The 57671-nt window shown below is 62.8% G+C and carries 45 protein-coding genes and 1 other RNA gene (1 of these 46 cut by a window edge); 16 read left to right on the top strand and 30 right to left on the bottom strand.

Annotated elements, in window-relative coordinates; genetic code table 11:
• Positions 1 to 125 precede the first annotated feature (125 nt).
• The 3 genes from BCL93_RS02540 to BCL93_RS02550 form a co-directional block, all read right to left on the bottom strand.
• Positions 126 to 884 carry an SDR family NAD(P)-dependent oxidoreductase gene (locus BCL93_RS02540; protein ID WP_112053519.1) on the bottom strand — a complete coding sequence of 253 codons (759 nt, stop codon included), beginning with the start codon at positions 882 to 884 and terminating at the stop codon, positions 126 to 128.
• Positions 885 to 898: 14 nt separating this feature from the next.
• On the bottom strand, positions 899 to 2578 hold the full coding sequence (locus BCL93_RS02545; RefSeq protein WP_112053520.1) for an AMP-binding protein: 1680 nt from the start codon (positions 2576 to 2578) through the stop codon (positions 899 to 901).
• A gap of 338 nt (positions 2579 to 2916) precedes the next feature.
• Entirely contained in the window at positions 2917 to 3504 is a 588-nt protein-coding gene (locus BCL93_RS02550) for a TetR/AcrR family transcriptional regulator (RefSeq protein WP_112053521.1), read from the bottom strand.
• A gap of 97 nt (positions 3505 to 3601) precedes the next feature.
• Here BCL93_RS02550 and BCL93_RS02555 point away from each other — a divergent pair, with 97 nt between their 5' ends.
• Complete coding sequence (locus BCL93_RS02555) at positions 3602 to 4789, top strand: thiolase family protein (RefSeq protein WP_112053522.1); 1188 nt, start codon at positions 3602 to 3604, stop codon at positions 4787 to 4789.
• 182 nt (positions 4790 to 4971) lie between these two features.
• Here the strand turns inward: BCL93_RS02555 and pstB are convergent, their stop codons facing one another.
• From pstB to BCL93_RS02580, 5 genes are all read right to left on the bottom strand, one after another.
• Positions 4972 to 5808, bottom strand: a complete 837-nt coding sequence (pstB, locus tag BCL93_RS02560) for a phosphate ABC transporter ATP-binding protein PstB (RefSeq protein WP_425339109.1) — start codon at positions 5806 to 5808, stop codon at positions 4972 to 4974.
• A gap of 37 nt (positions 5809 to 5845) precedes the next feature.
• Positions 5846 to 7012 carry a phosphate ABC transporter permease PstA gene (pstA, locus tag BCL93_RS02565; RefSeq protein WP_112053523.1) on the bottom strand — a complete coding sequence of 389 codons (1167 nt, stop codon included), beginning with the start codon at positions 7010 to 7012 and terminating at the stop codon, positions 5846 to 5848.
• A 21-nt stretch (positions 7013 to 7033) separates the two neighbouring features.
• Positions 7034 to 8290, bottom strand: a complete 1257-nt coding sequence (pstC, locus tag BCL93_RS02570) for a phosphate ABC transporter permease subunit PstC (protein ID WP_112053524.1) — start codon at positions 8288 to 8290, stop codon at positions 7034 to 7036.
• Positions 8291 to 8396: 106 nt separating this feature from the next.
• Positions 8397 to 9410 (bottom strand): PstS family phosphate ABC transporter substrate-binding protein, encoded by a 1014-nt coding sequence (locus tag BCL93_RS02575; protein WP_112053525.1) that lies wholly within the window; start codon positions 9408 to 9410, stop codon positions 8397 to 8399.
• A gap of 276 nt (positions 9411 to 9686) precedes the next feature.
• Positions 9687 to 10871, bottom strand: coding sequence for a Bcr/CflA family multidrug efflux MFS transporter (locus BCL93_RS02580; protein ID WP_112053526.1), 1185 nt, complete (start codon positions 10869 to 10871; stop codon positions 9687 to 9689).
• Between the two features lie 275 nt (positions 10872 to 11146).
• Between BCL93_RS02580 and BCL93_RS02585 the strand changes: the two genes are divergently transcribed.
• Both BCL93_RS02585 and tal read left to right on the top strand, forming a co-directional pair.
• Complete coding sequence (locus tag BCL93_RS02585; RefSeq protein ID WP_181463013.1) at positions 11147 to 12865, top strand: methyl-accepting chemotaxis protein; 1719 nt, start codon at positions 11147 to 11149, stop codon at positions 12863 to 12865.
• A 32-nt stretch (positions 12866 to 12897) separates the two neighbouring features.
• The gene (tal, locus tag BCL93_RS02590; protein WP_112053528.1) at positions 12898 to 13833 is read left to right on the top strand and encodes a transaldolase; all 936 of its coding nucleotides are present in this window, start codon (positions 12898 to 12900) and stop codon (positions 13831 to 13833) included.
• Between the two features lie 256 nt (positions 13834 to 14089).
• Here tal and BCL93_RS02595 read toward each other — a convergent pair whose 3' ends face one another.
• The 9 genes from BCL93_RS02595 to BCL93_RS02635 form a co-directional block, all read right to left on the bottom strand.
• Positions 14090 to 14599, bottom strand: a complete 510-nt coding sequence (locus tag BCL93_RS02595) for an STAS domain-containing protein (RefSeq protein WP_112053529.1) — start codon at positions 14597 to 14599, stop codon at positions 14090 to 14092.
• Positions 14586 to 15782: a PP2C family protein-serine/threonine phosphatase gene (locus BCL93_RS02600; protein ID WP_112053530.1), complete on the bottom strand. Its 1197-nt coding sequence runs from the start codon at positions 15780 to 15782 to the stop codon at positions 14586 to 14588. Before BCL93_RS02600 ends, BCL93_RS02595 begins: the two co-directional genes overlap by 14 nt.
• Before the next feature lie 86 nt (positions 15783 to 15868).
• On the bottom strand, positions 15869 to 16654 hold the full coding sequence (locus BCL93_RS02605; protein WP_258395914.1) for an MlaA family lipoprotein: 786 nt from the start codon (positions 16652 to 16654) through the stop codon (positions 15869 to 15871).
• Between the two features lie 91 nt (positions 16655 to 16745).
• Positions 16746 to 17867 (bottom strand): beta-ketoacyl-ACP synthase III, encoded by a 1122-nt coding sequence (locus BCL93_RS02610; RefSeq protein WP_112053532.1) that lies wholly within the window; start codon positions 17865 to 17867, stop codon positions 16746 to 16748.
• Positions 17864 to 21883: an ATP-dependent RNA helicase HrpA gene (gene hrpA / locus BCL93_RS02615; RefSeq protein ID WP_112053533.1), complete on the bottom strand. Its 4020-nt coding sequence runs from the start codon at positions 21881 to 21883 to the stop codon at positions 17864 to 17866. Before hrpA ends, BCL93_RS02610 begins: the two co-directional genes overlap by 4 nt.
• Before the next feature lie 136 nt (positions 21884 to 22019).
• Complete coding sequence (locus BCL93_RS02620; protein WP_112053534.1) at positions 22020 to 23681, bottom strand: AMP-binding protein; 1662 nt, start codon at positions 23679 to 23681, stop codon at positions 22020 to 22022.
• 322 nt (positions 23682 to 24003) lie between these two features.
• The gene (locus BCL93_RS02625; RefSeq protein WP_112053535.1) at positions 24004 to 24801 is read right to left on the bottom strand and encodes a class II glutamine amidotransferase; all 798 of its coding nucleotides are present in this window, start codon (positions 24799 to 24801) and stop codon (positions 24004 to 24006) included.
• Positions 24794 to 26680, bottom strand: coding sequence for a VWA domain-containing protein (locus BCL93_RS02630; RefSeq protein ID WP_112053536.1), 1887 nt, complete (start codon positions 26678 to 26680; stop codon positions 24794 to 24796). Before BCL93_RS02630 ends, BCL93_RS02625 begins: the two co-directional genes overlap by 8 nt.
• A 12-nt stretch (positions 26681 to 26692) precedes the next feature.
• Positions 26693 to 27115, bottom strand: a complete 423-nt coding sequence (locus BCL93_RS02635; protein ID WP_220086222.1) for a hypothetical protein — start codon at positions 27113 to 27115, stop codon at positions 26693 to 26695.
• 69 nt (positions 27116 to 27184) lie between these two features.
• Between BCL93_RS02635 and BCL93_RS02640 the strand changes: the two genes are divergently transcribed.
• Positions 27185 to 29230, top strand: a complete 2046-nt coding sequence (locus BCL93_RS02640; protein WP_112053538.1) for a S9 family peptidase — start codon at positions 27185 to 27187, stop codon at positions 29228 to 29230.
• A gap of 73 nt (positions 29231 to 29303) precedes the next feature.
• Here the strand turns inward: BCL93_RS02640 and BCL93_RS17215 are convergent, their stop codons facing one another.
• From BCL93_RS17215 to ffs, 8 genes are all read right to left on the bottom strand, one after another.
• Positions 29304 to 29729 carry a hypothetical protein gene (locus tag BCL93_RS17215; RefSeq protein WP_181463014.1) on the bottom strand — a complete coding sequence of 142 codons (426 nt, stop codon included), beginning with the start codon at positions 29727 to 29729 and terminating at the stop codon, positions 29304 to 29306.
• A 557-nt stretch (positions 29730 to 30286) separates the two neighbouring features.
• The gene (locus BCL93_RS02650) at positions 30287 to 30736 is read right to left on the bottom strand and encodes a YcgN family cysteine cluster protein (RefSeq protein WP_112053539.1); all 450 of its coding nucleotides are present in this window, start codon (positions 30734 to 30736) and stop codon (positions 30287 to 30289) included.
• A 52-nt stretch (positions 30737 to 30788) separates the two neighbouring features.
• On the bottom strand, positions 30789 to 31094 hold the full coding sequence (locus BCL93_RS02655) for a YcgL domain-containing protein (protein ID WP_112053540.1): 306 nt from the start codon (positions 31092 to 31094) through the stop codon (positions 30789 to 30791).
• Positions 31087 to 32250 carry a ribonuclease D gene (rnd, locus tag BCL93_RS02660; RefSeq protein ID WP_258395916.1) on the bottom strand — a complete coding sequence of 388 codons (1164 nt, stop codon included), beginning with the start codon at positions 32248 to 32250 and terminating at the stop codon, positions 31087 to 31089. The genes BCL93_RS02655 and rnd overlap by 8 nt, the downstream gene beginning before the upstream one ends.
• 31 nt (positions 32251 to 32281) lie before the next feature.
• Positions 32282 to 32887: a recombination mediator RecR gene (gene recR / locus BCL93_RS02665; RefSeq protein WP_112053542.1), complete on the bottom strand. Its 606-nt coding sequence runs from the start codon at positions 32885 to 32887 to the stop codon at positions 32282 to 32284.
• Positions 32887 to 33213 carry a YbaB/EbfC family nucleoid-associated protein gene (locus BCL93_RS02670; protein WP_112053543.1) on the bottom strand — a complete coding sequence of 109 codons (327 nt, stop codon included), beginning with the start codon at positions 33211 to 33213 and terminating at the stop codon, positions 32887 to 32889. Before BCL93_RS02670 ends, recR begins: the two co-directional genes overlap by 1 nt.
• A gap of 42 nt (positions 33214 to 33255) precedes the next feature.
• Positions 33256 to 35526 carry a DNA polymerase III subunit gamma/tau gene (dnaX, locus tag BCL93_RS02675; protein ID WP_112053544.1) on the bottom strand — a complete coding sequence of 757 codons (2271 nt, stop codon included), beginning with the start codon at positions 35524 to 35526 and terminating at the stop codon, positions 33256 to 33258.
• Positions 35527 to 35725: 199 nt separating this feature from the next.
• An RNA gene (gene ffs / locus BCL93_RS02680) (signal recognition particle sRNA small type) lies at positions 35726 to 35822 on the bottom strand.
• A 238-nt stretch (positions 35823 to 36060) separates the two neighbouring features.
• On the opposite strand from ffs, the gene BCL93_RS02685 reads away from it, so the two are divergent.
• The 3 genes from BCL93_RS02685 to BCL93_RS02695 all read left to right on the top strand — a co-directional run bounded on the left by BCL93_RS02685 (position 36061) and on the right by BCL93_RS02695 (position 40282).
• A complete protein-coding gene (locus BCL93_RS02685; protein WP_112053545.1) occupies positions 36061 to 37284 on the top strand; it encodes an ATP-grasp domain-containing protein in 1224 nt (407 codons plus the stop codon).
• A gap of 47 nt (positions 37285 to 37331) precedes the next feature.
• Positions 37332 to 39383 (top strand): hypothetical protein, encoded by a 2052-nt coding sequence (locus BCL93_RS02690; RefSeq protein WP_112053546.1) that lies wholly within the window; start codon positions 37332 to 37334, stop codon positions 39381 to 39383.
• Between the two features lie 125 nt (positions 39384 to 39508).
• Positions 39509 to 40282: a TlyA family RNA methyltransferase gene (locus tag BCL93_RS02695; RefSeq protein WP_112053547.1), complete on the top strand. Its 774-nt coding sequence runs from the start codon at positions 39509 to 39511 to the stop codon at positions 40280 to 40282.
• A 47-nt stretch (positions 40283 to 40329) separates the two neighbouring features.
• Here the strand turns inward: BCL93_RS02695 and mscK are convergent, their stop codons facing one another.
• A complete protein-coding gene (mscK, locus tag BCL93_RS02700; protein WP_258395934.1) occupies positions 40330 to 43773 on the bottom strand; it encodes a mechanosensitive channel MscK in 3444 nt (1147 codons plus the stop codon).
• A 357-nt stretch (positions 43774 to 44130) separates the two neighbouring features.
• On the opposite strand from mscK, the gene BCL93_RS02705 reads away from it, so the two are divergent.
• The 4 genes from BCL93_RS02705 to BCL93_RS02720 all read left to right on the top strand — a co-directional run bounded on the left by BCL93_RS02705 (position 44131) and on the right by BCL93_RS02720 (position 46229).
• A complete protein-coding gene (locus tag BCL93_RS02705) occupies positions 44131 to 45090 on the top strand; it encodes a phospholipase A (protein WP_112053549.1) in 960 nt (319 codons plus the stop codon).
• A gap of 101 nt (positions 45091 to 45191) precedes the next feature.
• A complete protein-coding gene (locus tag BCL93_RS02710) occupies positions 45192 to 45524 on the top strand; it encodes a DUF883 family protein (RefSeq protein ID WP_112053550.1) in 333 nt (110 codons plus the stop codon).
• Entirely contained in the window at positions 45524 to 45931 is a 408-nt protein-coding gene (locus BCL93_RS02715) for a phage holin family protein (protein ID WP_112053551.1), read from the top strand. Before BCL93_RS02710 ends, BCL93_RS02715 begins: the two co-directional genes overlap by 1 nt.
• Positions 45912 to 46229 (top strand): YqjK family protein, encoded by a 318-nt coding sequence (locus BCL93_RS02720; protein ID WP_112053552.1) that lies wholly within the window; start codon positions 45912 to 45914, stop codon positions 46227 to 46229. The genes BCL93_RS02715 and BCL93_RS02720 overlap by 20 nt, the downstream gene beginning before the upstream one ends.
• A 48-nt stretch (positions 46230 to 46277) precedes the next feature.
• Here BCL93_RS02720 and BCL93_RS02725 read toward each other — a convergent pair whose 3' ends face one another.
• Together BCL93_RS02725 and BCL93_RS02730 are read right to left on the bottom strand one after the other, a co-directional pair.
• A complete protein-coding gene (locus BCL93_RS02725) occupies positions 46278 to 47204 on the bottom strand; it encodes a CHAD domain-containing protein (protein ID WP_112053553.1) in 927 nt (308 codons plus the stop codon).
• Between the two features lie 130 nt (positions 47205 to 47334).
• Complete coding sequence (locus BCL93_RS02730; protein ID WP_112053554.1) at positions 47335 to 48516, bottom strand: NAD(P)/FAD-dependent oxidoreductase; 1182 nt, start codon at positions 48514 to 48516, stop codon at positions 47335 to 47337.
• 513 nt (positions 48517 to 49029) lie between these two features.
• Here BCL93_RS02730 and BCL93_RS02735 point away from each other — a divergent pair.
• From BCL93_RS02735 to BCL93_RS02745, 3 genes are all read left to right on the top strand, one after another.
• Complete coding sequence (locus BCL93_RS02735) at positions 49030 to 50091, top strand: efflux RND transporter periplasmic adaptor subunit (RefSeq protein ID WP_258395918.1); 1062 nt, start codon at positions 49030 to 49032, stop codon at positions 50089 to 50091.
• Positions 50091 to 53189 carry an efflux RND transporter permease subunit gene (locus tag BCL93_RS02740; RefSeq protein WP_112053555.1) on the top strand — a complete coding sequence of 1033 codons (3099 nt, stop codon included), beginning with the start codon at positions 50091 to 50093 and terminating at the stop codon, positions 53187 to 53189. Before BCL93_RS02735 ends, BCL93_RS02740 begins: the two co-directional genes overlap by 1 nt.
• 211 nt (positions 53190 to 53400) lie before the next feature.
• Positions 53401 to 53817: an STAS/SEC14 domain-containing protein gene (locus tag BCL93_RS02745; RefSeq protein WP_112053556.1), complete on the top strand. Its 417-nt coding sequence runs from the start codon at positions 53401 to 53403 to the stop codon at positions 53815 to 53817.
• A 33-nt stretch (positions 53818 to 53850) separates the two neighbouring features.
• Here the strand turns inward: BCL93_RS02745 and BCL93_RS02750 are convergent, their stop codons facing one another.
• Positions 53851 to 54285, bottom strand: a complete 435-nt coding sequence (locus BCL93_RS02750; protein WP_112053557.1) for a DUF3617 domain-containing protein — start codon at positions 54283 to 54285, stop codon at positions 53851 to 53853.
• Positions 54286 to 54480: 195 nt separating this feature from the next.
• Between BCL93_RS02750 and BCL93_RS02755 the strand changes: the two genes are divergently transcribed.
• The gene (locus BCL93_RS02755) at positions 54481 to 55755 is read left to right on the top strand and encodes an O-acetylhomoserine aminocarboxypropyltransferase/cysteine synthase family protein (RefSeq protein WP_112053558.1); all 1275 of its coding nucleotides are present in this window, start codon (positions 54481 to 54483) and stop codon (positions 55753 to 55755) included.
• 151 nt (positions 55756 to 55906) lie between these two features.
• On the opposite strand, the gene BCL93_RS02760 is transcribed toward BCL93_RS02755, so the two are convergent.
• Positions 55907 to 57025 carry an alkene reductase gene (locus tag BCL93_RS02760; RefSeq protein ID WP_112053559.1) on the bottom strand — a complete coding sequence of 373 codons (1119 nt, stop codon included), beginning with the start codon at positions 57023 to 57025 and terminating at the stop codon, positions 55907 to 55909.
• 237 nt (positions 57026 to 57262) lie between these two features.
• Here BCL93_RS02760 and BCL93_RS02765 point away from each other — a divergent pair, with 237 nt between their 5' ends.
• Positions 57263 to 57671, top strand: partial view of a CIA30 family protein gene (locus BCL93_RS02765; RefSeq protein ID WP_112053560.1) — the 5' portion only. The gene runs 119 nt beyond the window's last position; 409 of the gene's 528 nt are visible here — the first part of the coding sequence; it begins with the start codon at positions 57263 to 57265; the stop codon falls past the right edge of the window.

Raw genomic sequence — 57671 nt, forward strand, 5'->3', positions numbered from 1 at the left:
AACACGTTAGGTACGACAAAAAAAGCCGCCGGACGCATAAGCGGCCGGCGACAGGCAATAAGAAAGAAGAAAGAAAACCGATAGCGAGCCCGGATCGCGCCGAGGCCTCACGGCAAGTGAATGGCTCACTGCATGCGAATCCCCCCGTCTAGTCGAATCACCTCGCCGTTAAGCATCACGTTAGTGATGATCTGCTCGGCCAGACTCGCGAACTCCGCGGGCTTGCCCAGACGCTTGGGAAACGGCACGGCGGCAGACAGCGCGGCCACCGCATCCTCGGGGATGCCGCTCATCATCGGGGTCTCAAAGACCCCGGGGGCGATACTCATCACCCGGATGCCGTGACGCGACAGCTCACGAGCCAGCGGCAGGGTCATGCCCGCCACACCGGCCTTGGAAGCGCTGTAGGCGGCCTGGCCCACCTGGCCGTCGAAGGCCGCCACCGAGGCGGTGGTGATGACCACCCCCCGCTCGCCATCTTCACCCGCGGCGTTATCGGCCATGGCGGCAGCGGCCAGCCGCAGGACGTTGAAGGTGCCGATCAGGTTGATCTCGACGGTGCGCGTAAAGCCTGCGAGGTCGGCGGGGTTGCCCTCTCGATCGAGCAGTTTGGCCACGCTGACCACGCCTGCACAGTGCACCACCCCGTGTAGACCACCCGTATTCAGGGCAAGGTCGACGGCGGCCTGGATATCCGCTTCCTTTGTCACATCGCCGCGACAGGCCGTGGCGGCCTCGCCGAGCCCGGCGGCCAGTTCGTCTATCGCGTCGTTCAGGTCGCAGAGCACCACTCGGGCGCCGCCGGCGACCAGGCGTTCGGCGGTGGCAGCACCGAGCCCGGAGGCGGCGCCGGTGATCAGGAAGGTTTTTCCAGTGACTTGCATGGTCTCTCTCCGGTTTATGACGCGCGGGCGTCGTCGGCTGCCTGGGCACGCAGCTTGAAGCGCTGGATCTTGCCGCTGGGCGTCTTCGGCAGCTCTTCGATGAAGGTGATGACCCTTGGGAAGGCGTGAGTCGACAGGCGCTCGCGCACCCGCTGACGAATCTCGTCGGCCAACTGCTCGCTGGCCTCGAAGCCTTCGCGCAGCACGATGTAAGACGTGATGATTTCGCCACGGATCTCGTCGGGCTGGCCGACGGCGGCACTTTCGGCAACCGCCGGGTGGGTCATGACGGTATTTTCGACATCAGTGGGACCGACCCGGTAGCCGGCCGTGGTAATGATGTCATCGTCGCGGCCGGCAAACTGGAAGGTGCCGTCCTCGGCCTGCACCACCACGTCGCCGGTCAGATAATAGCCGTCGACGAACGGCCGCTTTTCCTGCCAGGTGTAGCCCGCGAAGAAGTGTGCTGGAGAGTTGGCGATATCCACTGCCAGCACGCCGGGCTCGCCCGCCGGCTGTTCGTGATTTTCGGCATCGAGTATCACCAGACGATAACCCGGCATCGGCACACCCATGGCGCCGACATGCTTCGGGTGTTCGAGGCCGTGATGGTTGCAGCAGGTCATGCCGGTCTCAGTCTGGCCATAGTGGTCCATCACCGCACAGCCCAGCGCTTTTTCAACCCAGTTCACCACTTCGGTGTTCAGCGGCTCGCCGGCGGAGCTGGCTGCCCGCAGTGACAGGTCGCGGTGGGCATCATCGAACAGTCCCGACGCCTTCATCAGCCGGTAGGCGGTCGGCGCGGCGGCGAAGTTGGTAATGCCATGTCGCTGCATGAAGGCAAGCGCGCCCTCGGCCGTGAAGCCGGCCTCGCAGAAATGGGTGGTACCGCCCAGCAGCAGCGGGCCGGTGATGGCGTAATACAGGCCATAGGCCCAGCCCGGATCGGCCATGTTCCAGAAGCGATCATCGTCGCGCAGCCCGACGGCCAGCTCCATGTAGCTGGCAAAGGCCGGTAGCGCGGCCAGCGGCACCGCCACACCCTTGGGCTTGCCGACGGTCCCAGACGTAAACATCTGCAAGAAGGGGGCATCGCGGCTCAGGCGCGGCGGCGTGGCGGTCATCGGTTCATGGCCGATAGCCGTCTGCCAGTCGAGATCCTCTGGGTGCTCGGCATCGGCGCCTTCTATGCACATCACCGCCGGACACCGGGACAGGCCATCGAACTTGGCGCGATTGGCATGATCGGTGATCACCAACTGCGTGTCGGCCCGCGACAGGCGGTAGTCGACGGCATCCGGCCCGAAGGCGGTGAACAGCGGCTGGTACACGGCGCCAATGCGCCAGGTGGCCAGCACGGTGATCAACAGTGCCGGCGTGCGCGGCAGCATGCTGGCGATGCGATCACCGACGCCCAGTCCCCGTTCTTGAAACCAGCCGGCCAGCCGAGCGCTCTGGGCATCGAGCTCGGCATAGCTCAAGCGCGATACCTGACCATCGACGGACTCGTGCACCAGTGCCGTAACGTCGCCGCGACCGGCACGCAACTGGCGCCCGCAGCAGGCCTCATAGGCATTGAGATGGCCGTCACGATGGTCATCGAGACGGGCCACGCTTTCATCAAACGAAAAGGGCGTCTCATCGAACGAAAAGGCCGTATTGGGGGACTGAAACGGCTGGCGCGATGTTGTCATGTTGAGCCTTCTCCTGGGGCTTGGGCCTGTTGCGACCTTGGCTACCACATCATCTAGTTAACGTTAACGTCAACTAGTAAGTTAGCCGCATGGACAGACCTAGCAAGCGCTTGCTACAACGTCTTTAGTCGCGCACGCCAAAACGCCCTGACATGCGCTTGCTGCCAACGCCTAACGCGATGAAATAGCCTAGGGTCATAGAAACCAGAGCGCGATGAGACAGGAAAAAGCTCTGAGCGGCCAGAAAGCGCAGCGCTGAGATAATCGGAAGGAAGACGCATTGCCGCGCCGACGGCCAGAGCCGTCGATCGCGACAGATGATAGGAAACCGCCGAAGATCAGGCGGGCGTCGCCGCCGGCGCGCCGAGCATGTCGATCAGCTCGCTTGCCAGCGCATCGGGGGAGTAGGCACCGGCGGGGTCGTACCAGCGCACCGTCCAGTTCAGGGCGCCGAGCACGAAACGCGAGACCAGAAATTTATCACCGCGGATCAGGCCGGCCTCCAGGGCGTCGCCAATCACGTCCTGCCAGAGCTGTTCGTAGGCATCGCGCAGGTGACCAAGATGGTCGCGGGAGGCTTCGTCGAGCCGCCGCCACTCGTAGAGGGCCACCACATGGGCATTGCGATCGGTGAGCAGGGTCTCGAGGTGCGCGCGCGCCATGGCATGCAGCCTGGCCTCGGCCCCGCCGTCGCACTGCGCAAGGGCCTCGCGGGCGATGGCCAGGGCGTTATGGGTGCCCTCTTCGATGACCGCACAGAGGATTTCCTGCTTGTCGCGGAAATGATGGAAGAGGCTGCCCGATTTGATGCCCATTTCCTGAGCCAGCATGCGCACGGTGGTGCGATCGAAGCCTTCCTGAACGAACAGTTGGGCAGCGACGCGAATCAGTTCCCGGCGCCGCGGCGAGTCATTCACTACATTCATCGCATTTACACTAGCGCTTGCTTGGTTAGCCTTGAGAAGACCATAGCGCCCATCTGCGGTCAACGGCCCTGCCCCGCGATCGCCAAGGAGTCATACCATGTCCACTTCCCACGAGATCGTGATCCTGGCCGCCATCCGCACACCGATGGGCGGCATGCTGGGCAGCCTGTCGAGCCTCACCGCCCCTGAGCTCGGCGCTACCGCCATCCAGGCGGCCCTGTCGCAGGCCGGCATCGATGCTGGCGCTGTCGATGAAGGCATCTTCGGCTGCGTGCTGCCGGCCGGCGTCAAGCAGGGGCCGGCGCGCCAGGCGATGCGCCAGGCCGGGGTGCCCGACGGTGTCGGCGCCACCACCATCAATAAGCTGTGCGGCTCCGGCATGAAGGCCACCATGCTGGCACATGACCTGATCCGCGCCGGCAGCGGTGAGCTGGTGCTGGCGGGCGGCATGGAGTCGATGTCCAATGCGCCTCACGTGCTGACCAAGGCCCGTCGCGGCTATCGCCTGGGCCATGGCGAGCTCAAGGATCACATGTTCCTGGACGGCCTCGAAGATGCCGAGACCGGGCAACTGATGGGGGTGTTCGCTCAGAATATCGCCGATCAGCGCGGCTACAGCCGCGAGCGCATGGATGACTTCGCGATCGCCTCTCTGGAGCGCGCCATGGCGGCCCACGAGGCCGGGCACCTGGCCGGTGAACTAACGCCAGTCACGGTCAGCGGTCGCGGCGGCGACAGCGTGGTGGATCACGATGAGCAGCCCTTCCAGGCGCGCCTCGACAAGATTCGCGGCCTGCGTCCGGCCTTTGCCAAGGACGGCACCATCACCGCCGCCAACGCCAGCTCCATCTCCGATGGTGCCTCGGCGCTGGTGCTGGCCAGCCGTGAGGCCGCCAAGACCCACGGCGCCAGGCCGCTTGCCCGAATCCTCGGCCACAGCACTCACTCCCAGCACCCCAGCGAGTTCACCATTGCCCCGGTGGGCGCGATCGGCAAGCTGATGAAGCGCCTCGACTGGACGGTGGATGACGTCGACCTGTTCGAAATCAACGAAGCCTTCGCGGTGGTTACCCTGCTGGCCATGGATGGGCTGGACATCCCCCACGACAAGGTCAACATCTTCGGCGGCGCCTGCGCCCAGGGCCACCCCATCGGCTCCACCGGCTCGCGGATCATCGCCACCCTGATCAATGCGCTGCGCGTCACCGGCGGCAAACGTGGCATCGCCAGCCTGTGCATCGGCGGCGGCGAAGCCACCGCCGTGGCGGTCGAACTGCTCGACTAGCCGTGTGGGCTGGCTTGCCTGCAAAGATCGACACGCCATGCGCAAGGATCCTTCACCAACGCCCTGTGAAACGTAAAAAAAGGGGAAGCCGATTGGCTTCCCCCTTTTATTTCAGGAGCTATGTTTTAGGGCTTATGCTTCAGGGCTTATGTTTCAAGACCCGGTGCGTATGCCCGAGCGACTTAGCCGTAACGGCCGGTGATGTAGTCCTCGGCCTTCTTGGTATGCGGGTTGGCGAACATCGTCTTGGTGTCGTTGTACTCGACCATTTCCCCCAGGTGGAAGAAGGCCGTGTAGTCCGCCACACGTGCCGCCTGCTGCATGTTGTGGGTCACCGTGATGATGGTGAAGTCCTGCTTGAGCTTGTCGATCAAGTCCTCGATGGTCGCCGTGGAGATCGGGTCCAGCGCCGAGGTTGGCTCATCCATCAGGATCACATCGGGCTGCACGGCGATCGCGCGGGCGATACAAAGACGCTGCTGCTGACCACCGGACAGGGATGTGCCGGGCTGTTGCAGCTTGTCCTTGACCTCGTTCCACAGGCCGGCCTCGCGCAGCGCTTTCTCTACCAGCTCGTCCTGATCGGCCTTGCGGCTCACCAGGTCATGCATGCGCGGGGCGTAGGCGATGTTTTCGTAGATCGACTTGGGGAAGGGGTTGGGCTTCTGGAAGACCATGCCCACCCGACGCCGCAGCGCGACCTCATCCATCTTGGCCTCGTTGATGTCACGGCCGTCCATCTCGATCAAACCATTGAGCCGCACGCTGGGGATCAAGTCATTCATGCGATTGAGGCAACGCAGGAAGGTCGACTTGCCGCAGCCCGACGGGCCGATCAAGGCGGTGACGTTCTTCTGAAAGACATCGGCGCTGATGTTCTTCAGGGCCTGGGTGTCGCCATACCACAGGTTGAGATCGCGCACGCGAATGCTCAGTTCGTGATTGGCCTGTTCATTGCGGGTAACCGGCTGCCCGGTATCGTGACCTGACATGGCGACTCCACGGTCGGCAACTTTCATATCCATAGTGACGTATCCTGTTGCAAGTGCCGGTCGGTTACCAGCGACGTTCGAATTTCTTGCGCAACACCACGGCCGTTGCGTTGAGAGCGATCAAGATGGTCAACAGCACCAGAATGCCGCCGGCGGTCTTCTCGGTGAAAGCACGATCCGGCTCACCGGCCCAGGTAAAGATCTGTGCGGGCATCACCGTGGCGGCATCGGTAAAGGTCGCCGTGACATCGGGGATGAAGGCCACCATGCCGACGATGATCAGCGGCGCCGTCTCGCCCATGGCCTGAGCCAGACCGATGATCGAGCCGGTCATGATGCCCGGCATGCTGACGGGCAGCACATGGTCACGCACCACCTGCCAGCGCGAGCAGCCCACCCCGAAGGCAGCGTGGCGAATGGTATCCGGCACGCTGCGCAGCGCCGTGCGGGTAGCGATGATGATGACCGGCAACGTCATCAGCGCCAGCGTCAGACCGCCCACCAGCGGCGAGGAACGCGGCACACCGAAGAAGTTGATAAAAATCGCCAGACCCAGCAGACCAAACAGAATCGAGGGGATCGCCGCCAGGTTGTTGATATTGATTTCGATCATCTGGGTGAAGCGATTGTCAGGGGCAAACTCCTCAAGATAGACCGCCGTCATCACGCCGATCGGGAAGGCCACCGCAATAGTCACCAGCAACGTCATCACCGTGCCCATCGCGGCGGAGGCGATACCGGCGAGCTCTGGCATCTTGGAATCGCCGCGGGTGAAGAAGTTCGTGTTGAACTTGAGCTCGGCACGCCCCTCGGCGGCGAGCTCATCAACCACCGATTCCTCGCTGGCGCTCAGGTTGGTGTGATGGCCCTTCAGGTACTGATCGACCTGGCCGTCGGCCAGCACCCATTCCATGCGGGTGGTGCCGAGCAGGTCGGGGTTGTCTTCCATGCGCCCCGGAATCAGTCGCAGATAACCGCGGCTGACCAACGGGCGCACATCTTCCTCAACCGCTGCCAGAGGAATGTCCTGAGCCATCTCGTTGTAGTCGACCTGCACCTGAACCTGGGCCTGCTGAAACGCCGGCAGCCCCTTGATCAGCATGTCGGTAAAGAAGAACACCAGGAATAGCCCGGCCAGGCCCAGGGCGCCCATCGAAACCCACTTCAGGCGAGCAGACTTGCGATGGCGGCCCTTGAGCTGGGCGCTGATATCGTCGAAGGATTGTCTCATTGTCCGATTGGCCTCAATCGATCACAGGTTATTGGAGCGATACTTTTCGCGGAAACGACGGATCATGATCACCGAGACCATGTTCAACGTCAGGGTCACCACGAACAGCACCAGGCCCAGGGCGAAGGCAGATAGTGTCTCGGCGCTGGCGAACTCCTGATCACCGGTCAACGCCGCGACGATGCGCACCGTTACCGTGGTCATGTCTTCCAGCGGATTGGCGGTCAGGTTGGGGCGCATGCCGGCCGCCATCACCACGATCATGGTCTCGCCCATGGCACGCGATATGGCCAGTAACGAGGCTGAGATGATGCCTGGCAAGGCGGCAGGCACCACCACGTCCTTGATGGTCTCGGCGCGCGTCATGCCAAGCGCTAACGAGCCCTGGCGCATGCTGTCCGGGACCGCATTAATGACGTCATCGGAAAGTGATGAGATGAAGGGAATAATCATGATGCCCATCACGATACCCGGCGCCAGGGCGTTGCTGAAGGAAGCCTCCAGACCCACCATGCCGGCGACGCTGACCACCAGCGGCGCCACGGTAATCGCAGCGAAGAAGCCATAGACAACCGTAGGGATACCCGCCAGCACTTCCAGCATCGGCTTGGCGACGGTGCGCACCTTGGTCGGCGCAAACTCGGACATGTAGATCGCCGACATGAGGCCTACCGGAATAGCCACCAGCATGGCGACCAGGGTGATCATGAAGGTGCCGGCGAACAGCGGCACCGAGCCGAACTGAGCGGCCGTGGCTCCCTCTTCGGCGCGGCCCGCAGCGGCCAGGAAGCTTGCACCGGGGTTCCATGTAGTACCGGTGATGAAATCCCAGAAGCTCTGCATCTGGAAGAAACGAATCGCTTCGGAAATGATCGAGATCAGAATCCCGAAGGTCGTGAAGATCGAAATCATCGCCGCACCGGCCAGAATAAAGCGAATGGTTCGCTCTATGGCCTTGCGCGCATGAAAATCAGGGCGTACCTGCGTCATTGCCACCATCATGCCGCCGGCGGCGACTACCAGGCTGGCGGCCAGCAGGTAGGGCGTGGGGATATTTGCCCCCATCAACAGCAAGGCGAAGGCGCCAATGGCCCCCACGGCCACCGCAGGCCCGGCAGTGGCGAGGGCCGCAAACCAGGCATATTGGTCGGGCTGTGCATACATCGCGGTACCACTGGCACGCACCTTGGCGGCCTTGGCACGGCCCATGAAGAAGGCTATCAGCCCCAACACCAGCAAGGCGCCGCTGAATAGCAGGATCAGTTGGTTAGTCTGCATGGGAAGCTCTCAGTCAACGGGGCTCGGCAAAATCAGCTTGCCGGAACGTACAGAAGCCGGCAGCTCATCGCTGCCGGCCGATTCAACCATCAGGTGACGTTGCCGTTCACTTGATGTCAGACAGTTCCAGTGTCTTGTGGTTGGCCACTTGCTCGCGACGCTCGGCGCGCAGCTCCTCCGGAGCCGGGATCAGGCCGATGCCCTTGAGGTAGCCGATGTCACCGATCATCTTCTCGCTCATGAACAGGTTGGCATAGTCATTCATGGCCGGCACGTTGTCGGCGTGCTGGTTCTTCACGTAGAAGAACAGCGAACGAGACACCGGGTATTCGCCGCTGCCGATCGCTTCAGGCGTCGGCGCCACGCCGTCGATGTTGGAGCCGATCAGGGTGTCGCCGTTCTCTTCCAGGAAGGAGTAGCCGAAGATACCGAAAGCATCGGTGTTCTCGGCGAGACGCTTAACGATCAGGTTATCGTTTTCACCAGCATCGATGTAAGCGCCATCGGCGCGGATGTCGGTGTAACCTTCACCACCATAGGCTTCCATATCTTCGGAAGCGGCTTCCATCACCAGTTCTTCGAAAGCATCACGGGTGCCAGAGGTAGTGGGCGGACCGTAGACGGCAATTTCACGAGCCGGCAGAGACGAGTCGATCTCGTTCCACTGGGTGTAGGGGTTATCGACCAGTTTGCCATCGACCGGCACCTGGGCGGCCAGCGCCATGAACAGCTGTTCGCGAGTCACGGGCATCGCGTCATTTTTGCTGGACTGGGCAAAGGCAATGCCGTCATAACCGACCATGGCCTCGGTGATATCGGTCACGCCGTTCTCTGCACAGCGCTCGAACTCGGAGACCTTGATACGGCGAGAGGCGTTGGTGATATCGGGGGTATCATCACCCACACCGTTGCAGAACAGACGCAGACCGCCACCGGAACCGGTGGATTCGATGACCGGCGTCGGGTAATCGGTAGTGGCACCGAATTCTTCTGCAACGTAGCTGGCAAACGGATACACGGTGCTGGAGCCGACGATGCGCAGCTGGTCGCGAGCCTGAGCGGCAGTCGCAAAGCCCATAACGGCGGCAGCAATGGCGGTGGTCTTGAGAATACGGTTCATGCAGGTAACTCCTGTCGATGAGGGTGTTCAACCTTCGCGACACATAAGATGACGCAAGTAGATGACAACTTCGTGACATGTGAGACATCTTCGACACGCTAGACCAACACACCCACCACCGCCAGGCTGCACAGCAGCACGAACCCCCGTCGTAGAGCCTGTTGCAGGCCGGACAGTGTCCCTCTCGAACATCACGTCACGCCCCCGTGCGCTCATCAACTCCCGCCAATGCGCTCATCAGTTCCTCCAAATACGCCCTCTCTTCAAACCAGACCATCAGGTATTGACATCGCTTCGCACCAAGAACCTGAGGCCCAGGTTGCCCAGGGTAGAAACGCCAAGCATGGTCAGCACCATCGGCCAGGGGCTCTCGACCTCGAAAGCGCCGACCAATACCCCAGCCAGAGCACCGCAGGAAAATTGAATGCTGCCCAGCAGCGCCGTGGCAGTCGCGCTCATGTGGCTGAACTTTTCCAGTAGCGAGCTCATGGCATTAGGGGTAATCAAACCGATTTGCCCCATGAACAGCATGATCAGCGGCACCACGGTATAGAGCGAATCCAGCCCCAGGGCCACGACCAGCACCAGCCCACTGGCCGCCAGCAACTGCACACCCAGCCCCAGGCGCAGGTTCTGCTGGGGCGAGCGGTAATGCAGGAGAAGGATGTTAAGCCGATTCGACGACGCCATGACCACCACATTGGCCCCGAACACCACCGGGTACATGGCCGGTGACAGGCTGTAATAGTCCATGTACAGGAAGGGCGACGCGGTGATGAACGCGAACATCCCGGCAAAGGCCATCGCCACCGCACAGATATAGCCCATGGCCTCGCGGTGGCGAAAAACGCTGGCGTAATTGCCAAGCACTTGCCGGAAAGAGGCCGTGGGCTGGTCTGGCGAGCGCGTTTCGGGCAGACGAGTGCCAAGCAACCAGCCAAGAAAGGCGGCATAGGCCGCCAGGAACACAAAGATCAGCCACCAGTCAGCCAGGTACAGAAGACCACTGCCCACGGCCGGAGCGGCCAACGGCGCCAGCATCATGATCATGGCCATGGTCGACATCACCTTGGCGGCCTCGCGACCACTGAAACAGTCGCGCACGATAGCCGCCGAGTTGACCACGCAGGCCCCCCCGCCCAGTGCCTGCACGAAGCGAAAGGCCCACAGCGTTTCGAGCGAACTCACCTGTGTGATGGCCAAGCTCGCCAGGCAGAACACGAACAGACCAGTCAGCAGCACCGGCTTGCGTCCCAGACGATCGGACATGGGGCCGCCGGTCAGTTGACCGATAGCGAAGCCGAACAGAAAGACGCTGATCGACAGCTCAGTGTGATGAATGCTCGCTCCTACGGCCTCGGCCAGCGCCGGCATGGCCGGCAGGTAGGCATCGATAGCAAAGGGTGCCAACGCCGTGTTGGCAGCCACCAGCAGAGCCACTCTTCGGGTACTCAGTGTCACAGGGTGCTCCTGAGAGAAAGGGTCAGCGGAAACAGGGTAAGCAGAAAAATAGCGGGCTAAGGATAACCGATCCATCGCGACACTGCCGCCCTGACCGGCCGATACCACTGCCTGGATGAAATACCCCAACCGGCGCCATGCGCATCAGGCTCATGACCTCAGGTTGTCATACTTTGCTGATAAATCAGGGGACTATTATCAAGCATTCCTTTGAGTTCCGGGCACACGGAGCCGGGGCCTTGCGGCCCATCACACAGCAGGGGATAGACAACAGCATGCGATACTTCGACAACATGACGGTCAAGCTCAGTGGATCATTGGTACTGATTGCCTTCACGCTCATGCTTCTGGTCAGCGCCGGCCTCGGACTCTTCGCCAATCATTACAGCCGTCAGGCCTTCGGTACGCTCAACCAGATCAACGTCGAGCAGGCCCAGGCCCTCAATCATGCCTATGTCGACATGCTGCGCGCCCGAGTGGAGTTGAACCGAGCAGCTCAATTGGTCCGCAAGCCCTCATTCGATCGCCCCGGACCGGTCATCGAGCGCGCCGAAGGCCTGATGAGCTCGGCCGAAAAAGCCTTTCAGGACTTCCTGGCGATTCCTCCCCAGCCCTCCCAGACAGACACCATCGGCACCCTCAAGAATCACTTCCAGTCGCTGCTCAATACCGGCCTCTCACTGCAGTTGATGGTGCTCAAGGAAAACGACGTCGGCGCCTATGACTCCGGACAATCCCGCGTAAGCGACATGAGCGAGGCCTTCATGGAGAGCGCGGACGCCTTCTTCGCTGCCTCCCAGGAGAGCGGCAACGGCCTCGCCGCGCAGTTCGACCGCATGGGCACTTGGATGAACACGGCCATGGGCGGCGCCGTGGCCATTACCCTGCTGCTCGTGCTGGTGACCGTCTGGGGAGTCACCGTTAACGTCATCCGACCGCTGCGCCGACTCATCGGGCACTTCCGCCACATGGCAGGAGGCGATCTTTCCCAACCCATCGAGGCCAAGGGCAACAACGAGATCGGCCAGCTATATAGCGAGCTCTCCCGGATGCAACAGTCACTGGCAAACACTGTCGGCCGGGTGCGCGAGAGCAGCGCTACCATTCTGGACAGCGCCCAGCGCACGAGCGAGGGCAACCAGGAACTGTCCTCACGCACCCAGCAACAGGCCTCGTCGCTCGAGCAGACCGCGGCAAGCCTCGACGAACTGACCGCCACCGTGGCCCACAACGCCGACAACTCCCGTCAAGCGGCCAAACTGGCCGACGACGCCAGCAGCAAGGCCCGCGCCGGTGGTGAGGTGATCAGCAACTTCGTCGACACCATGAGCGAGATCAATGACCGCTCGACGCAGATTCACGACATCATCGCGCTGATCGACAACATCGCGTTCCAAACCAACCTGCTGGCTCTGAATGCCTCGGTGGAGGCAGCTCGGGCCGGCGAGCACGGCCGTGGTTTCGCGGTAGTGGCGAACGAAGTACGCTCGCTGGCCTCACGCAGCGCCAATGCCGCCAACGACGTGCGTCGCCTGATCGACGACTCCCGCCAGAGCCTCGAGCGTGGCAATACCCTGTCGACTGAGGCCAGCCAGGGGATGGAGACCGTCATCGCGGCGGTCGGTCAGGTCAACGACCTCATGGAGCAGATCGCCCAGGCTTCCGACGAGCAGCACCGTGGCATCGAACAACTCAACCAGGCCATGAACCAGATGGAGACCGTCACCCAGCACAATGCCCAACTGGTCGAACAGGCCTCTAAGGGAGCGATGTCGCTTGAGGATGAGGCCGAGCAGATGCGCCGTTTCGCCGCCCGCTTTACGACCAGTATGAACATGAAAGTCGGAGAAACGTCGCCATCTTCAGGCGCTGGGCTGAAGCCACCGACAGCGCATATTGAGACCGAGCACGACTGGATGCCCCGAGTCGTCGCCGATGAAGCGTCCCAGGCGTCAGGCGCAGATACACAGCGCGACACCGCCTTGCTACAGTGAAGGTCTGACTCACTCGAACATTCAGGATGACCATGACACAGGACAAGTTGACGCAGCTTAAAGCCATGACCACGGTGGTCGCCGATACTGGCGATCTGGACGCGATCGCTCGCTTCCAGCCCACCGATGCCACCACCAACCCCTCGCTAATCCTGCAGGCCGCACAGCAGGAGGGCCGCCGCGCCCGACTAGCCGAGCTGGCCCGCCATAGCACCGATATCGACGATGCCCTGGATGCCGTAGCGGTCGAAATCGGCAGCGAGATCAGCGCTCTGGTGCCAGGCTATGTGTCCACCGAGGTCAGCGCCCGCCTATCCTTCGACACCCAGGCCACCCTGGCCCGCGCTCATTCGCTGATCGATCGCTACGAGCGACGTGGCGTCGGACGCGAACGCATCCTGATCAAGGTCGCTTCAACCTGGGAAGGCATTCGCGCCGCCAAGCAGCTTGAGCGTGAAGGCATCCGCACCAACCTGACCCTGCTGTTCAGTTTTGCCCAGGCGCAGGCCTGTGCCGATGCCGGTGTCACGCTGATTTCACCCTTCGTGGGCCGCATCCTCGACTGGCACAAGGCGCACGAGCCCGAAGCGGACTTCAGTGGCGCCAATGATCCCGGCGTGCGCTCGGTGCGTGCCATCTATGAGCATTACAAGGGACACGGCTACAAGACAGTGGTGATGGGCGCGAGCTTCCGCAACGCCGGTGAGATCGAAGCCCTGGCCGGCTGCGATCGCCTGACCATTTCGCCGAAACTGCTCGCTGAGCTCTCCGAGGACAACGGTCCCCTGCCCCGCTGCCTGAGTGCAGAAGACGCCGAAAGCGCCAGGCCGGAAATCCTGGACGAGGGAGATTTCCGCTGGGCGATGAACGAAGACGCCATGGCCACCGAAAAGCTGGCCGAAGGTATCCGCAAGTTCATGGCAGACCAGCGCAAGCTGGAAACGCTGCTGGCCGAGCTGCGTAAGTAACCAGGGCCACCATCCGGACGACATTGCTATCGCGTCGTGAGCTTGTCGCCTTGGATATCTCGCTCCCAGGAAGCCGCAATGACAGAGGGCCGGTCGCTATCGACCGGCCCTCTTTATGTTGACTGCGTTTTATGTTGACTGCGTTTTATATTGACCGCTTCTCATGACGGCAGCGTCACTCTGTCAGCCCAATTGCGCGTCAGCCAAGGTCAGCCAAGTGCACGTCAGCCAAGTGCGCGCCAGCCAAGTGAGGTGGTTATGGCTCGCTCGGCTGGCGATGCTGCTCTTCGAGCAGCTCCACCAGCGGCTGGAACTCTTCGCGATTATGCTCGCTCATATGCATCAGGATGCGATGTGCTTCGAGAATACGCTCCTGAAGCACCAGCTCATCAGCGTTGACCAACGGCAGGTCCGCAAGCTCGGAGCTCTCCTGAATGGGTGACTCGACCAGGGTAAAATAGTCACCGAAACCCATCACGTCGAGCATCCGCCGTACATCCGGATTATCGACCACGATCGTCGGCGGCTGCTCGAGCCGATCGCGCACGGCAAGCGCCACCTTGGCCAGGAAGCCCAACGCGGTGGAGTCCACATTAGTGGCCTCGCGCAGATCGACCATCACGGTTTCCAGCCCCGGCATATCGGCCAGCCGCTGGGCCTGGCTGTCCAACGTCGCACTCAAGGTCAGGCGCACATCACCGGACAGCTTGAGGATGAAAACCCCAGAATCGATGGCCGCCTGAAGTCGCCCTTCATTCTTCATCATGGTAAAAACCGCTCAACGTCATGATCGTCAGATCGTCGGGCAGCTCCTCGTATCCCGGCGCGTGCCCACTGATGGTATCCTCGTCGTCCTCGGGAAGCCCGCCAAGTGACAGGCTCTCCCGCATTGCCGCCAGATCCTCACTGGCAAGCACCAGTCGCTCGAGTTCCTTGAGCCGCCCATCAAGCGTCCTGCCTGACAGGTACTCCAGCACTCCATCTGAACATAACCATAATCGGAAGTTTTGCGGCAGTGCACAACTCAACTTTGGATATTCCACATTCGGGAACAATCCGACCGGCATGCCTTCTCCCTCAAGCGGAGCAACGCTGCCCTCACTGACCAGCAACGGCATCGGCAACTGAGCCCCCAGCGAATAGTGCAGCCGACGGGTCTCGTGATCGATGACCCCCACGAACATGGCCATGTGTTTGCCAATACCCGTATCCAAAAGCTCACGATTCAGGTTCGCCAACCAGTCCGCTGCCAGGCACTCGGGATTGGCACCGTCCCACTCTCCCAACCAGCGGTTGCACAGGTACTTCAAAAGCACGGTGACAAAGGCCGATGAAGCGCCATGGCCGGACACATCGGCAAAATAGAAGACGCTGAAGCGCGCATCAAAGCGCTGGTAATCGAGAAAATCGCCGGACAAGTACAGCGATGGCGCCAACCAGTAATCACAGGTCACACCATCCAATGACAGCGGGCGGGGCGGCAGCAGCTTGCGCTGAATATGGCCACCGGCCTGCTGGTCGAGGCGCAGCATTTCCAGATGCGTCTCCAGGCTCTCGTTGAGCTCGGCGAGACGATCGCGATCACGGCGGTGTTCCTCCGCCAGCCGGCGATTCTCGATCACCTTGGCAATCATACGGCGCAGGATATCGCCATGACGCAGCGGCTCGATGATGTAATCGACCACCCCCGCATCCACGGCCTTGAGCAGATCACTGTCGAGGCGGCTGTCGCTGACAACCAGCGTCGGCAGCCGGGCAGTCAAGGACGACCAGTCGCGGGTCGGCACGGCCCGCACATGGGCGACGACCAGTTCGGTCTCGTTTGGCAGCTCCTCGGGCCGCTCGGCCGCTATCACCGCAAACGCGCCCTTGGCGACCACTTCGGCCAGATCGTCCCGCGCCTTGCCGGGCAGGTCGAGCACGCCGATCAGTATTCTTGGGCTGGCCATGCACTCCGTCCCCTTATCCCTAAACAGATAACCGCGGGAGGGCGCCCCTTCCCGCGGATCACTTCCGGGCCGCCGTCAGGCGCGCGTCACGGCGTCGGTGCCGCCTCGCTGCCAGCGTCGGGCTGGGTCGCACCGGCTTCGTCGTCAACCGCGAAATCGCTGTCGTCGAACTCGAAACTGTCGCTGGCGAAGGGGTCATCACCCATCTCGCCGTCGTTGACTTCGAAGCGCCGCTGCTGCAACCAGGCGTCACGAATGAAGCTGTAGCGATCCCCCTGGATAAGACGCTCCTGATCGAGCAGCGCAGCCCGCTTGTCGACCAGACGCAGGAAGGTCAGGCCATAGGCGACCTTATCTTCTTCCACATGGGTCACCGGGTCCGTGTACATGTCCACCGGCAGACCGGAGGTGTCGCGCACCGTGCTCGGCCCAAGCAGCGGCAGGACCAGGTAGGGGCCCTCGCCCACGCCCCATACAGCAAGGGTCTGGCCGAAATCTTCCTCGCGGCCGGTGATGCCCATGTCGGTGGCGACATCCACCAGCCCGGCCAGGCCCAGGGTCGAGTTGATCACAAAACGGCCGGTGGCGATGCCCGCGTTGTCCCACTTCCACTGCAGCACGCTGTTGAAGGCCGTGCCCACCTCACCGAGGTTGGAAAAAAAGTTGCCCACCCCTGTCTGCACCGGTGACGGTGTCACGTAGTCGTAACCCTGAGCAATCGGCTTCAGGGCATAGCGATCGACGGTGTCGTTGAAGGCGTAGACCTTGCGGTTGAAGCCTTCCCAGGGATCTTGCGGGTTACGCTCGGCGGTCTGGGTGCTGGCACAGCCAGCCATTCCCATCACGGTGCTTAGCAGGACAGCCTTCGCCATCACTCCCTGGATCCTTTGGCCTTCGGGCCTACGCGTACTCTCTTTCATCGACGTTCCTTGGCAGTCCTTCCTGCAAATCATCTTATGGCCGTCATGCACGGCGCACCACGACGCAGCCGGCACTGTAGCCGGCTCCGAAGGAACACACCACCCCCAGCGCACCCGAGGGCAGATCGCCGCGATGCAGATGGAACGCAATGATCGAGCCCGCCGAACTGGTATTGGCATAGCGATCGAGAATGATCGGCGCCTGATCATCACGGGGCGGCTGTCCCAGCACCCGACGCGCGATCAGGTCGTTCATGTGCTGATTCGCCTGGTGCAACCAGAGTCGCGACAGGTCTGCGGCCTGTTGCCCCAGGTCGTCCAGGTGCTGCTGAATCAGCGAGGCCACCAGCGGACAGACCTCCTTGAAGACCCGCCGCCCTTCCTGGACGAAAAGCTTGTCCAGCGCCTGGGGATCGGCATCGGTGACCCGGTTGAGAAACCCCGCATTGTTGCGGATGGCATTGGAAAACTGCGTGACCAGGCGGGTGCCGAGAATCTCGAAGCGCTCGCTGGCGCGCGCCACGGCATCGTCTTCGATCACCAGCGCGGTGCAGGCATCGCCGAAGATGAAATGGCTGTCGCGGTCGCGAAAATTGAGATGCGCCGAACAGATTTCGGGGCTAACCACCAGCACGCGCCTGGCGCTACCGGCAAGAATCGCATTGCGCGCGGCATCGAGGGCAAAGGTCGCCGAGCTGCAGGCCACGTTCATGTCATAGGCATGGCTGCCGGCCCCCAGCGCCGCCTGAAGCTCGACCGCCACCGCCGGATAGGCCCGCTCCAGGTTGGAACAGGCGACGATCACCAGCTCGATCTCCTCGGCCTGCACCTGGGCAGCATCCAGCGCCTGACGAGCCGCGGCAAGGCCCATCTCGGCCTGCTGCGAGAGCTCGTCATTACCCCGCGCAGGCAGTCTCGGCCGCATCCGCTTGGGGTCCAGAATGCCCTCGGCATCCAGCACGTAGCGACTCTTGATGCCCGAGGCCTTCTCGATGAACGCACTGCTGGAGTGCGCTAGCGCCTCGCGCTCGCCGGCGGCGATGGCCTCTTCATGCTCGGCATTGTCGCTGTCCACCCAGGTATTGAAGGCCGCCACCAGGGCATCATTGTCGATAGCGTGGGGCGGCGTATAGAGCCCGCTGCCGGTGATCACTGCGGTAGTCATGGGGTCCTTCCTGTGAGTTCTGCCCAGCGTTTCTCGAGCCGCTTGGAGGAAACTGGCTCAAGGGTGCCGAGCTGCTGGGCGAAAAGCGACACGCGCAGTTCCTCGATCCACCAACCGAACTCTGTCAGCTCGGGGTCCTCGGGGCCCTGGCGACGCCCGGCTTCGCGGCGTTTGGCAAGACGTGTCTCGAAGCCCTGAATGTCCTGCATCAGCATCTGGTCACGGTTGCGTTCTCTGGGGGCCTTCTCGAGGCGAATCTGCGCCGCTTCCATATAGCGCGGATACTGTTCGAGCCAGGCACCCGCCTCGACCACGAAGCCCGGATGCACCAGCCGCTGCATCTGCGCCTTTAGATCACTGTACACCAGCGCCAGGGCGAAGCTGAGATTGCCCTTCAACGCCTTGGTCACTGCCAGATGGCCATTCAGGGCGCGCTCCAGCACCTTCACCAGATGCTCACCGTGGGGCAGCAGCTGCTCACGGGTATCGGCCAGGCGTGACTCGAGTTCATCGCGCGAGCGCGGCAGCGGATCCACTGCCACCACCTGCAGGAACACAGCCTCGACCAGATCGTCGATGAGCTGGCGCTTGCTGCCCACCTTGGCGAACAGCAGCGCGCACTTGTCGAGCCCCTTCACACGTTTGAGTTCACGCACCGCCTCGGGGGCGCGCTGCATGGCCAGCCGCTTGATGCCATGACGATGCGCCTCGCGGGCCTTGGCGGGATGTTCGAAGAGCTCGACGGCAAGCCCCTCAGTGGCTTCGACCAATGCCGGGAAGGCCTCGACGCGGATGCCGGCCTGGGTGGTCACCCGCGATTCGGGCAACGCCGTCTCGGGCAGATCCTCGAGCACCTGCTGCTGGCCAGTGGCCTGCTCGGCCAATGCCTGGGCACCTTCGCTTGCCGCCTTGGCGAAGCGGCGCTCCAGCTCGACCGGATCGCGGCCCTCGCCTAGCACCTTGCCTTCGTGATCGACCACGCTCAGGTTCATGCGCAGGTGGGGCTCGAGCTGATCCAGCTGCCAGTCATCGGGATCGAGGCGCAGGCCGGTCTTGACCCTAAGGAAGTCACCAAGGGCGGCGGTCAAGGAGACATCGTCAGGCGTAAGGGTAGCCAGGGCCGCATCCACCCAGTCCGGGATAGGCACGACCTGGCGACGCACGGACTTGGGCAGCGATTTCATCAGCGCGATGCACTTCTCGCGCAAGAGCCCCGGCACCAGCCACTCGAGCCGCTCGACGGGCAGTTGGGAGAGCATCGCCGCCGGCACCGTCAGGGTCACGCCATCGTCGCTGGCTCCCGGCTTGAAGTGATAGCGCAGCGGATAGCGCACCCCGCCAAGCATCAGCTCGTAGGGGTACTGCTCCTCGGTGACATCCTCTGCCCCGCGGGCCATCAGCGCCTCGCGGTCGAACTTGAGGATGTCGGGGTCTTCGGCCTCGGCCTTCTTTCGCCAGGCCTCGAATCCCTTGCCGTTGATGATGTCGGCAGGCAGCCGCTGGTCGTAGAAATCGAACAGCGTCTCCTCGTCGACCAGGATATCGCGCTTGCGGGCACGATCCTCGAGATCTTCGACTTCCTCGATCAGCGAGCGGTTGTAGGCGAAGAAGTCAGCCTTGGTGCGATATTCCCCCTCGACCAGTGCGCGGCGAATCAGCAGCTCACGGGCCTCGGCGGGGGCGATCGGCCCATAATGGACGCGGCGCCGGTTGACGATCGGCAGGCCGAACAGGGTCACCTGCTCGAAGGCCACCACCTGGGCCCGCTTCATCTCCCAGTGGGGTTCACTGTAGGTACGCTTGACCAGATGGCCGGCCAGCGGCTCAATCCACTGCGGCTCGATGCGTGCCACCTCGCGGGCGAACAGCTTGGACGTCTCGACCAGTTCGCCGGCCATAATCCACTTCGGCCGCTTGCGACCGAGCCCGGAGCTCGGGTGAATCTGGAACTTGCGGTTGCGAGCCCCCAGGTAGTCGCGGGTCTCGAGCAGCTGGCCAAGATTCGACAAGAGCCCGGTCAAGAGCGCCTGATGCATCACCGTGGCGTTGTCACGGCGGCGCTTGGCTCGCGCCTCGTCGTCGTCCGGTAGCGGCTCGGGGGCAGGCACCTTGATGCCCATGTCGTTAAGCAGCTGACGCAACTGGCGGAAGGTGTCGTGCCACTCCCGCAGGCGCAGGTAGCTCAGGTAATGATCTCGACACCAGCGCCGTAGCCGGTTGCCGGAGAGCTCTTCGCGCGCGGCCTCGAAGCCGGCCCACAGGTTCAGCCAGGCCACGAAATCAGAGTCCTGATCCTTCCAGCGCGCATGCGCCTGATCGGCAGCCTGACGTTTGTCCGCCGGGCGCTCGCGGGGGTCCTGGATGGCCAGCGCCGAGACCACGATCAGCGTCTCGCGCAGACAGCCCGACTCGGCGCCCGCCAGCACCATGCGGGCGAGCCTTGGGTCGATGGGCAGGCGCGCCAGGCGACGGCCAAGCTCGCTCAGACGATTGCCCTCGTCGACCGCGCCCAGCTCGAACAACAGCCGGAAGCCGTCCTTGATAAAGCGCGAGTCCGGGGCATCGACGAACGGAAAGGCCTCGATTTCGCCAAGCTTCAGCGACAGCATCGACAGGATCACCGAGGCGAGGTTGGTGCGCTGGATTTCGGGCTCGGTGAAGGCCGGCCGCGACAGGTAGTCGTCCTCGTCATAAAGACGAATGCACACGCCCTCACTGATACGCCCGCAGCGGCCCTTGCGCTGATCGGCACTGGCCTGGCTGATCGGCTCGATGGGCAGCCGTTGCACCTTGGCGCGATAGCTGTAGCGGCTGATGCGCACCAGGCCAGGGTCGATCACGTAGCGAATGCCCGGCACCGTTAGCGAGGTCTCGGCGACGTTGGTCGAGAGCACGATGCGCCGCCCGGCATGGGACTGGAAGACGCGGTTCTGCTCGGCGTTGGAGAGCCTGGCATAGAGCGGCAGCACCTCGGTGCCCTTCAGGTCGGCGCGGCGCAGGGTGTCGGCGGTCTCGCGGATCTCGCGCTCGCCAGGTAAAAAGATCAGCACGTCACGCGGGCCATGCTGCCAGCGTTTCTCGCGCTCGATGGCCTCGATCTCCTCGACGGCCTGCAGGATGCCCTCCTGCAGCGTGCGGTCTTCCTCGTCGTCCTCCGAGCGCACCAGCGGCCGATAGCGCACCTCGACCGGATAGGTGCGCCCGGAGACCTGCACCACCGGCGCCGGGGTGGCGCTACCGTCCTGCTGTGGACGACGCTCGTCGGCAAAATGCGCAGCGAAGCGGTCCACGTCGATGGTCGCCGAGGTGATGATGATCTTGAGGTCCGGACGGCGCGCGGTCAGCCGCTTGAGATAGCCCATCAGGAAATCGATGTTGAGGCTGCGTTCGTGGGCCTCGTCGATGATGATGGCGTCATAGCGAGACAGGTCCGGGTCATGCTGAGTCTCGGCCAGCAGGATGCCGTCGGTCATCAGCTTGATCAGGGTGGCGTCGTTGGTCTGATCGGTGAAGCGCACCTGATAGCCGACCTGCTCACCGAGCGTGACCTCGAGTTCCTCGGCAAGCCTGGTCGCCACCGAGCGTGCCGCCAGCCGCCGCGGCTGGGTATGACCGATCAGGCCACGGCGACCGAGCCCCAGTTCCAGGCACAGCTTGGGCAACTGAGTGGTCTTGCCGGAGCCGGTCTCGCCGGCCACCACCACTACCTGATGCTCGCGAAGCGCCTCGAGGATGTCATCACGGTGCTCGACCACCGGCAGCTCGGCCGGGTAGTTGAGCGCGACCGGCTGTGCGCGACGCTTGGCGAGGCGTTGCTGGGATTTCGCCAGTTGCTGCTCGATGTCGGCGAGGCCGCGTTCAATCGGCTGGCCTTGCTTGGCCCGGCGCTTCAACCCAGCCAGACGCTTGCCCAGGCGACGGGCATCATTGAGCAGGCAGTCATCGAGCTGCTGCTGCAGGGCGTTAAGGCGAGTGGTATCGGCGGCAGTCGGGGAGCGGGTCGTTGTGGTGCTCAAGGCAACCTCGTTGGCTAGAAGTCAGCGGCCCGCGACGGCAAGACCACCGCGGGCCAGCCATTGTACCGCTCGCCCGGCGATGGTGCCTACTCGGCGGCCCACTCGGCCCATTCAGCCCACCCGGCCCCTGGCGACCTCAGGCCGGCGTCTCGCGCAGCTCGCGACGCAGCACCTTGCCGACGTTGGTCTTGGGCAGTTCATCGCGAAACTCGACGAAGCGCGGCACCTTGTAGGCGGAAAGCTGCGTGCGGCAGTAGGCGCGCACCGCCTCGGCATCGAGATCCGGGTTGCGGCTGACCACGAACAGCTTGATCGCCTCGCCGCTGTTGGCGTCCTCGATGCCCACCGCCGCCGCCTCGACCACATCCTGGTGGCCGGTCACCACATCCTCAATCTCATTAGGATACACATTGAAGCCAGAGACGATGATCATGTCCTTCTTGCGATCGACGATGCGAATGTAGCCGTCATCCTGCAATACAGCGATGTCACCGGTGCGGATCCAGCCCTCGTCATCCAGGGTCTTGGCGGTTTCCTCCGGCAGATTCCAGTAGCCCTTCATTACCTGGGGCCCCTTGACGCAAAGCTCGCCGGGCTCGCCCAGCGGCAAGATCTCGCCATCGGCATCGAGGACGCGTACTGAGGTGCCGGCCACCGGCTTGCCGATACTGCCAAGCTGAATGGCATCGACCGGATTGAAGGAGACGATCGGCGAGGTCTCGGTCATGCCGTAGCCCTCGGCGATGGCACACCCGGTGAGGCTCTCCCAGCGCTCCGCCGCGACCCGGGTCAGCGCCATGCCGCCGGAGATGGTCAGCTTGAGCGGTGTAAAATCCAGCGCCTTGAAGTCATCACGCTGGCACAGCGCATTGAACAGGGTATTGAGGCCGATGAAGCCGGTGAAGCGGGTCTTCTCAAGCAGCTTGACGAAGCCATGCAGATCACGGGGATTGGTGATCAGCACCGAATGGTTGCCGGTCTCGACCATGAACAGGCAGTTAACCGTAAACGTATAGATGTGATAGACCGGCAGCGGCGCGATGATCGTCTCGGCGCCATCTTCAAGCGCCGGACCAATGGCCGCCCGCGCCTGAAGCATGTTGGCGATCAGGTTGCGGTGAGTGAGCATGGTGCCCTTGGCGCGGCCGGTGGTCCCCCCGGTGTATTGCAGGGCGGCGATATCCTCAGGGCAGCGCGCCACGTCCTCGTGTTCGAGTCGCCGTCCCTGCGTCAGCGCCGAGCGAAAGCTCACCGCCGTGGGCAGCGCATAGTGTGGCACCAGTTTCTTGACGTACTTGACCACCGTGTTGATCAGCAGCCGCTTGGCTACGCCGTGCAGGTCGCCAAGCTCGGTGACCAGCACATGGTCAATGTCGGTCTTGTCGAGCACTCGCTCCAGCTTGTCGGCCATATTGGCCAGAATCAGGATCGCCTTGGCGCCCGAGTCCTTGAACTGATGGGCCATCTCTCGCTCGGTATAGAGCGGGTTGGTGTTGACCACCACCAGACCGGCGCGCAGGGCGCCGAACACCGCCACCGGAAACTGCAGCACGTTGGGGAGCTGGATGGCGATGCGATCCCCAGGCTCCAGGTTCGTCTTGTGCTGTAGCCATGCGGCGAAGTCGCCCGACAACCGGTCCAGGTCGGCATAGGTCAGGGTCTGACCCATGCAGCTAAAGGCCGGCTTATCGGCGAAGCGCTCAACCGAGCCGTGGAAGACATCCATCACCGAGGTGTAGTCGTCGAGCCCCTCGAGGGCCGGGCCGGTGAGGGTCGCTGCACTGGCATGCTCGCTCATGGGCGGATCTCCGCAAACGCGCCGACACGACCGACGCACTGATCATTGTTGATGGAAGGCTGTTGATGAAAGGCCGCCACTTGGCAGCCGAACCACCCGTTCAAACGAACGATTGAAACAGGTGTTAAACATCAATCAGACGTTGCCACTAATGAAGCAATGACGCCATGCCACTTTCGTCATTAGACCTCGCCAATCATCTCTTGGTACCCGCCCTTGATGGCGGTTGAGGAAGCTGTTCAGAACGGCGCTTTATGGTGACGATTTAGTCAGTTTCGACTAGCCAGTCTCTTTGGTCAGTCTCGTTAGTAAGGCTCTCTCGTCAGATGCTTTCGTCAGACTCTGGCAGGAAGCGCGCCAGTATCTCGCCGTCATGCCAGACCAGGAGTTCCCCGGGGACCATCCGCACCCAGTCCTCGTTATCGGTCAGGGGCTCGGTCGCCAGCACCGAGACGACGTCATGCTCGGTGGTATGCTCGGCGAAGTTCACGTTCAGCTCGGCATCCGACAGGTTGGCCTCACCAAAGGGCGCGCGGCGTGTGATATGAGCAAGCTTGGTCGAACAGAAGCTATAGAGGTGAACGCCGTCGGAAAGCAGCAGATTGAAAACGCCCTTACCGCGCAGGCGCTCGCAGCAGCGATGTAGCAGTGCCCAAAGCGCCTGAGGGTCTTCGGGCGGTTCGGGAAAGTGACGGCGCAGCTCGCCCATCAGGTAGCAGAAGGCGTGCTCGCTGTCGGTGCTGCCCACCGGCTGACAGACGCCCAGTGGCAGGTCCTGCCAACTCTCGAGCTGCCCGTTATGGGCATAGCACCAGGGGCGCCCCCACATCTCGCGAGTGAAGGGATGCGTGTTGGCCAGGCGCACCTGACCGACATTGGCCTGGCGAATGTGGCTGATCACGATATGCGACTTGATGGGATAGTCGCGGATCAGCCGGGCAATGGGTGAATCCACCGAGGGGTGCGGGTCGCGAAACTCGCGATAGCCGCCTTCCTCGTAGAAGGCGATGCCCCAGCCGTCGCGATGGGGCCCGGTGCCTCCTCCACGATGCAAAAACCCCGCGAAGCTGAAGCAGATATCGGTGGGCACATTGGCGCTCATGCCGAGCAGTTCACACATGCGAATCCTCACTGCGACGCGACGAGTCTGATTGAGAGGTGTGTTGAGACGAATGCCGAGACGCTTGACGCATACGGCGTCTGCGAGCGTTAAGCCCCCACAGCATCAACAGCAGCAATACGGCGGCAAGCGCCGCCCAGACAAGCCGTGACCGGGGCTGTTCTTCAAGATCACGCATCAGCCGTTTGGCCTGGCCGGGCAGCGCATTGATGGTCTCCACCACCCGGTCGGCGGCAGCGTCCTTGTTGAAAGCATCTGCCCCGGACACGTTCGCCGCGTCGTCCGGCATCGACGGCAGATCGCGGCTGACCAGCTCGGCCCCGTCCAGACGTGCTTCGTCGAGCAGGATGCGACCATCGGGATTGAGCAGCAGACGCGGCAGTTGAAGCTCCCGCGACTCACCGCCCAGATCCACCTCGACCTCGATCTGCAGCGGCACTCCGACGTCAGCCGGAAGTTCGGGCAAGTTCACACGCCAGCGACGCTCGTCGAAGGCCTCGATAGGCAGCGTCTCGCCCTGCAGGGTAGCGCTTAAGCGGGTGTTGGCGGCATTAAGCGCCGGGTGCTCGGCCTCGAACCACACTTGGCCGTCCTCTCGGTGGGTGCTGATAGCAGGCAGCACATTGACCGCCTGGACCCGCTGGCGATGGGCGCGCTCGCCCTCGACATCAATGACCAGACGCGCATTGCCGGTCAAGGACGGGGCGGGCAGCACACCACTGAACCGCTCGCTTTCAGGCGTCGACTGCGTCAGCGGACTGGCGACCATGACCGACCCATCGAGGGCCTGAAGCTCGACCGTGACCCGCATGTCATCACGTCGGCTGGCCTCCAGAGGAGTGCCGTCCTCCCTGGCGAGCCAGGCTTCCAGCGGCAGGTCGAAGCCCTGATAGAGGGTCGCGGGCAATTTAGTGGTATGCAGCACCAGCGGTGACACCACGCTGACGCGACTGTCCTGCTCCAGGTCACCTTCGATCCGCCACTCGCCCTCTTCAGGCGAGGGCACGGTGATCAGGTCGAAGCGCGGCTGGCGCTGCCAACTGGCGCCTGACGGCAGATTCTCGGGCGTGTAACGACGGCCATCGGGGCCAACGAGCACCGAGGGGGCCGCATCCGGCTCGTGGAACAGCAGTGCCGAGAAGGTCTCCACCTCAGGATCGATAGGGAAGCGGTTGTCGCTGAGCGGTACCTGGTCGGTCGGGAAGATGCGCTCGAAGATATCGAGAAAGCCCCGCAGCAGGTCTTCCGGGGTCTGAGCGAGAGCAGCCAGCCCCTGACTCGACTGAGCCAGACGCTCGACCAGCGCCAGGTCTGCCTGTGGCGAGAAGGCGATGGCGTGGATGGTGACGCCCCGCTGGGCAAGCGCGGGGGCGAGCTCATCGAGCAGCGTCTGGCGCGAGCGGGCATCCCGGGCAGACTTATTGCCACCGGCCGGGTCCAGGTCGATCACGCCGTCGGTGAGCAGTATCAGATGCCGCTCGCCGCCGGGCTCCTCACTGGCCTGACGAATAGCTGCTTCGATATCGGTGTATTGCTGGTAGTCGACCAGCCGGGGCGCCAGGGAACGTGCCTGCTCGCGCCAGCGGCGATCTACCGGCCCAACGGGGAGCGGGTTCTCGACGCGCTCGCCGAAGGTCCAGAGCCCGCCGCGAGAGCCCGCAGGCAGCAGCGAGGCCAGAAGCTCCAGGGCGCTGGCGCTCAAACGCTCGGGGTCGTTGTCTTGCATGCTGCCGGAGACATCGAAGATCACCCGCACGTCTGCGGCGGCGTCCGCCTGGCGCTTGTCGTTCTGTGATTCGACGTCCTCTGTCACCTGCTGGGCAAAAACGCTGGTCGACCACAGCAGACAACCCAGCACGGCACCGAACATGACGCGCATAGGTACTTCCCCTTAACCGATGACCGGCTCCTGGCGTTCATGGCTTGAAGCTTCCGGCTTTTCGGCGGCACGAGCCTTTGGCGCCGGTGGACGGCGCAGCAGGCGCCAGACCCCGAGCCCCAGCAAGGCACCCAGCGCGGCACCCACGACCAGTAGCAGCGAGGCCCCGGCCATGGCACCGCCCTTGCCTTGCAGCACGGCTACCGCGGCCACGACCACTGCCGGTGCGATGCCGGAATGCGCCTCGGCCTGATCCAGCGTCGTCAGTGCATAGCTGGCCGGCATCCAGATGATACCGGCCACCAGCCCGGTGATGACCCATCGGGGCAGCCGGGGCAGGAAGCGAATTCCCAGGTGGCCAGTCACCAGTACAACCAGCGACAATAGGCCATAGATCAGCCACAGTTGTGGCAGCGAATTGGACAACAGCATCATTTCTCTCCAGGCGTACGCCCCTTGGCGCACGCATCCTCTATTGATCGCACATATGGTACACCGCACCCAATGAAAGCACAGCCGTCTGCCTCGCCCATCGACCGTTTCCACCGCCCGGACGACCCCGACTGGCACTGGCTGGAAAACCGCGACGATGCTTCCGTTAACGACTTCCTCGAAGCCGCCAACGCCGAAAGCAGCGCCTGGTTCGCGCCACTGGAGTCGGAGGTCGAAGCGCTCTACCAGGGCCACCTGGCCCGCCGCGAACTGGCCGTCACCGGCCTGCCGGCGCCGTTGGATCATTATACCTACTGGAGCGAGACCGCCGCCGATGCCGACTACCCTCGCTGGTGGCGCCACCCGCTCGACGCGCCGTCCAAGCGGGAATGCTTCCTCGATTTTGAGGCGCGCGCCACCTCACTCGACTTCCTCGAAGTCGGCGACATGGCCCTGTCGCCCAACGAAGCCTGGCTGGCCTGGACCGAAGACACCAGCGGCGACGAGATGTTCACGCTCTATCTCAAGTCACTGCCCGACGGCGAACCTCAGCTATTGCTTGAAGGCATAGGTCCCGAACTGTGCTGGGCTGAGGATGATCGCACGCTGCTGTTTACCCGCTATGACGACATTCAGCGCCCGGAGAGCATCTGGCGGCTGGACACGGCGGCGCCTGAGCAGGAAGCACAGCTGATCCTGCGCGAAGACGATCCTGAGTTCTGGCTGGGCATTGGCAAGACGCGTTCGCGCAACTGGCTGGTGCTGGAGAGTGCTTCCAAGGACACCAGCGAATGCTACCTGCTGCCGGCCCAGCTGCCGGATAGCACGCCACAGTGTTTCCGAGCGCGGGAAGCCGGCGTCGAATACGCGATCGAGCATCGCCCCGGTCATTTTTACGTCCTCAACAACCGCGAGGCACCGCATTTCCGACTGGATGTGTGCCCGGAAAACGACCGCGACACCTGGCAGCCGCTGATTGCCCATCGCGATGATCAGACCCTCGAGGGCATCGACGCCTTTGGCTGGGGGCTGGTGATCACTGAACGCGATCATGACAAGGCTCAGGTGTATCTGCGGGTGCTCGAGCTGGATACCCAACACAGTATCCAGCGCGACGAGCGCCTGCCGCTGCCCGAAGAACCCTGCAGCCTGGCTCTGGGGGACACCCCGCACTTCAACGAGCGCCGGCTACTGCTGCGCGAAGAATCCTTCACCCTGCCGATTCGCTGGCTCAGCCACGACCTGGACACCGGGGAGCGCAAGTTGCTCAAGGAGCAGCCGGTGCATGGCAGCCTGCGCCCGTCGCAGTTGATGTGTCGGCGAGTGTGGGCCGAGGCCCACGATGGCGAACGGGTCCCGGTGTCCATCGTTGCCCGCGCTGATCGTCTCGGTCAGGCTCCGATGCCGACCCTGCTCTACGGTTACGGCGCCTACGGAGAAGTGCTCGACCCATGGTTCTCGGTCGCCCGGCTTGAACTGTTGGAACGGGGCATCGCCTTCGCCGTCGCTCATGTGCGTGGCGGCGGCGACCGAGGCGAACCCTGGTACCTGGCCGGAAAGCTCGAACACAAGGAAAACAGCTTCCGAGACTTCCTGGCCGCCCGTGACAGGCTGGTCGAGATGGGGCTGAGCGAGGCGGATAGGGTTGTGGCCTATGGAGCCAGTGCCGGCGGGCTGCTGGTAGGGGCAAGCCTCAACCTTGACCCGGAAGCCTTCTGCGCTGCGGTGCTCGATGTTCCCTTCGTGGATGTGCTGCGCACCATGGAAAACCCGGACCTACCCTTGACCATCGCCGAGTACACGGAATGGGGCAATCCGGGAGACCCGGCGGTACGTCAGCGCCTCAAAGACTATTCACCGCTGGACAACCTCCAGGCACAGCCCTACCCAAGTGTCTTCCTGCAAGGCAGCTGGCATGATGCCCGGGTGCCCTACTGGGAGCCCGCCAAGCTCTACGCCCGACTGCGGGAACTGGATAGCGCCCGTGGCCCCATCATCTTGCGCACCGACATGGGAGCAGGCCATGGCGGTGCTTCCGGCCGCTTCAAGGCCTGGCGCGACAACGCCCGCCAGGATGCCTATGTTCTCTGGGCCCTAGGGCTGGCCGAGCAGGCCTGACGCCTGCTTCCGCTCATGACAAGGCCTCGTCCGGCTTTCACCGGACGAGGCCTCTTTTTTGACACTGGTCGCTTTACGCTAACGGAACAGTCGGCGAAAACGGCCTAGCGCGATCAACCACCCGCGCCGGAACCCGTGCCGCCGGCACCGCCGCCGCTACCTCCGCTACCGCCATTACCACCGGCACCGCTACCGCCAGCACCGCTGCCGGCACCACCATCAGCGCCACCGCCGGAACCACCACCAGCGCCACCGCCGGAACCACCACCAGCGCCGCCGCCGGAACCACCACCAGCGCCACCGCCGGAACCACCACCAGCGCCACCGCCGGAACCACCACCAGCGCCACCGCCGGAACCACCACCAGCGCCGCCGCCGGAACCACCACCAGCGCCGCCGCCGGAACCACCACCAGCGCCACCGTCAGAACCACCACCAGCGCCACCGTCAGAACCACCACCAGCGCCGCCGTCAGAACCACCACCAGCACCACCATCACCACCGTTACCAGGGTCGGTAGGATCAGTGGGATCGGTTGGACCAGTCGGGTCGGTCGGATCGGTTGGTTCAGGCGCGCCCGGAGGAGGCGTAATCGCCGCTACCTGGAAGAAAAAGCCATCACAACCTTCCTCGACTCCACCGCCACAGCCACCACCGCCGCCTGCCGCCGGAGCTTCGAGGTCGTCGATTAATGCATCCAGCTCCGCATCCGTCAGCGTGTTATTGCCAATACCTTGCATCTGATCCGGTGGTAACGGACTAGCGAAGTTATTTTCCGGTGACGATTGCGCCAAGGCGCCTGTCGATGACAAACAACCGATTGCCACCGCCAGGGCCGTCAACTTGAACATGTTCATTGCCTGCCCCCTTGCTGCTGCCCCTTGCCTGACGCATCGCCTGTCGGCCTGCGCAAAACATTTTGTTACACACCTCCATAGCATGGTTACCTGCCACCTCCTTCACCATCGGAAAAGGGAATGGTTCTTCAGCATCAGGTTCTGCAATGAAAACGTTCAGGTCAGCGCTAGGATGGTCATGCTCGGGGGTAGGGAACGACTAACCGTCGATAGGCAGGATCGCGATGATGTGGTCTTCAAGTGCTTCTTCAGGCACGTCTTTCTGCGACACGGCGAAGCTGGCCACGCTGATACCCTTGCGATGAACTCGGGCGGGATCACCGGAAATCAGCGGGTGCCAGCCGGCCAGTTTACGACCTTCATGAAGGCGCCGGTAGGCACAGGAGTGCGGCAGCCAGCGAAAATCGTCGACCCGTGCCGCTGTCAACTGGGTACAGTCAGGCACGCGGGCAAAGCGGTTCTCGTAATCGCCGCAGCGGCAGGACGCAATATCGAGCAGTTCGCAGGCCACATTGAGAACGGCCACATCGCCACTGTCTTCATCTTCGATCTTGAGCAGACAGCACTGCCCGCAGCCGTCGCACAGCGCCTCCCATTCTTCGTCGCTCAGCTCTTCAAGGGGGTAGCGCTCCCAGAAACGCTCTCGCATGGGGACTCCTTGGTGCGCAACGAGGCGCAAATGAGGACGAAACGACGAATCGTCAATAGCTCGGCCGCGTCGGGGTGCGATAGAGGTCTAGCAGATACGCCTCCTTGGCCGGCGGCATCTGCAGATAGAACCCCTTTTCATCGATGGCAGCCATCACGTCCGCGGCCTTGGCACGAGACAGGCGTTTGTCGGCCGTGAGGATCATGGTCAGCACCGGCTCTGGCTTGCCAAAGTGCTCAAGCAGAGCGTCAGGCAAGTCCTGCATGCCGTTGCGCTTGTCGACGTAGAGATACATCTCGTCCTGACGTGAGCTTTTAAAAATCTCACACAGCAGCTTGCGATCGGTTGCATCACTCATGGGCGTTTACCTGATTGAGCGCGGCGGCCAGGTCATCAGACAGGCACTGGCCACGCCAGCCGTTGGGCAGAACCAAGGGGCGGTCGAGCAGATTGGCCGCCACCAGCGACTCGAGGTCACGACGCCGCATTAGCACCTCAGGTGCGATCCCCAAACGCTCGGCCTGACCGGTCACCACTTGCTTGAGGGCCTTGAAGCGCTTCTTGAAGGGGCCCGTGAGCGGCGACGGCAGGGCCTCGGCAAGCTCGGCTTCATCGCAATGGCGCGCCTCGCGCACCAGCGCCAGCAGGGTATCGCCCTCGCGCTTGATCACGCCGGGTTTCAGGCCTTCGACCTGGGCCAGGCCATGCCGATCCTTGGGCATGCGCTCGGCCACCGCGTAAAGCAGCTTGTCGCTGACCAGCCAGCCACGAGGCAGGTTGCGTGCCCGGGCTTCGCCTTCTCGCCAGGTCGTCAGGCGCCGATAGGCCTCGATTTGTGGTCGCTCGAGGCGCCACAGCTGGCGATGGCGCAGGTACCACTGACTGTCGGCATCAAGGCTGCGCCCGGCTTGACCAACGATGGCGGCACAATCGGCCTCGAGCCAGTCGAGGCGCCCCAGGGCCTCGAGGGCCGCCCTCTGCGCCTGCCAGACCTCAAGAAGATAGATCACATCAAGAGCCGCATAGCGGCACTGAGAATCGGACAGCGGGCGCTCCAGCCAGTCGGAACGGGTTTCGTCCTTGGGCAGGATATGCCCGGTCCAGTGCTCCACCAGCCGCTGGTAGCCCATCGCCGGGTCTTCGCTAAGCAGCGACTGCGCCACCTGCGTATCGACCAGCGGCCAGATGCTGACACCGGCCCAGCCGCCCAGCACCTCGAGATCCTCACTGCTGGCATGCAACAGCTTGAGCGGCCCCTCGGACAACAGGGCTTTAAGGGCGGGAGTGGCGGCGACAGCCTGGGGATCGACCAGGTAGGCCGTTTCGCCGGCGCACAGCTGAACCAGGGCAGGCACAGGGAAAAAGGTCGACTCACGAAAGAACTCGGTATCCAGCGCCAGCGTGTCGGCGCTGGCGAGTGCCTCGCAGGCCTCATCGAGGGCCTTGGGCGTATCGATCCAACGGATATCGAGATCGCGATTTTCGGGTGCCAGAGATTCGGGTGCCAGGGACATAGCGTTTCCAATTAGTACTGCAGACGTCGACTCACTCACCGGTAAAAGGCAGGCGACCATTGAAGGCGCGGCTCAGGGTGCCGCCGTCGACATATTCCAGCTCGCCGCCCATGGGAACCCCATAGGCCAGGCGCGACAGACGAATCTGGCGGCCGGTGAGCTGAGTGGCGATGTAATGTGCCGTGGCTTCGCCTTCCACGGTGGGGTTGGTAGCCAGAATCACTTCGTCGACGCCATCTTCAGCGAGGCGCACTTCGAGTTGATCGAGGCCGATGTCGTCCGGGCCAATGCCATCGAGAGGCGAAAGGTGGCCGTGCAGCACGAAATACTGGCCGCGATAGCCACCGGCCTCCTCGATGGCCAGCATGTCCGCCGGCGACTCCACCACGCATAGCAGCCGCTCATCGCGGCGCGTGCTGCGGCAAAGCCCGCATATCTCCTCTTCGGTCAGAGTGCGGCAGCGCTGGCAGTAGCCGACCTCGGCCAACGCCTCAGCCAGCACGCTCGCCAGGCGCTCTCCGCCTTCCCGTTCGCGTTCGAGCAGATGCAGCGCCATTCGCTGGGCGGTCTTGGGCCCGACCCCCGGCAGCACGCGTAGCGATTCCAGCAATCGGTCGACGAGGGGCGAGAAACTCATCAGAACGGCATCTTGAAGCCAGGCGGCAGGTCCAGGCCAGCGGTGGCCTCTTCCATCTGAGCCTTGGAAGCCGCCTCGACCTTGCGGACCGCATCATTGACCGCGGCAGCCAGCAGATCCTCGAGGAGTTCCTTGTCCTCTTCCATGATGCTCGGGTCGATCTCGACCTTGCTGACATCATGGCGGCCGTTCATGGTGACCTTGATCATGCCAGCGCCGGCTTCGCCCAGAACCTCGGCCTTGGCGGCCTCCTCCTGGACACGCTGCATTTTCTCCTGCATTTCCTGAGCCTGCTTCATCAGGTTGCCCATGCCACCTTTCATCATGGTGAGATTCCTCTTGAGTCGTTGAGTCGTGAACCAGCGGCGTCAGGCCGAATCGTGGTTCTGGTGCGGTTCGACGCTGTCTTCCACCAGGCGGGCACCAAAGGCCGACTGGAGTTTCTGAATATGCGGGTCAGCCCTGAGGGCTTCAACCGCCACCGCATGACGTTCAGCGTTGATGCGTTCGGACTGGCCTCGGGGCGTTTCCACAGCCTCAGGAATCTCGCCCACCTCGATGCTCACCGCCCGCTTCACGCCAACACCCGCAAGCGCCTTTTGGATGCGCGTGACGTGAACCTCGGCATTCATGGCCGCCTGGGACGGCGCAAGGCGCAACACCAGAGCCCGGCCATCGTCACGTTCGACCACGCAATGGGCCGCCAGGTTGCGTGTCAGGCCACCAAGCCCCAGCTGTTCGAAGAGACCAAGCCAGGCGGCCTGGTCAAGAATAGCGTCTGTATCAGCCGCCGCCTGCGCATTCGCCGGGGCCGGCGGCGTTTCGGCTTCGATGGAAGGCACAGCGTCCGACGGTGCTTCAGCCGCCGCTGCGGGTGCGGTATCGGGCGCCATGGAGGGTGCAGTGGCTGCGGGCGCGGTATCGGGCGCCATTGAGGACGCGGTGTCGGGCGCCATTGAGGGCGCATCCGATGCCGGCTCGGGAACATGAGATGGCTGAGCGCTGGCCTCCAGAGGCGCAGGGGCTGCGTCCATGTCGCTTTGCTCGAAGCCGTTGTCGGAGCGGTTTCCAGGACTATCCTCAGGCATACGCTCAGGGTCATGCCCAGAACCATGCTCAGGGTCATGCCCAGAACCATGCTCAGGGTCATGCCCAGAACCATGCCCAGAGCTATCCTCGCCCCCCTCCATAGCTGACTCAGCAGGCGTCTCCGGCGTGCTCGTCATGTCATCCGGCAGTGCCTCCCAGGGGGGCGGCTGCTCACTGGCGGGCCGCGGATCCGCCTGCGCCGTGGGCTCGGCCGATTCAGGCGCAGGCTGAGAAGCCGGCGTTGGCGTGGGCGATGACGGCTCGCGCTGATCATCACCAGGCGCAGAAGCCGCTCCCTGGGCGGGCGTCTGGGGAGGTACCTGCGGGGCCGGCTGAGCGGCTTGTTTGGGGGCTTTTTCGGATGCTTGCCCAGCGGGCTTGCCTGACGACTGCTCCGGCACGGCGTCGCCGGTCATCGGCAGCGGCGTCTGGGCCGGTTTGGGCACGCCTTGAGGGCGGAAGGCCAGCATCCGCAGCAGGGTCATCTCCAACGCCGTACGCGGCTCTGGCGCCTGATCCATATCACCGCGGCCCTGCAAGCCGATCTGGTAATAAAGCTGCACGTCTTCGGCGGTGAAGCGCGAGGCCAGCGTCAGCAGAACCTCACGGTCGCCGTGACCATTATCCAGGGCGCCAGGCACCATCTGCGCCACCGCCAGCCGATGCAGCACCCCAAGCAGGTCATCGAGCACGCCGGCAAAGTCCGGCCCCTGCTCAGCCAGCGCAGCCACTTCACCAAGCACCCGCGCCGCATCCACCTCGGCCAACGCCTCAAGCAGCGTCAGCACATGGCGCTGATCGAGGGTGCCCAGCATGGCAGCGACATCGACCTGGTGTACCTTGCCCTGGCCGAAGGCGATCGCCTGGTCGGTCAGGCTCATGGCATCGCGCATCGAGCCATCGGCCGCCTTGCCAAGCAACCACAGGGCGCTTTCGTCGAAAGGCACATTCTCGACCTCGAGCACTCGGCTCAAGTGCTCGACGATGCGCTCCGGCGGCATATTCTTGAGAGTGAACTGCAAACAGCGCGACAGCACCGTCACCGGCAGCTTTTGCGGATCGGTGGTGGCGAGCAGGAACTTCACATGCGGCGGCGGCTCTTCAAGGGTCTTGAGCAGCGCATTGAAGCTGTGGGTCGAGAGCATGTGCACCTCATCGATGAGGTACACCTTGTAGCGGCCCTGAGTCGGCGCATATTGAACGTTATCGAGCAATTCGCGGGTATCTTCGACCTTGGTCCGCGAGGCGGCATCGACCTCGATCAGGTCCACGAAACGCCCATCGTCGATAGCTCGGCAGTTCTCGCACTGCCCACAAGGGGTCGAGGTGACGCCGCTATCATCTTCGCCATTGGCGGTGCAGTTCAGGCACTTGGCCAGAATGCGTGCCAGCGTGGTCTTGCCGACGCCGCGCGTACCCGTGAACAGATAGGCATGGTGCAAGCGCCCCTGATCTAGGGCGTTGACCAGCGCGCGCTGCACATGCTCCTGCCCCACCAGCTCATGGAAGGTGCGGGGGCGCCATTTGCGGGCCAATACCTGATAGCTCATGCAGCGCGAGATCCTTTCATCGAAACTTTTATGGACAATAGACGACGTCGTTCAACGCACGACGCAGGGCCAAGCACAGAGCCTGAACCAAAGGGACTATACCAAAGGGGCTATTCTAGCTGCTGGAGCGCATGGCCGAAAGGCAAGGGGGGGGGGAACCACTAGGAGACAGAGATTTTGTCCCCTGAAATGGAGGCGGCCCCGACAGCCACATCCCGGCACACGCATCCATCACTACCGTTGCTCCCTTCCGGGCCTGGCGGGGTTTGCGACTTAGCGTTGCGGGAGGACCGACGGGGCCACCATAACGACTCGATTGTTTGCCAAGCGATAACTACAAAGCTATCCAGATTCAAGGCTATCTGGTTGATTCACCAGCGCATCGAGCGGGGCGCACTATAACAGTGGCTTAGAGGGTCCGCAAGGCCAGATGTTTGGCGCAAGGCTCAAGCCTGACGCCTTCTTTCTAGTCTAGGCTTATAGGTGTAGCTTGGTCGTTACCTACAAGACCTCACATCAATGGGAAGAGAACCAATGCAAAAGGATTCCAACAAGGGCTATATCGCACTATTGGGCTGGAGCCTAAGCGCTGTAGAGGCCGCCGAAACCTTTGATCGCCGCTACGTGGTCGTGGCGCCGGATTGGGCCGAGGATTATTGCGAAAAGCACGATATTCCCTACGTGTCCTGGAACTTCGAGCGCCTCAACGATCGTTCCATGGAGATCGCCGAGACCCTGAAAGGCATGGGCGTCGACGTCGCCATTCCGCTGTTCGAAGAGACCGTGGAATGGGCTGGTGCAATCAACTCCGTGCTGCTCGATAGTCCCCGCCTCTACGGCCAGTCGCTGCTACTGCGCGACAAGGCGCTGATGAAGCGTCGCGCTCAGTTGGGTGGCATCCGCGTGGGCATCTTCGAGGAAGCGCACGACAAGGAAGACGTCATCCGCTTTTTGAAGCGCGTCAACCAGACGCTGCTCAAGCTCGACGGCGACCCCAATGACCCGATCCACCTAAAGGCCTTCGACAAGGCCGGCTGCCTGGGGCATCGCGTGATCCGCACCCCGGATGAGGTCGATACAATTCCCGACGAGGAATTCCCGGTGCTGATGGAGTCGCACCTGGATGGTTGGGAATTCGCGGTCGAAGCCTGGATTCACAACGGCAAGATCGCCTTCCTCAACATTTCCGAGTACGTCACGCTTGGGTATTCGGTGTTCGTGCCGGCCTCTCCGGAACTCGAAAGGTATCGTGAGCAGATCACGACGCAGATCGAGAAGCTGATCAAGGCCTTCGATATCGAGTTCGGTCTGATCCACCCGGAATACTTCGTCACCAACGATGGCGAGATGTACTTCGGCGAAGTCGCCTATCGCCCACCGGGCTTCAAGGTCTTTGAGCTGCTCGAACGTGTCTACGGCTTCAACGCCTATCAGGCCTCGATGCTGGTCTTCGATCCCAAGACCACCGAAGAAGAAGTCAAGGCCTTCTTCCCGAAAGAAGTGGTCGATGCCGACGGCTTTGCCGGCTGCTTCGGTGTCTACCCGCGCCGCCGCGTGGTCAGCAAGCTGGAGATTCCCGAAGAGGTCGAAGACCATCCGTACTTCGAGTCTCACGAACTGACCGCTCCCATGGAAGAGACCGTCACCAAGCGTACCGCTTTCGGCACACACTGGGGCCTGGTCTATTTCAAGGGCGACGAAGCTCAACGCATGAAGGATCTTCTCAAGCATATGGAAGACCTTGATTTCTATGTCTGATGTAGGGCGTCATAGAAAGCATGCAAGCCTGATGACAAGGAGTCTGCGTGACATCGCCACGTGACACGACACCCCAAAGTGAGACGTCAGAGGCCAGCGAGAAACTCGCTGGCCTTTTGAAGAAATTCGACGACGCCATCACTTTGCTCAACAATGCGCGTGACTTCGCCAAGCCGAGCAAGCTTCCACGAGTGCTGGATACCGCTCGGCGGGTCATGTTGCAGGAGGGCGGCTGTGCAGCCATTGAGGCGCGCGGCCGCATTCTCGAAGAAGCCGGGATTTTTCTGGGGTCAGACTGGGAAACGCCTCAGCATCTGGTCCCATCACTCACCACTCATGCGCTGACCAGCGCCGATCCCAACATGGTGGTGATCGAGTCGCTAAGCGAACTGCGACTGCTGGCCGTGGCCAAGGGTGATTACATTCACCCGCTCATATCCCTGGAACAGGCGCATCACTACCTGACCCAGACCATGGCGATCAACCTTCGGCTGTTGTTTGGCGAGCCCACCGAGGCCGAACGCGAAACTCAGGGCCGACTGGCCGAGGTGCCGCGTCACCTGTTTCGCCATTTGTCCGAACGCATCGGTTATGAACACATCATCGATCATTTGATCGAGGAAATCTGGCGGATACTTGAGCAGCGCCCGATCCAGGTCGAGCCCGTTAAGTCGATGATCACTCAGATCGCACTCTGCCAGGCCAACCCCGATATCGACCTTGGCGGCAGCGGCCAGGGCGCCGACCGACTGGTCAGCTCGCTGTTCGGTCCCACCCGGGCCTCCCGCGAGGATCCGGGACTCGATATCTATCGCGAGCGACTCTCCAGCATGGACGCCGCGGCTCTCCAGGGCGAGGCCACCGGCTTTGCACGGTCCATGCACGATACCGGCTTGGTCTCCGCCTATCATCCGGTGCTGCTGCGCCACCTGCTGGACTACAGCGACCACCTGCTAGCAGAGGCCATGGGCCTTTCCTCCACCGGGCGAGATTGCCTGCTGTGCTACCACGAACTGGTCCACGCACTGATCCGCGGCGGTGTATATCCGGAAACCTCCCAGGCGGTCTACGGCCTGACCTTGACACTCGAGCGCGGCATTTTCTATCAACCCCCGGTGGCGCCGGCCATGTGGCGACAGCTGGGGCTGCCGCTCTCCGACTGGTCCGAGGCGCGCCTGAACCTCGCCTTTGGGGAAACCATCTCGCCCAAGGCAAGGCTACTGGAAGGCGTGCTGTGCATGCTGGGCTTGCCGCTGGGCGTCGGCCAGGGCAACAACCCGACCTGCCAATCGGCGCGAGCCCTCTCAATGTGGGCTTACAACGATCCGGACTACCTGCTACAGATGGTGGCCTGGGCCGCCCGCGATGACGATATCATCATGCACTTCGAGGGCATGCCGCTGTCTTCCATGGCCAGCCTCTCTGGCGTCGCTCAGACCCTGCCGATGGACCTAGACCCGGTATCACTGATCGTGGTGCCACACCTTGATCGCATCTATGCCGAAATGGGCCGTCGCTGCATCGGCCGCGAAGGCGACCCGCACCGCTGGGTCAACCCGGAATTCCATGGCTGGTGGTCCGGCCGTGGCTTTCGCATCAATGTCGACGTCGCGACCGGGCAGCTAACGGAACTGGACGATTTCCTGCGCCATTTCTATGCAAGCTATCACCCCTACTACAACGGCAATCAGCCACTGATTCATCCTCAACCGGCCGGCATCGCCGTGACCGACACTGCGGCCCGCTTCATCGGCTGGCATGCGATCACCATCCTGCGCGCCAACCTCGATCCCAATGACGTGATGCGGGTCTACTTCTTCAACCCCAATAACGACAGCGGTCAAGACTGGGGCGACGGCATCAAAGTCAGCACGGCAGACCACGGCGAACGCTTTGGTGAGTCCTCGTTGCCCTTCGAGCAGTTCGTCTCGCGCCTGTATATCTATCACTACGACCCACTGGAGCGCGGTGAGCTGGCCAAGATCACCCAAGAGGAGCTCGACCAGGTAACCGGCTACATCCATCGCAGCTGGGGCATGGATCGCATTCCCAAGGGCGAGCTACAGGCGAGCAGCGGACAGACCCCGCCAGAGAGCTAGACTGCGCTTCTTCGCCTCTCCCCTTCATGCATGCCAAGCATCTGACGGCCTGCGGGATTCTCTCCCGTAGGCCGTCTTGCGTATAATCCCACCCCACTCCTTCCGCTCTTTCGGCCAGAGGCTCCATGATCCGACTCGACCAGCTGCTCGTCGCCCAGGGCCTGGCGCGCTCCCGCTCACGCGCCCAGCGCCTGATCCGCCATGGCCGGGTCAGCCTGGCAGGCCATCCGCCCCTGACCAAACCTTCGGAAAAACTGCCGGAAGACAGCCCGCTGACGGTCGCCGATGACCCCGAAGAACGCTACGCTTCGCGGGCCGGGCTGAAGCTCGAGGCCTTGCTCGAGGCACGCGGCATGCGTCTCGACGGTAGGATAGTTCTGGATGTGGGCCAGTCGACCGGCGGGTTCACCGATTGCGCCCTGCACTTCGGTGCGGCCCATGTGATCGGTGTCGAGGTCGGCCACGACCAGCTCGACCCCAGGCTTCGCGAGGACCCGAGAGTCAGCTGCCTGGAAGGGCTCAACGCCCGCGCCATGACCGAGTCTCCCGAATTGCGCCAGGCCATGGCGGAGCATGCGCCCGACGGGCTGTCACTTGCCATCATGGATGTCTCCTTCATCTCCCAGACCTTGATTCTGCCCCAGCTGAGCCAACTGCTATCGCCCGGTGCTGAGCTGCTCTCGCTGGTCAAACCGCAATTCGAGGTTGGGCCCGGCAAGGTCAACGAGCGGGGCATCGTGACCGATGACGCCCTGCTGTCAGGCGTCGAGTCGCGTATCCGCGCCTGCTGCTCAGAGCATGGCTTCACGGTGCTTGGCTGGCAGGACAGCCCCATCAAAGGCGGCGACGGCAACCGCGAATTTCTGCTGCATGGCCGGCGTGACTACCGACGTGACTAAGGCGACGCTAGTCATCTTCTTCCGGCGCCTGAGCGTCGCCTGCTCTGCTAGTCCTCGCCCTCTGGCCCATCATCCAAGGTGCCGCGGTCTTGCTTGCCGTGACGAGGCGCGCTACCTGCCCGACTGGCGCGCTCGCTCTGGTGATCATCCCGCTTGTCGGCTTGCCTCTCGCGGACGGACAGCGCCCCCCACTCGATGGGCCCACCATTGGCATCATGCAGGCGCACATCGAGCTGGTTGAAGGCGATGTCGACACCGTGCTCCTGGAAACGGGATGCGATCTCGACGTTGATTTCATCCGCCGCATGCAGCCGATCGGTCAATGAATTGACGAAGATGCGCAGTTCGAAATCAAGCGTGCTGGCACCGTATTGCAGGAAGAACACCTGCGGCTCCGGGTCCTTGAGCACCCTGGCATTGCCCTTGGCCACCTCGCGCAGCAGGCGATGCACCAGCGCCAGATCCGAGCCATAGGCCACCCCATAGTTGAGCACCACCCGGGTGACGTTGTCGGATAGCGACCAGTTGATCAACTGGTCGGTGACAAAGGTCTTGTTGGGAATGATGATCTCTTTGCGGTCGAAGTCCGTGACGGTAGTGGCACGAATACGAATGCGGCTGACGGTGCCATGTAGGTTGCCAAGGGTGATGGTGTCACCGATGCGCACCGGCCGTTCGAAGAGAATGATCAGCCCCGAAATGAAGTTGGCGAATATTTCCTGGAGTCCGAACCCCAGGCCCACCCCCAAGGCAGCGACCAGCCACTGCAATTTGTCCCAGGTCACCCCGAGGGTTCCCAGCGCCATCACCACCCCACCCCCGGCGATCACATAAGACAACAGCGAGGTGATCGCATAGGCACTGCCCTGCTTGAGCGCCAGCCGCGACAGCACCATCACCTCGAGCAGGCCGGGAAGGTTGCGCGCCAGCATCATCGTCAAGGCCACCGTCACCAGGGCGATGAAGACATCAGCTACGCTGATCCCCGCGGCAACGCCGCCTTCACCACTGCCACCCGACTCTCCCGCCCATACCGCCACCTGATTCAGGTAACCCAGTACGCTTAGCAGATCGGCCCATATCAGATACAACAGCATCGCCAACCCCAGCACCAGGATGAGCTTGGATAGACGCAATGACTGCTGATTGACCTGATTCATGTCCAACGGAGGTTCCTCGACCACCTCCATTCCGCTTCCCGACTCATCGCGCTTCAGCGCCCGGCGACGCGCCAATGCACGCCGGTAAGCCAAGCGCCGCGCTGCCACCGCTAACCCCCGCACCACGGAGGCTTCGACCACGATCCATACTCCCAGCAGATAGAGCGTGATCACATAACGCGCCACCAAACTCAGGGCCGTGTACTCATACCCCAAGATGATCAGGCACATCAGCAGCAATGGCACCGCAGCCAGCGCCAGGCCAACCAGCAGGCGCAGCAACAGGACGCCGAAAAAAGGCGTGTGGGCGGCAATCAGCTTGCTCTGCACCACCGCCATGCCAGCGAGGCCCGAAAGCATCAGCAGCAAGGCCAACGGATACTGTGACAAGGCGATTTCTCCACCGCGCGCCACGCTCGAGATCATCAGCACCGGCACCAGCGACAGTCCCAGCCACTGCAGCAGCCTGGAAAGCCGCTCCGCGTAGGCTGGTGGCCACAGGAAATGACGCGTCGCCACCCCATCGCGCACCAGCAACCGCCTCGCCCAGGCGATACTGCCCCAGGCCAGTGCCAGTTGAACCAGTGCCATGCCAAGCCGCGACGTCATGCCAACTTGCCCAATCAGTAGCACCAGGCCCAGCGACGCCAGCACTAGCGGGCCAGGGCTTGCCAGCAGCGCATTGAGCGCTATCGCCTTCGGGGTCAGGGCCTGGGTGTCATATTTGAGATGCCCGATCTTGTCGCTGAGCAGCACCAGATGTCGCTTGATCGGAGGACGCAGCAGGAAGAGAACGACGGCGATCAATAGCGGCAGCAGCCCCACCAGACTTCCAAGCCCAGGCCACTGCAAGGAAAATGCCGAGCGCCACGCGCCGTGCACCCAGGTGTCGGCCAGCCGCGCCGGTATCTGACCCAGCCAGCCCAGGTCCAGCGGACGGCTATTGGCAACCCAGAACAGCTGTTCGTCGAGCGTCGTACGCAACTGCCTGCTAAGGGCCAGCAACTGCTGCTGATTGAGCTGCAAATCAATGGCCGCGCTCAGCTCCTCGCCATAGGCTTGCTCTACTTGGTCGACCAACTCTCGCCGCGATCGATAAATCCCCTCCAGGGCAGTGATCAGCGCATCCGAGGGTTCGACCTTGGCCGCCGCCAGTTCCTCTTTTGCCAAGGCAGTGGTATCGCGAAGCGCCTCACGCTGGCGGCCCAGCTCGAACTGCTTGAGACGCAGGTCGGCGATGTCGTCCTGCAGATTGCGGCGCTGCTCGACCTGCGGCAGCAGGCGTCGCTGTTCGCGCAGGATGCGTGACAGCAGCAGGCTGCCGCGAATCGCGTCGATCTGTTCATTCAGGGTCCGCTGAAGCTGGCGCACGCGGTCGAGCTGACGGCGCACCTCTAGGCCGTCGCGAGCCAGGGTGTTGGAAAGCTCAGTGGCCTTTAATAGCTCGAGGCTCAACTCGCGATTGACCTCTTGCGCCTGCTTGACCGCTGGGTGCTCGGTTTCGACCTGGGCACCGCCGGCCGCAGCCTCTTTGATGGCCTGCTCGGATTGGTCGCGCCGCTTGCGGTCGAGAACCGCCTGCAGCATGGCCAGATGGGCCTCCTGCTGGGCGATCTGCCGGTTGAGCTGGTCCTGGCGAAGCTGGGCGAGTTCGCGCAGACGAGAGTTGGCATTCAGCGCACTCTGCTGATAGCGCACGGTCAGATCCGCCAGACGCATCTCGGCGAGTCGCTGCAGCCGTTGAGGATTATCGGCCGGCACATCAGCCAGGTTTTCCAGGGCCTGGCGACTGCTCTCGAGTGTGCGCATCGCATCAGCGATGCTCTGCTGGGCGCGTTCGGGCAGCGTCTGGGTGTTGATCAGCTGCGTATTGACCTCGCTCAGGCGGTCCTGCTGTCCCTGCAGCGTATCCAGGGCATCCTGAAGACGAGCGGCTAGGTCAGTCGTCGCAAGCGAGTCGAGTGATTCCGGCGTCATGTCCGGCGCGGAAGAAAGATCGTGTTGCAGGGACTGTTTCAGTGTCTCGATATCTGCCGGGGAACTGGCAATCCGCTTCTCCAGTGTTGCCATATCGGCCTGCATATCCTGCAACTTGGAAAGCGTCTGCCGGGTTGACTTGAGCGCCTCCAGATCGCGCTGCGCGGCCTCATCAAGCGTCGCACCTTCCTGAGGCTCGAGGCCCTGAATGCGGGCATTCAAAGTCGCGATACTCGGCAAATCGGACGTCGAGGCGTCCTGCGCCAGTGCCGGTCCAGTCAAGGACAGCAGCAAGAGGAGCACCAACAGCGCCAACCACCCGACGTGGACGCCCCCCCGTGCCCAACGCGCCACATGCCCTAGCGCAATACCCTGCCCATTCACTTGCCCCACCGCCCTTCCTCCGCATGTTCGCCCAACGTATATGCCGCCATTTCCCCAGCGGCGCCGGGACACGCCAACGAGCCACAATGATAGACGGTACCCAGCGAATCCCTTCATATTCAGTGTCTACCGCGACGACGATCGCCACAACTCGGCGCGACCGCGACATATCGCCTCTTCTTCGCAAGGGAGAACTCCGTTGCGAAAGTCGTTGTGAAAGTCGTTGAGAAAGTCACTGAAAACGCCCGAGAGATAACGAGAACGATTGACTTGGCCTCACGTCATGGTAGAAACAGGACTCGATAGGCGACCGACAGGAATCAGAACATGGCCATGCCCAAGCCACTCAAGGCGCTCGCCCTGGCCTTGTGCGCTAGCACACTGGCAAGCGAAGCCGTCGCACAGGACAGCGACACCGAGGGGCGAGCGACCAACCAGCCGCTGACTCAGGAAGAGATGACCGACCAGCTTTCTGCCCAGCGTGCCTTGGAAGAAGCCGAGCAGCGGCGCGAACTGGAGGAGGAATCCGAGAATAATCCCTTCGCGATTACCGCCTATCGCCGCAACTATCTGTTCCCCTGGAGCTACAACACCAACCCCAACCAGGAAGATTTCCGTTCGATCAGCGACTCGGAAGTGGGCAATGCCGAGGTCAAGTTCCAGTTCAGCGCCAAGTTCAAGCTAGCCGACAATGTATTCGGCAACAACGGAGACCTATACTTTGCCTACACCCAGCGCAGCTGGTGGCAGGCCTACAATTCGGAGGCCTCTTCCCCCTTCCGGGAAACCAACTTCGAGCCAGAATTCTTCGTCAGTTTTGACAACGACATGTCGATGCTGGGCTGGACCAACATTCAGAACCGCTTTGCATTCAATCACCAGTCCAACGGCCGCTCGGAGCCGCTGTCACGCAGCTGGAACCGGCTATATCTGGAAAGCATCTTCCAGAGCGGAGACTGGGTGGTCAGTGTAGCGCCCCATTGGCGCATCCCGGAGTCCGAAGAAGAAGACGACAACCCGGACATCGAGCGCTACATGGGGTATGGCGACATTACCGTGGCAAGGCGTCTAAATGACAACCACGAAGCCAGCCTGCTGGTGCGAGGCAATCCCGACGCCGGTCACATGGGCTATCAGTTCGACTATTCGCTGCCCCTCTCCGACAGCATGCGTTGGCATATCCAGTATTACCACGGCTACGGCGAGAGCCTGGTCGACTATGACAACAATAACAATCGCCTTAGCATTGGCTTCAGCCTCAACTCTTTCTTCACCAATGCACGTTGAACATCAGCAAGGGCACCTCGGGCAGGCATGGCAAAGGGTGCTGTCCACGCTCCTAGGCTGCTATGCTGAACACGTTTCCCACCCGTCAAAGGAAGACTCGAATGGCAAACCGTAAGCCCAACATCGATACCAGCACCGACCAGCTCAAGAGCGACCTTGAGCACCTGACCAACACGCTGGAGGAGCTCGTAAACGCCACAGCGGATGACTCACGCAGCAATATCAAGGAGATGCGCGAGCGTGCCGAGCAACGCCTCAAAGACACCCGCGCTAATCTGGAAGCCCGAGGCGAACGGCTCTACAGCAATGCCCGCGACAATGTGCGCGAACAGGCCGATGCATGCGACCAGTACGTCCACGATAACCCCTGGACCAGCATCGGCATCGGTGCCGGTGTCGGCGTCGTGATCGGCATGCTGATCGGGCGGCGCTAATGGCTCAGGGCCAAGGACCGGCAGAGCGCGTATTCGAGGCCACCCGGCGACTGATCGGCAGCCTGATTACCAGCGGCGAGACGCGATTGCGTCTCGCCGTGGTAGAGCTCGAAGAGGAGAAGGCTCGTCTGATCACCCTGCTGCTGCTGGCAGGCGTCAGTCTGCTGCTGCTGCTGTTGGGCTTGGCGATGCTGACCCTGCTGGTGGTCGTGGTGTTCTGGGACAGCTATCGGCTGGAAGCCATCGTCGCCTGCGCACTGGCTTTGCTGGGCAGTGGCCTGGTGATGGCGCTATGGGTGCGTCGCCTCGCCAAGCGCCCCACTCTTCTCAAGAGCACGCTCAAGCACCTCGCCACCGACCGCGAGCTCATGAACGCGGAGCGACAGCATGCCCAAGCCGACCACTAATACCGCTGCCCGCAAAAGCACCGACGAGGCGAGCCTTGCCGAACGCAAGGCGCAGCTTGAAACCCGCATCGAGCAGCAGCGTATCGATGTGTTGGTCAACGCCGAACACTGGCGACAGGCTACCCACGGCATCGATGCTTTCTATCATGCCGTGATGCGCTGGAAGGCACCGCTTTATGGGATTGCCGGGCTGGTAGCTTGGCGCAGCCTGCGCCGCCCGAAAGGGGGCAGGCGACTCGCCGGGCGTGCGCTCGGACTCGCCATGACGGCAAGGCGTCTTCGCCGCCTCGTCAAGTAACGGCGCCTGTGGTCTAGCTATTAGGCGTCTAGCTGTCAGGCGACCGGTTCAGGGCCGCGCCACCTTCCAGAAGCGCCGATAACGGCGGCAAAAGGCCTTGGGTGATTCGGCATACAGCAGGCCTCCGAGCCTTCGGGCATCATCACGCAGGGTGAGCTGGCGGCGCGACGCGCGCCACTCAAGTTCCGCAACAATCCCGTCTTCTAAGCCCTCCAGGCGCAGCAGCTCCTCTCGCAGCATCGTGAGGTCGTGTTCGTCGCCCAGTCGTTCAGCCAGCAACTTGAGTTCCCTGGCCCGAGCACGCTGAGCCGCAGGCCAGAGCGGGTGAAGCAGGCGCACGTGATACCAGTGATACTTGACCTGCTTTCGCCACTCGTGGAAGTCGCCATCATCACCGCTTGAATACGCCTGAGTGAAAGCCGCCCGCCCCTGGCCATAGACTTTTTTCAAGCCGCCTGCGATGGCCTTGACGCCCTTTTCCGTCAGCCGCCAACTTGGCAGCCGCTCGCGCACCGCCTCGAGTTGCGTGCGGGCCGACGCTAGGTGATGCGCGGTGTTATCCCCCCTCCCGTTCTCTTCGGCCTCCGCCCCAGCGAGCAGCCGGTCCCGCGCGGCGACCAGCGCTTCACGTACGGGGGCGAGCTGCCGAGCCTCGTCTTCCAGCGTTTCAGCAGGCACCAGGATATCGAAGGTGTCGATGCACACCTGTGCATCCCGGGACCCTGACAGGGCGTTTGCCGCATCACGCAAGGCGGCGTTTTCCCGGCGATACATGTCAGGGGGCATGGCATAGCGCATCAGACGCAGCAGCCCCCGCAGCATCTTCATCCGCTTGCGAACCTGATGCACATGATCGGCCAGTCGCGGATCGCTTGGCTCGACCGCCAGCTCAGCAAGGGCCTTGCGCAGTTGGCGATCGACGATCCTCGTCAGGTTGGCCTGCATGGCCCGGTCCAGTCGTAGTGCAAACGCCATGGCATTCTCCCTATGCGATACACACGATGAGCCAAAAGCGACTCGATAATGCGGGCGACAGTTACCGCCATTTCCGAGACCTAGGGTTTGTGCGAAACGTCAGTGAACGCAGATAGTTTTCGTACACAGCCTAGAGCGACTGCCCACAGGCAACGCCCGACGCCCAAGCCCATTGGAAATTGTAGCCGCCCAATTCGCCGGTCACATCCAGCACCTCGCCAATGAAGCGCAACTGCGGCAGACCATTGACCGCGAAGTCCTTCGACGACACACCATGAGTATCGACGCCCCCCATGGTGACCTCGGCGGTCCGCCAGCCTTCGGTTCCCGCCGGCTTTATCGACCAATGATTAAGGCGTGCCTGCCAGTCTTCGAGGCGGGCATTGGACAGCTCAGCAAGCGGAGCATCCTGCCCATACCACTCACTCAGCGCCTGAGCGAAGCGCTTGGGGAAGCGCTCGCCAAGCCAGGTCGAAAGACGCCGCTTGGGCGTTTCCCGACGCGCACGGGCCAGGGCCTCGAAGGCACACTCCCCCGCCAGCAGGTCAATTTCAAGTTCGTCGCCGGTCTGCCAATAACTGGAAATCTGCAGCATGGCAGGCCCGGAGAGCCCGCGATGGGTGAACAGCATCGGCTCCCGATAGGCACCGTCACGGCACTTGACCGCCACCTCGCAGCTGACGCCGGAAAGCGCCGCGGCGCGCTCCTTCCACTGCGATGTCAGGGTGAATGGCACCAGCGCCGCCCGGGTGTCGGTGACCGTGAGACCAAACTGGCGAGCGATGTCGTAACCAAAGCCAGTGGCGCCCATGCTGGGAATCGATAGCCCACCGGTGGCGATGACCACGGCACCGGTGTCGATACGCCCAAGCGAGGTCTCCAGGCGCATCCCCTCGCCTCGCCGCTCGATGGAGTCGACGCGGGTCTTGAGGCTGACCTCGACACCCGCCCACTCACACTCGGTGAGTAACAAGCGCACGATGTCCTTGGCCGAATCCGCGCAGAAAAGCTGTCCCGGCGCCTTTTCGACGTAATCGACGCCGTGGCGCTCGACGAGCTCGACGAAGTGCTCCGGCCGATAGCGCTTCAGGGCCGAAATGCAGAAATGCGGATTGCCGGAAAAGAAGTTGCCGGGCCCCGTCGCCATATTGGTGAAATTGCAGCGGCCACCACCCGACATCAGAATCTTCTTGCCAGCCTTGTTGGCATGGTCGATCAGCAGCACGCGCCGGCCGGCGTAACCGGCGGTCAGCGCGCACATCAGTCCGGCCGCACCGGCACCGATCACCACCACATCGGGTTGGGAAGTCATGCAGCATCACCCTTGGAGCCATGGAACAAGGGCGAGATGGTACCAGAGCGGCAGGGGACGCTGGTGATCTTCCCGGCTTATGCCACGCTGGCCTCTCAGCTTGACCTTGAGAGTGGGCTGATAGAGCGGGCCGATAGAATGGGCTGATGATGCAAGCGCTGCGCGCCGGTCCGAGCGCCACTTTCCTTGTCATCGCGGGCCCCTGTACATGTCTTGTCGACACATTGTCTTATGCACTCGCCGCGTATAAGGTGTGTATAGATTTTAACCGCAGTCATTGATCATCGGCACACCTTACGATGAAGACTCACGAGGCGGCGACTGGGGCGATGACGACGGAAGCGCGACGTCCAACCACAGCCCTATTGCCAGGCAAATCTCCCTTCCCCCTAGCCCCGACCAAGAGACACCACCTTGATGCCATTCTCGATGCCAAGGCTGCCCTTCCGATGGCTGCCACTCCGACGGACGACACGCCGCTCTCGCCTGGTCGTGGTGTGGCTTGCGCTCCTGATGACCCTACTGCCCGCGTTAGCCCAAGCGCAGGCATCCCTCAGCACAGTCATTGCCAGCCGCGCCGATACCCTCACCTGGTCAGAACAGCTGGAAGCGCTGGGCACGCTGCGTGCGGATGAAAGCGTGACGCTCTCTGCGACTGTGACCGAGATCGTCAGCGAAGTGAGCTTCGAGGATGGCCAGCGGGTTAGCACCGGCGCTGTACTGATCCGCCTGGAGGACGGCGAAGAGCAGGCGCAGTTGCGCGCCGCCCAGGCGCTGCGCGACGAGCGACGCAATGCGCTGTCTCGCGCCAGCCAGCTGCAATCTCGCAACCTGGCGCCCAGGGCCAACGTCGAGGACAGCCAGGCGCAGCTGAGGCAGGTCGAGGCACAGATCGACGAAATAGAGGCGCGGCTGGCCGCCCACCGGCTGCGTGCGCCGTTCGATGGTCAGGTGGGCTTTCGCAACATCAGCGTCGGCAGCCTGGTCACACCCGGTATGGCACTGGTGACGCTGGACAAACTCGATGTCGTGAAGCTCGATTTCCAGGTGCCTGAGAGTCGCATCAGCCTGCTGTCGAGAGGGCTACCGCTTACGGCCCATAGCCCGGCCTACCCCGATGAGCGCTTTCAGGGCCAGATCGCCAGCATCGGTACCCGTATTGACCCGACCAGCCGCAGCGTCACGGTCCGCGCCAAGCTGCCCAACGACGGGCGCCGGCTGCGCCCCGGCATGCTGATGGAAGTGACACTCGACGGCGCGTCGCGCCAGGCGCTGGTCATCCCCGAAGCCGCATTGATTCCAGAAGGACGCCGCCAGTCGCTGCTGGTGATCGATGAAGCCGAGATGACGGCGCACCTAAGAGATGTGAGCATCGGCGCCCGCCGCGCCGGCCGGGTGGAAATTCTAGACGGCCTTTCAGCCGGCGACCTGGTGGTGATTCATGGCAGCCAGTCCACAGGCGATGGACAAGCCGTCGAGGTGCTCGGCATCGTCGATGCCTCGACCACGGTCGCGGAGATACTCCAACGCAGCCGACCGGCTACGGGGGCCGCGACCAAGGCGGATGATTCCTGATGCGCCTGTCCGATATTTCCGTCCAGCGCCCGGTCTTGGCAAGCGTACTGGCCGCCTTGATCGTGGCCTTCGGTTTACTGGCGCTGGAACGCTTGCCGCTGCAGGAATATCCGGCCATCGACCCGCCTATCGTCAGCGTCGACACCCGTTATCCGGGCGCCTCCTCAAGCGTCGTCGAAACCCGCATCACCCAGGTGCTCGAGGACCGTATCTCAGGCATCGAGGGCATCCAGACCATCAGCTCGTCGAGCCAGGATGGCGAATCCGAGATCACGGTCGAGTTCGGTCTCGACCAGGACATCGATGCCGCCGCCAACGACATGCGCGACCGCATATCGGGGGCCCGTGGCAACCTGCCGGATGAGGCCGAGCCTCCGGAGATCCAGAAGGCCGACAGCAGCTCGGAAGTGGTGGTGTGGCTGAGCCTGTCTGGGGAAGGCTATTCGATGGAAGAGCTCACCGACTACGCCAATCGTTATCTGGTCGATCGGCTGTCAGTGCAGCCCGGGGTCTCTCAGGTGCGCGTCGGTGGCGGGCGCGATTACGCTATGCGCATATGGCTCGACCGCCACGCCCTGGCCGCCCGCAACCTGAGCGTCGGCGACGTCGAGGATGCCCTGCGCGAGGAAAACGTCGAACTGCCCGGCGGTGCCATCACCTCCGAGGACCGGCAGTTCGTGGTCCGCCTGCCCCGAAGCTTCGCCACCGCCGACGACTTCCAGAGGCTGGTGCTGTCCGAAGGTGCCGATGGCGATCTGGTGCGGCTCGGCGATGTTGCCAGGGTCGAGATCGGCGCCGTCGAGGAGCGCACCGTCTTTCGCGGCAACGGCGTGCCGATGGTGGGTCTTGGCATGATCAAGCAGTCCACCGCCAATGTGCTGGACCTAGCCCAGGGCGTGCGCGCCGAAATGGAGCGCTTGCAGAAGACGCTCCCCGAGGGGCTGAGCCTGCGCCTCAACTTCGATGCCTCGGTGTTCGTGTCCGGGGCCATCAGCCAGGTGGTGACGACGCTGTTTATCGCCATGGGACTCGTCGTCATCGTGATCTTTCTGTTTCTTGGCAACCTGCGCACCACGCTGATTCCAGCGGTCACGGTGCCGATTGCGGTGATCGGCACCTTCATTGCCCTGGCAGTATTCGGTTTCACCATCAACCTGCTGACGCTGCTGGCCCTGGTGCTGGCCATCGGCCTGATCGTCGATGACGCCATCGTGGTGCTCGAGAACATCCATCGGCGCATGCAGCAATACGGCGAGACGCCGCTGGTGGCCGCCTTCCGCGGCGGCCGCCAGATCGCCTTCGCGGTGATCGCCACTACCCTGGTGCTGGTGGCGGTCTTCGTGCCGCTGAGCTTCCTTGAGGGTGACATCGGCCGCCTGTTCGGTGAATTTGCGCTGACCCTGTCCGCCGCCGTGGCCATCTCGAGCCTGCTGGCCCTCACCCTGACGCCGATGATGGCCTCCAAGCTGCTCAGCCCCGGCATGCATGAGAGCCGTCTGGCCATCGGTGTCCAGCGCCTGCTCGAGTTCAGCCAGCACCTGTACCGCACGGTGCTGATCCGAGTGCTCAAGATGCGTCTGCTAGTCGCCGCACTGTTTCTGGCCATGCTGGGCGGCGCTGGCTGGCTCGCCACGGAGCTGCCCCGCGAATACACCCCCAAGGAAGATCGCGGCAACTTCTTCCTGCTGGTCAACGGCCCGCCCGGCGCCAGCTACGACTACATGCTCGACTACATGAACGAGATTGAGACCCGGCTGCTGCCGATGATCGAGACCGGCGACGTCGACCGGGTATTGATCCGCGCGCCACGCGGCTATGGCAACATCGAGACCTTCAACGACGGCTTCGCGATTATCGGCCTGCCCGACTGGGGCGAGCGGCGCTCGGCGTGGGCGATCATGGATGATGTCCGCAGCCGGCTCTCAGGCCTGCCCGGGGTGCGTACTTTTCCGGTAATGCGCCAGGGGTTCGGCGGCCGGGTGGAGAAACCCGTGCAGTTCGTGCTCGGCGGCGGCACTTATGAACAACTGGCCAACTGGCGCGACCGTTTGATCGATCATATCCGCACCGACAACCCACGCCTGATCGGGCTGGAAAGCGACTTTGATGAAACCCAGCCCCAGCTAAAGGTCAATATCGACTACCAGCGGGCCGCCGAACTCGGGGTTACCGTCAGCGAGATCGGCCGCACCCTCGAGACACTGCTCGGCGGTCGCAACGTCACCCGCTACGTCGATGACGGCGAGGAATATGAAGTGATACTGGAAGGCGAGCCCAGCGACACGCAAAGCCCGCGTTCGCTAGACAGTATTCAGGTACGCTCGGCGCGCAGCGATGAACTGATTCCTTTGGCAAGCCTAGTGACGCTGACCGACTTTGCCGGCCCCAGCACCCTCAACCGCTTCAACCGCATTCGCGCCATCACCCTCGAGGCCGACCTGGCCGAGGGCTATCCGCTCGGCGAGGCCCTGGCCTACCTGCAAGCCAGCGTCGATGAGCTCCTGCCCGCAGAAGCCCAGACCGACCTCAAGGGCGCCTCGCGCGACTTCATGGAGGCGAGCGGCGCCACCACCTTCCTGCTGCTACTCGGGGTGCTGGTGGTGTTCCTGGTACTGGCGGGTCAGTTCGAGAGTCTCGTGCATCCACTGGTGATCATGCTCACCGTGCCGCTGGCGCTGTGCGGCGCCCTGTTGGGGCTCTATCTCGCCGGGCAATCGCTGAACCTATATAGCCAGGTAGGGCTCGTCATGCTGGTTGGGCTCGCCGCCAAGAACGGCATCCTGATCGTGGAGTTCGCCAACCAGTTGCGCGATCAGGGCAGCGCCTTCCGTGACGCCCTGATCGAGGCCTCAGTGACCCGGCTGCGGCCGATCCTGATGACCGCAGTGACCACCATGGCCGGGGCCGTGCCGCTGATCATGTCCACCGGTCCCGGCGCCGAAACCCGGCTGGTGATCGGCATCGTGATTCTCAGCGGTGTCGCCGCGGCGACCCTGTTCACCCTGTTCGTGGTGCCGGTGGCCTACGACCTGCTGGCCCGGCACACCGGTTCGCCGCAGGCGGTCGCCCAGCGCCTGGAGCGAGAAATGGGAGATTAAACGCTAGCCGAGGGACCCGGCCGCCGAGCTTGATGAAGAATGCCTAGCCTGATGAGTCCGCAGCTCTCGATGGCGTCGCCGGGTTCTTCGCGCCAGCCAGAGCAGCGGCGTGGCGGCTGCTATGCTTCAGAACAGAATGATGCTTTCACCGGAGTTGAAACGACACTTCTGACAGCCAGCCGCCACCCACCGGCCAAGAGGAATCACTGCCATGATCGAATTTCTGCCCCCCGGGGCCAGCCATGTTGTCGCCCTGCGCGCCAGCGGACGAGTGAACGCCGATGACCTGCAAGAAGCCATCGACGCCATTGAGGCCCTGAAGAAGACACATCCCCGAATCAGCCTCTACACCGAGATCGACGAGATGCGCTGGATGACCCTGACCGCCATGCTGCGTGACCTGGGCTATGGCCTGACTCAGATCGGCGATATGGCGCATTATCACCGCGCTGCCGTGGTCACCGACCACAATTGGCTGCGTCCGCTGGCCTCCCTCGAGAACCATCTCTTCAAACCCTTCGAGGTGCGTATCTTCGACACCCACCACCGGGATGAAGCCAAGGAATGGGTTCGCGACCTACCTGAGGCGCCCCAGGCCGCCGATGCCGACGAGGCAACGGCCGGTTAGCGGCTCACAGGTTTAGGCTGCGGTCTCGGCTATTCAGCATTCGCCCATGCGCTGAGCCTCGATGGTGGTGTGCATCTTGAGCTCGCCCATCGGCGTGGTGGTGTCGATGTCCACACTGCCCTCGGCGCGTTCACCGAGGAAACGCATGTTGCCATCGATGTTCGCCTCACCGCCGGAACCGCGACACATCATGCGGTAATCCATGCGATCCCGGCCGATGGTCGATTCGATCACCTCGCAACCGTCCTGCTCCTGAATCATGGAGCGTTGGGCATCGGCGATGTCGGCTTCGGTCAGACATTCCTGGTGGGATTCCGTCTGATCGGGAATCGGCAGGTCGCCCTCGACATGGGTCATGCTGCTGAACGCCCACATCCCGGGTACCAGATTCGGCGCTCCCCCTTGCGCCATGACCGGCAGGGGGAGCATCAGCAGGGCGGCAACAAAGAGCAAAACGATAGCGGGCATGTGGCACATCTCCGAGGGTGGCTGTTGGCTCCTCAAGCGTAGCTCAATACAGGCTCAACCCAAGCTAAGGCGAAGGACGAAAGGCATAAAACCAAGCCGCTGCTAATATGGTCCTTGGCATGAGGCATTGCGTCTTATCACCCGTCATTTTCCACCGCCTATCGTTGCCCTTCATTTAAGCTGCCAGGAATCCATATGAAGCTCGAAACCATCGCCCTGCACCACGGATACGAACCGGACAACCAGCATGCCGTGGCCGTGCCCATTCATCAGACCACCTCGTTTTCCTTCGACAGCGCTCAGCATGCCGCCGACCTGTTCGACCTCAAGGTCGAGGGCAACATCTATTCGCGAATCATGAATCCGACCTGCGCGGTCCTCGAGCAGCGCATCGCCGTCCTGGAAGGCGGGATCGCCGGCCTGGCGGTGGCTTCCGGCATGTCGGCGATCACCTATGCGATCCAGACCATTGCCGAAACGGGCGATAACATCGTCTCCATCAGCGAGCTGTATGGCGGCACCTACAACCTCTTTGCCCATACGCTGCCCCGCCAGGGCATCGAGGTACGCTTCGCCCACAAGGACGACACGGCCGGCATCGCCGCCCTGATCGATGAGCGCACCAAGGCCATCTTCTGCGAGAGCGTGGGCAATCCATCAGGCAGCGTGGTCGACATGCAGGCGCTGGCCGATGTGGCGCACCGCCACGGCGTGCCGCTGATCGTCGATAACACCGTGCCCACCCCCTTCCTGTGGCGCCCTATCGAGCACGGGGCGGATATCGTCATTCACTCGGCCACCAAGTACATCGGCGGGCATGGCACCACGGTGGGCGGTGTGATCGTCGATTCCGGCACATTCCCCTGGGCCGATCATCCCGAGCGTTTTGCGCTCTTGAACGAACCCGACGTCTCCTATCATGGCGTCAGCTATACCCGCGACGTCGGCGACGCCGCCTTCATTGCCCGCGCCCGTGTAGTGCCACTTCGCAACATGGGTGCCGCGCTCTCGGCCCAAGCCGCCTGGAACCTGCTGCAAGGGCTCGAGTCCCTGGCCCTGCGCATCGAGCGCATCTGCGACAACACCCTCGCGGTGGCCAAGCATCTGGAACAGCACCCGCAAGTCACCTGGGTGCAGTATGCGGGCCTCGAGAGCCACAAGGACCATGCTCTCGCCGAGCGCTACATGGGTGGCCGTGCCTCAGGCATCCTGAGCTTCGGCATCGAAGGCGGCCGCGAGGCCGGCGCCCGCTTCTACGATGCACTGCAACTGATCCTGCGCCTGGTGAATATCGGCGACGCCAAGACCTGCTCGTCGATTCCGGCCTCGACCACGCACCGCCAGCTCAACGAGGAGGAGCTCAAGGCCGCCGGCGTGACCGCGGACATGGTGCGTCTGTCGATTGGCATCGAACACGTCGACGACATCATCGCCGATATCGATCAGGCCCTGGCCGCCGCCAAGGGCTGAAAGGCCCCTTGGCTCGCGCCCAGCGTCAATTCGGCCATCCAAAAGCACTCATCGATAAACCCAGCCATAAAAAAGCCCCCTCGATGAGGGGGCCAAAAAGCAGAGCATTGGGGCTCGGCTGTCACACCAAACCTAACCAGACCCGCGCCAATCAGGCGCGGCGATCGAAGCCGTTATCCAGGAACGGATAATCGGTATAGCCCTTCTCGTCACCACCATAGAAGGTCTCGGGATCCGGCTCGTTGAGCTCGGCGCCCAAGCGAATGCGCTCGACCAGATCCGGGTTGGCGATGTAGGAACGCCCGATCGCCACTGCATCGGCGATGCCGTCGCTGATGATCCGCTCGCCGCGTTCGGCGTCGTAATGCCCGCAGAAGATCAGGCTGCCGGTAAAGCGGGCGCGCATCTCACGACGGAAATCATCGCTGAACGTGATGTCGCCGCCGGCCCAATCGGGCTCGTTAACGTGCACATAGGCCAGGCCGCGCTTGGACAGCTGCTCCAGCAGGTAGAAGGTCATCGCCTCGGATTCGTCATCGGTCAGCCCGAAGAGCTCGATGAACGGCGTCAGGCGAATACCGGTGCGCTGGGGGCCAAATACCTCGGCCACCGCATCGACCACCTCGAGCGGGAAGCGGGCGCGGTTTTCCAGTGAACCGCCGTACTGATCGGTGCGCTTATTGGTGCCGGTGGCCAGGAACTGGTTGAGCAGATAGGCGTTAGCGGCGTGCACCTCGATCATGTCGAAGCCTGCCCGCTTGGCGCGAATGGCCGCCTGGCGGTAGTCATCGACGATGCCGGGAATCTCATCGGTTTCCAGCGCCCGCGGGGTGCTGGTCTCGTGCCGGCCGGCGGTGCCGTCCTCGAATTCCACGAAGCACTGGGCGCCCTCGCCTTTCAGCGCGCTGGGCGCTACCGGCGCCTGGCCATCGGGCTGCACCATCTCATGGGATACACGACCGACGTGCCACAGCTGCAGCGCCATGCGGCCACCCTTGGCATGCACGGCATCCACGACGCCCTTCCAGCCGGCTTCCTGCTCATCGGTCCAGATGCCCGGGGTATACACATAGCCGCGGGCCGTCGGGGAGATATTGGTCGCCTCGCTGATGATCAGCCCAGCGCCGGCGCGCTGGCCGTAGTAGGCTTCCTGCAGCTTGCCCGGCACGCTGTTCGGCGTGCGGGCACGGGTCAGGGGCGCCATCAGAATGCGGTTGGGTAGCGTCAGGCTACCCAGGCGGGTCGGTGTCAGCAGCGTATCGTGGGCCATTCGGCAACTCCCGTTACAATAGATTCAAGGCATGATTCGCAAGATGCGATCTTCGCCTACTTTGATTAGACCAGTTTACTAGCAAGCTGGGAGAGCTGACTACCCCACGCTAATTATTAGCGCATTAAGTAAAATCAATCACCGTCAGCGAGCCTTGCCTGCCAACGATGTTGGCAGCGCCAAAACCTGGCGGTGAGGTGAGTAGTGGTGAAAAAACTAGTGGCGAAAGGAGCGATGATGGAACTGGAATTCGACGACCCGCACGAGCAAGAACGCTGGTATGCGGTAAATGACGGCGTGATGGGCGGCATCTCGCAAAGTGGGTTCAGCGTTTCCCAGGGCGAGGGGCGCTTCCATGGCGAGGTATCGCTTGAGAACGGCGGTGGGTTCGCATCGGTGCGCCGCCAACCGGATGGTACTGAATCAGGCTTTGCCCAGGCCAAGGGCATCGCCATCACCGTGCGCGGCGATGGACGCAGCTACCAACTGCGTCTGAAAAGCTCAGCGCTTGGCGACTCCAGCGCTTATCGGATGACCTTCACCCCGTCAACGGATGCCTGGCAGACGCTCACCTTCCCATGGGCGGCATTCGAGGCCGTGAGGCGCGGCACCGTTCTGAGTGACGCACCGCCCCTGGCGCCGGAAG

This window comes from Onishia taeanensis (genome assembly GCF_003268885.1).
Taxonomy (GTDB): Bacteria; Pseudomonadota; Gammaproteobacteria; order Pseudomonadales; family Halomonadaceae; genus Onishia; species Onishia taeanensis_A.

What these genes read in the sequence shown, in the direction of transcription:
- rnd (WP_258395916.1), bottom strand. Translation starts at nt 32,250, where the DNA reads ATGTCCCTGGCACCCGAATCTCTGGCACCCGAAAATCGCGATCTCGAT.
- BCL93_RS02760 (WP_112053559.1), bottom strand. Translation starts at nt 57,025, where the DNA reads ATGGCCCACGATACGCTGCTGACACCGACCCGCCTGGGTAGCCTGACG.
- BCL93_RS02575 (WP_112053525.1), bottom strand. Translation starts at nt 9,410, where the DNA reads ATGAACCGTATTCTCAAGACCACCGCCATTGCTGCCGCCGTTATGGGC.
- BCL93_RS02595 (WP_112053529.1), bottom strand. Translation starts at nt 14,599, where the DNA reads ATGATGAAGAATGAAGGGCGACTTCAGGCGGCCATCGATTCTGGGGTT.
- BCL93_RS02730 (WP_112053554.1), bottom strand. Translation starts at nt 48,516, where the DNA reads ATGACTTCCCAACCCGATGTGGTGGTGATCGGTGCCGGTGCGGCCGGA.
- BCL93_RS02725 (WP_112053553.1), bottom strand. Translation starts at nt 47,204, where the DNA reads ATGGCGTTTGCACTACGACTGGACCGGGCCATGCAGGCCAACCTGACG.
- BCL93_RS02720 (WP_112053552.1), top strand. Translation starts at nt 45,912, where the DNA reads ATGCCCAAGCCGACCACTAATACCGCTGCCCGCAAAAGCACCGACGAG.
- BCL93_RS02650 (WP_112053539.1), bottom strand. Translation starts at nt 30,736, where the DNA reads ATGCGAGAGCGTTTCTGGGAGCGCTACCCCCTTGAAGAGCTGAGCGAC.
- BCL93_RS02545 (WP_112053520.1), bottom strand. Translation starts at nt 2,578, where the DNA reads ATGACAACATCGCGCCAGCCGTTTCAGTCCCCCAATACGGCCTTTTCG.
- BCL93_RS02670 (WP_112053543.1), bottom strand. Translation starts at nt 33,213, where the DNA reads ATGATGAAAGGTGGCATGGGCAACCTGATGAAGCAGGCTCAGGAAATG.
- BCL93_RS02740 (WP_112053555.1), top strand. Translation starts at nt 50,091, where the DNA reads ATGCGCCTGTCCGATATTTCCGTCCAGCGCCCGGTCTTGGCAAGCGTA.
- BCL93_RS02605 (WP_258395914.1), bottom strand. Translation starts at nt 16,654, where the DNA reads ATGGCGAAGGCTGTCCTGCTAAGCACCGTGATGGGAATGGCTGGCTGT.
- BCL93_RS02705 (WP_112053549.1), top strand. Translation starts at nt 44,131, where the DNA reads ATGGCCATGCCCAAGCCACTCAAGGCGCTCGCCCTGGCCTTGTGCGCT.
- BCL93_RS02540 (WP_112053519.1), bottom strand. Translation starts at nt 884, where the DNA reads ATGCAAGTCACTGGAAAAACCTTCCTGATCACCGGCGCCGCCTCCGGG.
- pstC (WP_112053524.1), bottom strand. Translation starts at nt 8,290, where the DNA reads ATGCAGACTAACCAACTGATCCTGCTATTCAGCGGCGCCTTGCTGGTG.
- BCL93_RS02655 (WP_112053540.1), bottom strand. Translation starts at nt 31,094, where the DNA reads ATGAGTGATGCAACCGATCGCAAGCTGCTGTGTGAGATTTTTAAAAGC.
- BCL93_RS02635 (WP_220086222.1), bottom strand. Translation starts at nt 27,115, where the DNA reads ATGATGCTGTTGTCCAATTCGCTGCCACAACTGTGGCTGATCTATGGC.
- BCL93_RS02685 (WP_112053545.1), top strand. Translation starts at nt 36,061, where the DNA reads ATGCAAAAGGATTCCAACAAGGGCTATATCGCACTATTGGGCTGGAGC.
- BCL93_RS02745 (WP_112053556.1), top strand. Translation starts at nt 53,401, where the DNA reads ATGATCGAATTTCTGCCCCCCGGGGCCAGCCATGTTGTCGCCCTGCGC.
- BCL93_RS02555 (WP_112053522.1), top strand. Translation starts at nt 3,602, where the DNA reads ATGTCCACTTCCCACGAGATCGTGATCCTGGCCGCCATCCGCACACCG.
- BCL93_RS02755 (WP_112053558.1), top strand. Translation starts at nt 54,481, where the DNA reads ATGAAGCTCGAAACCATCGCCCTGCACCACGGATACGAACCGGACAAC.
- BCL93_RS02610 (WP_112053532.1), bottom strand. Translation starts at nt 17,867, where the DNA reads ATGACTACCGCAGTGATCACCGGCAGCGGGCTCTATACGCCGCCCCAC.
- BCL93_RS02630 (WP_112053536.1), bottom strand. Translation starts at nt 26,680, where the DNA reads ATGCGCGTCATGTTCGGTGCCGTGCTGGGTTGTCTGCTGTGGTCGACC.
- BCL93_RS02585 (WP_181463013.1), top strand. Translation starts at nt 11,147, where the DNA reads ATGCGATACTTCGACAACATGACGGTCAAGCTCAGTGGATCATTGGTA.
- BCL93_RS02600 (WP_112053530.1), bottom strand. Translation starts at nt 15,782, where the DNA reads ATGGCCAGCCCAAGAATACTGATCGGCGTGCTCGACCTGCCCGGCAAG.
- BCL93_RS02625 (WP_112053535.1), bottom strand. Translation starts at nt 24,801, where the DNA reads ATGTGTGAACTGCTCGGCATGAGCGCCAATGTGCCCACCGATATCTGC.
- BCL93_RS02750 (WP_112053557.1), bottom strand. Translation starts at nt 54,285, where the DNA reads ATGCCCGCTATCGTTTTGCTCTTTGTTGCCGCCCTGCTGATGCTCCCC.
- dnaX (WP_112053544.1), bottom strand. Translation starts at nt 35,526, where the DNA reads ATGAGCTATCAGGTATTGGCCCGCAAATGGCGCCCCCGCACCTTCCAT.
- BCL93_RS02695 (WP_112053547.1), top strand. Translation starts at nt 39,509, where the DNA reads ATGATCCGACTCGACCAGCTGCTCGTCGCCCAGGGCCTGGCGCGCTCC.
- BCL93_RS02640 (WP_112053538.1), top strand. Translation starts at nt 27,185, where the DNA reads ATGAAAGCACAGCCGTCTGCCTCGCCCATCGACCGTTTCCACCGCCCG.
- BCL93_RS02715 (WP_112053551.1), top strand. Translation starts at nt 45,524, where the DNA reads ATGGCTCAGGGCCAAGGACCGGCAGAGCGCGTATTCGAGGCCACCCGG.
- BCL93_RS02550 (WP_112053521.1), bottom strand. Translation starts at nt 3,504, where the DNA reads ATGAATGTAGTGAATGACTCGCCGCGGCGCCGGGAACTGATTCGCGTC.
- BCL93_RS02710 (WP_112053550.1), top strand. Translation starts at nt 45,192, where the DNA reads ATGGCAAACCGTAAGCCCAACATCGATACCAGCACCGACCAGCTCAAG.
- tal (WP_112053528.1), top strand. Translation starts at nt 12,898, where the DNA reads ATGACACAGGACAAGTTGACGCAGCTTAAAGCCATGACCACGGTGGTC.
- BCL93_RS02620 (WP_112053534.1), bottom strand. Translation starts at nt 23,681, where the DNA reads ATGAGCGAGCATGCCAGTGCAGCGACCCTCACCGGCCCGGCCCTCGAG.
- pstB (WP_425339109.1), bottom strand. Translation starts at nt 5,808, where the DNA reads ATGAAAGTTGCCGACCGTGGAGTCGCCATGTCAGGTCACGATACCGGG.
- BCL93_RS02735 (WP_258395918.1), top strand. Translation starts at nt 49,030, where the DNA reads ATGACCCTACTGCCCGCGTTAGCCCAAGCGCAGGCATCCCTCAGCACA.
- pstA (WP_112053523.1), bottom strand. Translation starts at nt 7,012, where the DNA reads ATGAGACAATCCTTCGACGATATCAGCGCCCAGCTCAAGGGCCGCCAT.
- recR (WP_112053542.1), bottom strand. Translation starts at nt 32,887, where the DNA reads ATGAGTTTCTCGCCCCTCGTCGACCGATTGCTGGAATCGCTACGCGTG.